This is a genomic window from Nonomuraea spiralis, from assembly GCF_014648435.1.
GTDB lineage: Bacteria > Actinomycetota > Actinomycetes > Streptosporangiales > Streptosporangiaceae > Nonomuraea > Nonomuraea spiralis.
Window position 1 is genome coordinate 740,526 of sequence record NZ_BMRC01000001.1, and the last position, 52,507, is coordinate 793,032.

A 52,507-nucleotide genomic window follows, 5' to 3' on the forward strand; every position below is an offset into this window, starting at 1 on the left:
CGGCTCCCGCGTACCGGGCCTGGAGGTTGGTGGCCACACCGGCGCCGTAGACGAACATCGCGGCGAACAGCAGTACCGGTGAGCCGGCGACGGCGGCGGCGACGACGCCCACGCTCCCGACGGCGCCTGCCAGATATCCGGCCGCGAGGCCGGGACGGCGTCCGCGCGCCTGGGAGACCCGCCCGACGGCGACGGCCGCCAGCGCGGAACCGGCGGTGGACAGCGCGCTCACCACCCCAGTGAGGCTGGTGGAGCCGAGCATGTCCTGCGCGAGCAGCGCGCCGACGGTCACCCCGGCCGCCAGCCCGGCGCCGCTGAGCACCTGGGCGGCGACCAGGACGATCAGGACGCGACGCTGCGCCCGAAGGCGCGTCAGACCCTCGTTTCCGCCGGGCGCGCCGGCCGTCACGACCGCACCCCCCGGGCCGGGCGCGCCGGTCGTCACGTGCGGCCCTTTCCGGCCGGTCGTCATGTACGCCCTCTTCGCGCCGGGCGCGGCCGGGCCGGATCGGGGCGGCCGTGCCTCATCCCCGGTCACCCAGGTCCAGGCGGTCGCCCAGCCCCGCCTCGGCGAACGCGGCCACCAGGTCGTCACGTCCCTCGGTGAAGTGCGCCCAGCTGTCGTGGTGGACGGGGACGACGCGGCGGGCGCCGAGAATGCGGGCGGCCTCGGCGGCCTGCGCGCTGTCGAGGACGATCAGCGCGTTGTCGAACAGGATGGGGAACCGGGGAGCCCCGGCGAAGAGGACGGCGACGTCCACCGGGCCGAAGCGCCCGGCGATCTCCCTGACCGCGTCGAGCGAGGCGTTGTCGCCGCTGACGTAGACAGTGGGCAGCCCCTCCCCCGTCAGGACGAACCCGACGACCTGCCCGGTTACCGGCTCGACCTCCTCACGGGCGCCGGGCCCGTGCACGGCCGGGGCGCCCGTTACGGTGATCACGTCGCCGCCGGGCCGCTCCAGCTCGACCGGCTCCCAGTCGGCCAGCCCCCTGGTCCCGTCGCCCAGGCGCCGCGCGGCGTCCGGCGTGGTCAGGACGAGCGGGACCTCGCGCAGCAGGTTCCGGCCGGCGTCGTCGAGGTGGTCCGGGTGGTCGTGCGAGAGCAGGACCACGTCGATACGGCCGAGGCCGTCGGGCGTCGCGGCGGGGGGCTCCGTCTTGGTCAGCCGGCCGCCCGGCACGTCGTAGACGCCGGGAGCGTCGAAGGTCGGGTCGATCAGGAAACGCAGGCCGCCGTACTCGAAGAGCACGGTCGGGCCGCCGAGGACGCGGATGGGGAGCAGGTCAGGGCCGGTACGCGTGTCAGCCATCATTACCTCACGGATGGGAAGCGGTTTATCCGTGAAGGACGGTAGCGGTGTCTCACGGATGAATGCAAGCCGTACCATGAGAGGTATGAGCGATCCCCTGACGGCCGAGCCCGCGCTGCCGCCCGCGCCGGGGGCGGAGGACTACGTCGCCATCGACTTCGTGAACAGCGCCGTCGCGCTTCCCGGAGGACACTTCAGCGACCTCCTCGGCACCCCCGGAGCGACGAACCGGTGGCTCACCGAACACGGCCTGGCCCCGGCCGACGCAGGCGTGCGGGAGATGTGCGCCACGCAGCTGCGCTCACTGCGCGAGCACCTCAGATCGTTGTTCGCCTCCCGCGTCGACGGGCTGCCCCCCTTGCCCTCGGCCCTGTCCGCCGTCAACGACGCGCTGAGCAGGGCCCCTTCGGCCGCCCTGCTCCAATGGGACGAGAAACACGGCCCCTACCGCGCGGCGCCGTGCCCCACCAACGAGATCCTCGACCGCGCTCTGGCGACCCTCGCCGCCAACGCGGCCGACCTGCTGACCGGCTCCGACGCCGACCGCCTCACCGCGTGCGGGTCCAGCCCGTGCAACCGCTACCTGCTGCGCCACGGCCGCCGCCACTGGTGCTCGGTCCGCTGCGGCGACCGCGCCCGCGCCGCCCGCGCCTACGCCCGCCGCTCCGGCGAGCCGGGGAGTGCATGACAGGAGCCGTTCAGGTCGTGCGAGGGGCCGATCCGTATGACCGACGGCATGCCGACCACCGAACTCTGCTGGCGGGAATGACCCGTGTTCCGCCGTCCCGGCCGCCTGGTCGCCCTGGCCGTCGCGGCCCTCGTCGTCATCGGGACGGCCCTGCTGGGCGCGCTCATCGAGGCGCGGGTGTTCGTGGGCGTCGCCCTGGTCCTGGCGCTCAGCGCCGTCCTCGCATCGGGCTCGGCGTGTGGCTGCGCCGGGGCACGGCGGCCTTCGCCGTACAGCCGATGATGGTGGAGTATCCGCAGGTGACCGTCCATTACGTGCCGTGGTGCCGCCGTCGTCCCCGCCCGGCGCAGGGCCGGCCAGGCCGTGGCCACCGCGTACGCGCCCAGCACGGCGAGCCCGGCCCACTCGGGCAGCGGGAAGCACCCCCGCCGACCGGCCTTCGAGGAGGCTGAGTGCTGACTTTGGGGGGCTTCTTCGCCTGTTAGTGATCCGTGATGCCCCGGAGCCGTGGGGCCGCGATTCTTACCAGCAGGCCAGGTTGGCCGAACCTGGCCACAAGCCCTCACGGCAAGCCCGAGCTGCCAGCAGATGCGGACGCCGCAGTCCACGCCGGATCAGACAAGACGATGCGCCCGCGCAGGCTCCGGACGACCGCGCCGGAGATCATTTCACCAGTTCAGAGACACCTTCTGATCCCCGCCGCGGCGGGGATGTGGTGGCTGACGGACAGATCCAGGGCCGGTAGACGGACATCGGGAGCGTGTCGGCTATGTCAATCGGTCGTGCCGGCGTGCACGGCGATGATTCGCCAGCCGTGTGTCTCGTCGTACAGCCACGTACGGGTGTAGCGCATCCTGGCCGCGAACGGCGCCCCGGAGACGGTCCCTTCGACGGTGCCGAGAAACCACGTCACCCCGGTGCGCCCATCGGCGAGCACGGTCAACTCCTCCTCGGCCACCCTCGTCACCACCTGCGTCCGAGTGCGGTGCAGCTCCAGGTCGTCCGCCTTGGTCGCAACGTTCGCACCGAAGGTAAAGATCAGCCGATCATCCAGCAGCCGATCCAGCGCCTCGACATCTCCGGCGAGCTGCGCGGCCTGAAGTCGGCGCTCGGCGTCCCGCAAGTCCTCCATCATGAGGCCCACCCTCCCAGTCGGCGCCGTATCCGCGCCAGGACGTTCACGCTCGGCTGATCCTCGCAGTCCGATCCAGGGACTCCGATCGCCGGTGAGTGGGTGTCAGGTTCAGAAGGCTTCCCGACAGGCCGTCGAAGTGTTGCTCGGCGGCCCAGAAAGCCGGCCTCGGCATCGCAGGCCGCCTGGACCATGCCGAGAGCCCCCTGCGCGACAGCTAAATTCGCGCATTCAGGCCCAGCTAGGACACCGCATGGCCCAGCGCGGCAAGGACCGCGCCCAGTCGGCCGTCCAGCGATCCGCTGAGCTCCAGCACCGGGATGGACTCCCAGGCGCTCAGCGGGTCGTCATAGACCAGGTCCAGCAGCGCATCATTCACCCGCGAGCGAAGCACGCGCATCTCCGCAGCCGGCAACGCCCGCTCCGTCTCCGCTGTGACCGGCGTAACGATCAGCAGGTCAAGGCCCGCAAAGGCGGCCCGGAGCCCTGCGGTTCCGGCCTCGCCCGAGGGGTCGGCGCCAATCGCGGCCATGTACGCGAGGTAGTCCAGTGGTGTCCGGTCAAAGACAACCCCGGCCGCCGACAGCGGCGAGGTCATACTCTGCACCGAGCGCGCGAACATGGCCCGGTAGTCCTCCAAGGACGGCGGGAACCCGAACTCGTACCCCTCTTCCTCAAGCAGGTAGTACGGCTCGTCGACCGCCACGTGGCCCGGCAGGTGCTCACACAGCGCCTCGGCCAGCGTCGTCTTCCCTGTCCCGTGCGCGCCGGAGATTCCGACTCTCATCCGCGGCTCCCCGCTTCCTGTAAAGGCTGCCGCGGCGATTCTACGGCCACCGAAGATCTCTCCCGCGGGGTTGGCTCTCAGGAACAAAGCCAAGATCGCTAAAGAGGATTGAAGACACCCTCAAACAACCTGGCCTACGCCTACCGGGACGTGGCCCACGTGCACGCGCACCTGAGCGCCGCACTCCTCCCGGTGCTCGGAACTGGGGAATATCGGAACAGCCATTAGCGGTCCCGGCGAGTAACAGGGCGCTGACCTGCGCGTCGGTCCCGCTCGGCCGCTGGGTTTCGGCGGCAGGCCGCCACGCGGTTCGTAGGACCGGATTACCAGTGACGCGTCTCGGCAGAGCGTGAGATGTGTTCGGTCAACCCAGTGACCGGCGGGTACCGCCGACGGCTGTCCCGCCGTTCCTCAACCCCCACCTCGACCGCTACCGAGGCACGCCGAGCCGCCCTCTGGTCACGGTCACGGCCACGACCGCGAGCGCCGCCAGGCCCAGGGCCGCCGGCCAGGTGCTCGTGACGGTCGTCCCCGCCAGGAAGAGCGCCCAGTTGACGCCGTTGTGCCCGAGGATGGCCACCGCCATGCTCCCCTGCGACCCGTTGACCAGCCACGCCAGTACGATCGACAGCGCGACCGTCAGCACCAGGTAGGCGACGAGCTGCCCGGCGTCGCTCCTCGCGGTGTCCCACTCGCGGGTCAGGAAGAGCGGCACGTGCCAGAAGCAGTGGATCACCCCGAGCACCGACGCGGCGGCGAGCGGATGCAGCCTTCGCTGGAGCAGGGGCAGCGCCACGCCGCGCCAGCCGGGCTCCTCCTGGACCGGCCCGCCGATCAGGTAGACGACGTAGGTGACGGCGGCCGCCGCCCCGATCTGCACGGTGTACCCCACGGCGACCGCGAAGGGGATCACCGCGAGAGCGAGGACGTACCAGCCGGGATGCGCCCGCCACCGCAGCAGCCGCCGCCACCCGGAAGGCCCCTCGACCACGCGGGTGACCACGATCGCCGCCGCGAACGGACCGGCGAACAGGCCGAGCTGATTGACGCCCGCGATCGCCGGGAGCGAGAGCTCGTACGGCAGAAGCCCCACCCCGCTCTGCGACAGCCACCACGGACTCCAGCCGATCCAGGAGCCCAGGTAGGCCATGGCTAAGAAGGCGAGCAGCGGATACCGCTTGATCATCGTTCTCCCCCGAGGTCGTCGAGCACGGATCGCCAGAAGGCGAGGTTGGCGCGCACGGTCGCTCTCCCCCAGGTGAGCACCCGCAGATGGCTCGGCTGGACGCCGCCGAGCCCAGGCTGTTCGAGGAAGCGCAACGTCCCGGAGAGCTCTTCGACCCGTCGGCGGGCGAGGGGTTCGATGAGCTCGGGGGCGGCGTCCATGAAGAAGAGCTTGAGCATCGCCGGGTCGCGGTGCTGCGACGCCTCGGCCGGCTCCCCGAGCCAGCGCACGAGCTCCTCGCGCCCGGCATCGGTGACGGCGAACGTCCGCCGCCTGCGGCCGGTCTCCTCCTGCGTCGCGGAGACCAGGCCGAGCGTGACCAGGCGCTGTGGCTCCGCGTAGAGCTGCGAGCGGGGGACCTGCCAGAAGAACGCGACGGAGAGCTCGACGTTGCGCCGCAGCTCGTAGGAGGTCTGGGGGCCTGCGGTCACCAGCAGGCCGAGGACGATGAAGGTGATGGGCCGTAACGAACCGTCCGAATCGGATGGTGGCATGCCCTCACACTAACTCCGGAACGGCCGCCCCGGACGCCTCCAGCGTCCAACCACCGGCACCGCCGGGAGTGCCCCCCTTGAACGGCGAATTCCAGCGGGCGTCGCAACACGGTGGTCAACTATTGGCGCTGAGAAGCACGGCGAGACGCTTGGCCGGTGGTGCGCCGCCGCACCCGCTCACCGTCAGCGCCAGTACGGTCACCAGCCCGGCCATGCCTCTCGCACCATCTATAGCTCCAGAGGCGAGCACCTTGCCATCGGGCCTGGATGTCACTGATTCCATGGAGTTGGTGTGGCCAGTGAGCGGGACTGCGATCTGTTCCTGGGGGGCAGGTCAGTGATCGCATCGCGCTCGGAGGGTTGGCGGGAAGTCCCAGCCGGGATTTGCGCCAGTACAGGACCCGACGCCGACTCCCCGTCGACCTCACCCCAGGGGCCTGGACGCGATGTGCGTGAGTCGGCGCCTAACGATCGCCCGGAGTGACAACGCCGGATTCGTACGCCAGGACCACCGCCTGGACCCGGTCGCGCAGCCCGAGCTTCGTCAGGATGCGCCCCACGTGGGTCTTGACCGTGGTCTCCGACAAGAACAACTCGACCCCGATCTCGGCGTTGGACGCGCCTCCGGCCAGGCTGAGGAACACTTCACGCTCACGCTCCGTGAGCACCTTGAGCACGGCGTCCGGGTCGGTGTCGGCCTTCGCGACGAGCCGCCCGATGAGCCGGCGGGTCGTGGCGGGCGCGATGATCGAGTCACCCCGGTGCACGTGCCGGATCGCAGCGATGATCTCCTCACCCGGCGCGTCCTTCAGCATGAACCCGCTCGCACCGGCGCGCAGCGCGGCCAGGGCGTGCTCGTCGAGATCGAACGTGGTCAACACCAGCACCTTCGGCGGGTCGTCCAGCCGCTGGATCTCCCTGGTGGCGATGACACCGTCCATTCGGGGCATACGGATGTCCATCACCACCACGTCGACGTGCCGCGACTCCGGCGCCGACAGGGCCGACAGCGCCGACAGGCCGTCAGCGGCCTCGGCGACCACCTCCATGTCGGGCTGGGACCTGACGACCATGGTCAGGCCGTTGCGCAGCAGCTCCTGATCGTCGACGATCATGATCCGGATGATGGGAGACTCCTCGGCTCATAAGGCAGGGTGGCCGACAGTTCGAAGCCGGCGCCGGAGCGTCTGCCGGCCTCCAGGGTGCCTCCCACCATGCTGAGACGTTCGCGCATCCCGGTCAGCCCGACGCCGGCCTCTCCGGCGGGCGGGCCGGCGCCGTCGTTCGTGATGGTGATGTGCAGTCTGTCCGCGCGCCAGGCCAGCGTCATGCCGGCGGCGGCCGTCGCCCCCGCGTGTTTGATCACGTTGGTCAGTCCCTCTTGGATGACACGATAGGCGGTCAGGTCGACGGCGGGGCGCAGCGGCCGGGCGTCCCCGACCTCCTGTACGGCGAGCCGGACGCCAGTGTCGCGTACCTGGTCGAGCAGGTCGGAGAGATCGCCGAGGCCCGGTTGCGGAGTGGTGCCGCCGTCGGCGCGCAGCACGCCCAGGAGCCCGCGCATGTCGCGCAGGGCCTCGCGCCCGACCCCGGCGATGGTGGCGAACACGTCCGCCCCGGGCGAGCCCGGGTCGGACAGCCTGCCACCTTCCGCCTGGCTGACCATGACGGCGAGCGAGTGGGACACCACGTCGTGCATCTCGCGGCTGATGCGGTCGCGCTCCGCCCGCGCCGCCTCCTGCCGCTCCCGCGTACGGTCGGCCTCTGCGCGCTCGGCCTTCGCTCTGAGCTCGGACAGGAACAACACCCGGATCCGGCTGAGGCGGCCCAGCGACCATAGGCACGCCGCCGCGGCGACCAGGCCGACCGACAGCCCGATCCGCCAGGCGACCAGCTCGTAGGAGCCCGACGAGCCGCCCCATGAGGCCGGATTCCACAGACGCGCGAGGACCAGGGCCACACCCGTCAGGGCGACACCCAGACAGGCCAGGCTGGGCAGCAGGTCGAGCCGGCCGCAGACCGTGTAGAGCAGCAGCCCGAAGACGAGCGTGCTCGGCAGCAGCACCGCCGGATAGTAGGCGCCGCCCGGGTCATGCAGGGGCGGTAGTGCCACCAGCAGCAACATCGCCGCGGCGGCCAGGCCGTACGCCACCAGCGGGCGCAGCCGACGCGGAACGACGCACCCGTGCAGCACCAGCAGGCCGAGACCCGCGAGCAGGCGGAGCGGCAGAGGACTGTCCGAGGCCCGGAGCAGGCTCAACGAGACCAGGCCGAGCGGCAGGAAGAGCAGGACCGCGAGCAGGGCATCGGTGCTCACCTGATGCCGGTCGAGAAACGAGTCCACCGCGGCATCGGAAGATGACGGGGACTCTCGCACGCCCACCATTATGGTCGGTGTGCGTGAACGAGGTGCCGGCGGCGGGAGAGGTACGACAGCGCGGCCACCGCCAGAGCCGCACCCCACAGCGGCCACAACATCTCCGGCAGCCAGGCCCCCAGTTCGGTGTTCGCCCCCGCAGGGCCGACCTGCTCGCCGGTGAGCTTCTTGCGGACGTACATCAGTCCGGCGGAGGTGACGGGGAGGGAGACGGCCAGAGCCGAGCAGGCCGGGAGCTTCGCCGGAATCGCACGCCCGCGCAGGAACGGCACCCAGCGCGGCCAGATCTCACCCCACGGCCGGACCAAGCCGAAGGTCAGGACCGCACCGATGAGACCGAGCGTGCTGAGACCGGCGCCGATCGGGGTGATCTCGGCGATGTGGGCCAGGAACTGGTCGCTGATCCCGACAGGCACGCCCAGCAGCCAGCCGAAGCGGGTGACGGCGTAGACGACGGGGACGGCGACCGCGACGGCGGTCGCGTACTGCCCGACCCGTAGCGCGCGGGCGGCGCTACCGGGCCGCCCGGCCCCTGCGATCAGCGCGCGCGTCCCCAGGAGCATCAGGCTGACGCCGGCCGCCATCAGGATGAGCAGGTTGACGCTCGGCCACGTGAGCATGGTCGCGATCATCGAGAACTCAGCCTGACCGGCGAGCGCGGCGACCAGCATCACCGGCAGATAACCAGCGGTCATCATGATGCGCACGTCAGGCAGGAGCACCGCCAGGCCGGCGCCGAGCGCGACGGCCACGACGGCGGGGGCCCGGTTGAGCGGACCTCTGCCGGCGAGCACGGCGAGGACGCCGGCCACCAGCGCCGACACCGCGAGCACGGCCCCGCCGGCTGCCGCCGGAAGAGGGTCGAGCAGGGTGTTGCCCGCGCCCGTACGGCCGGCGTCGAAGGGATATGCGGGCCCTCCGACAGCCCAGAGCAGGCCGAAGGGCAGATAGCTCACCGACCAGACGGCGACGATCAGGGTCGGCACGATTGTGGGACGGTTTCGTAGGGAAGAGGCGTTCACCTGGCCCACTCTGCTGCCGTGGGAGTGCCCCGCACATCGTCACCGGGTCTCGGCCGGCTCCTCCGGAGGTCGCGACGGCGTCGTCCCGAAGGATGACGCCCGACCGTCCGGTCGGCGAGAGCGGGGCGCCCCAAGCTGGAAGGCCCGTGCTGTGGGTCAGCGGGCTTCTCGAAGGCCCCCCTGACGGGACGAACCGCCCGTCCCGGGCTCTGGCATCATCACCGGATGACCCAGTTGACGACCGCCCGCCTGCTCCTGCGCCGCCCGGACGAGAACGACCTCGACGCCTTCGCCGCCATGAACGCCGACCCCGAGGTCATGCGGTACATCGGCGACGGTTCCGTGCTGCCTCCGGAGCGGGCCGCGGCCGGGATCGCCCGCGCCCGGCAGGAATGGGACGAACGCGGCCACGGCCTGCTCTCGGTGGTCGTCCGGGAGACCGGCAGGACGGCCGGCTGGGTCGCCCTGGCGGTGCCCGCGTTCCTGCCCGAGGTCCTGCCCGCCGTGGAGATCGGCTGGCGGTTCGGACGCCCCCACTGGGGACACGGCTACGCCACCGAGGCGGCGCGGCGGCTGCTGCGGTTCGGGTTCACCGAATGCGGTCTCGACCGGGTCGTCAGCATCCGTCACGTGGACAACGACCGGTCCCGGCGGGTGATGGACAAGCTGGGCCTGCGGTTCGCGTTCGAGACCGTGGTGCCCGCCCACGGGCGGCCCGTCGCGGTGCACGAGATCACCGAGGCCGAACACCGCGCGCTCGGCGACGCCTCATCCGCGCCTGCCGTACAGGTGGAGGACGAGCGGCGCGCACACGACGGTGACGGCGGCGGTCGCGACGAGTGACCAGGTGACGGCCGCGCCGGTGCCGCCGGCGTGGTTCATCAGGCCCCTGGCCGCGGTGGCGACGTGGCTGAGCGGGTTGACCTCGACGAAGGCCCGCAGCCAGCCGGGCATGGTCTCGGGCCGGACGAAGACGTTGCTGGCGAACGACAGCGGCATGAGCACGACGTTCGCGATGCTGATGACCACGGCCTGGTCGGGCACGATCAGGGCGACCGCGGCCCACAGCAGGGACAGCGAGAGCCCGAAGGCGACGACCAGCGCCACCGCGGCGAGCACCCCCGTGATCCCGCCGGCCGGCCGATAGCCCATGACCAGCCCGAGCAGCACCACGACGGCCGACGCGAACAGGTAGCGGACGGCGTCGCTGAGCAGCCCGCCGAGCACGAACGCGCCGCGCCACACCGACAGGGAACGGAAACGGTCGAAGGCCCCGGTCGTGACGTCCTTGGCCAGGCGGGCGCCGCCGTACATGGTGACGATGGCGATGCTCATGCTGAGCGTGCCCGGCAGGAGGAGCGTGAGGTAGTCGCCGGTCGAGCCGCTGACCGCGCCGCCGAACAGGTAGGTGAACAGCACGGTGAACAGGATCGGGATGGCGATCGAGTCCACGAGCTGTTTGGGGTCGTGCTTGATCTTGAGGAGGGCCCGCAGGGCGAAGGTAGCCGAGGCGGTGAGCGCTCCGGCGCGGCGGCGCGGCCGGGGCGCGGTGAGCAGGACGTCGATCCGGTAGGGCTGGGCCGTGGTGCTCATGCGGGCACGTCCTCGTGGTCGGGGGTGGCCAGGTGGCCGGTCAGGGCGAGGAACGCCTCGTCCAGGCTGGGCTGGCCGAGGGTGATCTCGGCGATGCCCACCTGGGCCTCGGCGAGGCGGGTCATGGCGTGCCCGACCAGCCGTCCCACGTCGGCCGCGCCGGCCGGGGCGGGCAGGAGCACGGACAGGGCGAGCGGATCGGCGGCGAGGCGGACCGTACCGTCCAGGGCGTCGGCCAGCACCTGCCGGGCCCGCGCGCGCTGCCCGCCGTCGAGGAGGCGCAGGTGCAGCGCGCCCGAGCCGACCCGCGACTTGAGCTGGGCGCTGGTGCCCTCGGCCACGATCCGGCCGCGGTCGATGACGGCGATCTGCTCGGCGAGCTGGTCGGCCTCCTCCAGGTATTGGGTGGTGAGCAACACCGTGGTGCCGGCCGTAGCGACCTGGCGGACCAGCTCCCACACCTGGCCGCGGCTGCGCGGGTCGAGCCCGGTGGTCGGCTCGTCGAGGAACAGCAGGTCGGGCGGCACGATCAGGCCGGCCGCGATGTCCAGCCTGCGTCGCATCCCGCCCGAGTAGCCGCCCACCGGGCGGCCGGCCGGGCCGGTCAGGTCGAAGGCGGCCAGCAGGTCGTCGGCGCGCCGCCGGCCGGCCGCGCGGGACAGGCCGTGGAGGCGGCCGAGGATGATCAGGTTCTCGTGGCCGGTCAGGTCCTCGTCCAGGGCTGCGTACTGGCCGGTCACGGAGACGCGGGCCCGGATCGCCTCGCGCTCGCCGGTCAGGTCGTGGCCGAGGACGCGGGCGGTGCCGCCGTCGGGGCGGGTCAGGGTGGCCAGGATGCGGATCGTGGTGGTCTTGCCCGCGCCGTTGGGCCCGAGGAAGCCGAACACCTGGCCGCGCCGGACCGTGAGGTCGATCCCGTCCAGTGCCCGGTGCTCGCCGTAGATCTTGACCAGTCCGTACGCCTCGATCGCCGGACGGCTCTCGTCCGAGCTGTTCTTTGACATGCCGTAAGACTTAAGTATCTCTTACGCGCTGTCAAGGTTATTGCGGCGGGATATCATCGGCGCGATGGTTGACGCACACACCGCCACCCGGCCCCGCCGCCGGCGCTCGGACGCCCGGCGCAGCATCGACGCGATCCTCGACGCGGCCCGCGTCGTCCTCGGCGAGCGCCCCGACGCCAGCATGGAAGAGATCGCCACCACCGCGAACGTCACCCGCCAGACCGTCTACGCGCACTTCCCCTCGCGCGACGCCCTGATGGCGGCCCTCATCGAGGTCGCCGCCGCGGAGTACGCCGCCCTGCTCGACGCGGCCGCACTCGACACCGCGCCGCCCCCCGACGCGCTGGCCGGGTTCCTCGACGCCGGCTGGCGGTTCCTGCGCCGCCATCCCCTCCTGCTCGACCTAACCGTGGGCCGGGTCCACCGGCCCGAGGGCGACGACCCCCACGACGTCGTGCCGCCACGGCTCGAACGCCTCATCCGGCGCGGCCAGCACACCGGCGACTTCGACCCGGTGCCCCCGGCCGCCTGGCTCGCCGCCGCCGTCATCGGTCTCCAGCACGCCGCCGCGGAGGAGATCTCCGAAGGCCGCCTGGCTCCCCCCGAGGCGGCGGCCCTGTGCCTGCGCAGCGCGCTGCGCCTGTGCGGCAGTGGCGACCGCCCCGCCGCGGGCGGTTAGGCGCCGATCGGCACGGCCGCGCTCCGGGCCCGCGTGAACGGCCAGGCGACGTCGTCCACCGCGAGGAACGGCGACAGCGCGATCGCGCCCGGGGTCGTCCCGGTGAAGGTCATGACGTCCCTGTGCAGGTGGGACTGGTCGGCGTAACCGCTCTCCACCGCCACCGTCGCGGCCCGCTGACCGGCGGCCAGGCGGTGGGCCGCGTGGTCGAAGCGGATGAGCTGGGCGACCCGCTTCGGGGTCAGCCCGACCTGCGCGCGGAACCGGGACCACAGGCGTTTACGGCTCCAGCCGGTCTCGGCGACGAGCCGTTCGACGCGCACCCGCCCCCGGCTGGCCACCATCCGCCTCCACGAGAAGGCGACCTCCGGATCGACGGCCCGGCCCGCGTCACCCCGGCGGGCCAGCACGTCCTCGGCGATCGCGAACCGGTCCTCCCACGACCCGGCGGCCCGCAGCCGCTCCTGGATCCGTACGGCCTCGCGTCCCCACAGGTCGTCGAGGGTGACCACCGTCCCGCCCAGTTCGGAGGAGGCGCCCAGGACCGCGTGCGCGACCATCGGGGACAGCCGCAGCTGGAGGCATTCGGAGCTTCCGGCCAGTCCCCGCCCGCGGGCCTGGTCGGGAGCCAGCCCGGCGACGACCCGTTCGCGCTGCCGCGTACCGCGGCCGTCCTCGATGACGAAGGGCTCGTCGCCGAAGTCGAAGAGCACCGTGATCGCGGGATGCGGGACGAGGACGAGGTCGAGGAACTCGTTCGCGTGATCGCTGAACCCCGCCATGACGACCCCGGGCAACCGGCCGGGCCTCGACGGGACGGTGATCTCCCATCGGGGCACCCCCGCGCGGACCGGCTCGACTGATCGCACTCCCGACATGTTACGAGCCACTTCACAATCCTCGCAGAGCGCCGCCCCTGACGGGCGCGCCAGGTCAGACGGCGTCTCCTCCCCGTCCGTCATGGCGCCACCCTGCCGCTACGGTGGCCCGCCGACGTGGACGCGTCCGCCGGGAGCGGTTCGGGCACGAGCCTCGGGACGAGGCGGACGAGGACCACCATCGCCACCAGTTCCACCAGCGTCTGGGTGACCACGGCCAGCGGGGCGATGCCGAGCGCCGGCGGCAACGCCAGGGCGAGGGGCAGGACGACCAGGGAGTTGCGGGTGGCGGAGGAGAACATGACCGCCCGCGTGGCTGGGACGTCCAGGCGTACCGTACGGCCGGCGACCAGGCCCACGGCCACGGCGAGGACGACGAAGAGCGCGTAGAGCGGGACCAGTCGCGCCAGCGTCACGACCTGAGCGCCGACGGCGGCGATCTGGGAGCCGATGACGACGGCGAGCGTGGCCATCATCAGCGGCACCATCGCCCCGGCCATGACCTCCTCCACCACCCGCCCGGCCCGGCGACGGCGCGCGAGCGCCTGCACGAGCGCCGCGGCGGCCAGCGGCGCGACGATGAGCACGAGGAACGCCTCCGCGAACGGTGCGACCTCCACCACGGCCAGCACGTCGGACCCCGCGAAGGCCAGCAGGTAGACGGGCAGCAGGAGCATCTGCGCCAGCATCAGCAGCGGCGCGGCCGCCAGCAGCCGGGCGCGCGCCCCACCGGCGAGCCCGGTGAAGACGATCACGTAGTCGATGCACGGGGTCAGGAGCACCAGCAGCAGCCCGAGCAGCAGCCCTCGGTCGTCGGCGACGAACCGGGACAGGCCGTAGACGATCACGGGGACGACCACGAAGTTCGCCACCAGCACCGTGACCAGGAAGCGCACGTCACGAAAGGCCCGCCCGACCTCGGCCATCGGCACGGCGAGGAACGTGGCGAACAGCAGCAGCGCCAGCACCGGGTTGATCGCGCCCTCCAGCGCCGGGGCGATGCGCGGGGCGGCGAGCCCGGCCGGCGCGCCGGTGGCGATCGCGGCCAGGTAGAGGGGGATCTGGTGCTCATCCCACCATTCGACCGCTCGCGACATGCTCACCGTGCTCCTCTCGTGCTCCGGCCGCCACAACGACCGGGGGACGGTCGGAGTCACGGCCCCGGAACCACGTCCGTCACCAGGCTAAACGTTCGAATCACCCGAAAGCGTGCTCACGGACACCGTGCCCCGTCGCGCGGCCGCCCACGGCACACTCAGTCCGCCTTCGGCGTGCGGCCCCCGGCCAGGTCGGCGAACGGCAGCGGGCAGTCGGGGCAGGTGCAGCCGGTCAGGCTGTCGCAGCCCGCCGCCACCACCGCGGTCAGCGCGGCGCGGATGGTGCTCAGGTCCGCGATCTTGGCCTCCACCTCGGCGATCTTCGCCTGGGCGCGGGCACGCAGGTCGGGGGTGGGGTGGCCGTGCCGTCCGGTGTCAAGCAGTTCGGCCACTTCCTCCAGGGTGAACCCGAGCCGCTGCGCGGCCTTGATCACGGTCAGCAGCATGACCGTCTCGGGCGGGTAGGCGCGGTGGTCCCCGGGGCTGCGCAGCGGCTCGGCGATCAGGCCGCGCCGCTCGTAGTAGCGCAGTGTCTGCAGGTTGACCCGGGCGCGCTCGGCCACCTGCCCGCTGCGCAGGTACGTCCGGCCGTCGGCCTGGTGCAGGTCCTGTTTCACGTACACGCTCCCGTGGTGCCCGCAGGGGCCCGTCCCAGGTCACAAGCGATGTCCTGCTTCATGCCTCGACGGTAAACCTGTACCCGGGTACCGGATGCAAGCCCCCGCACCGTCTTTCCTTGTGGTCAGGCGGTCCGGAGCAGCGCGGCCAGGTCGGCGGGCACGGGCATGGGCCGGGTCAGGCCGACGGTGGCGCGGCCGGTGTTGCCCTCCGGGTAGCGGCCCAGCGCGCCTCGGGGGCGGCGGCCGTGCGGGCGGCGCGCATCTCGGCGCGGTAGGCGGCGCGGACGCGCGCCGGCATGGGCCGGGTGATCATCGGGGGTCCTCCTCGGACGGTACGCAGCAGCCGTCGGAACATCCCCCGGCGGCGGTGGACGACGTGACGGCGGCGTCGGCCGGGACGGCCGGGACGGCGCAGCAGGCGTCACCGCGCCAGGCTTCGCGGCCTTCCTTGACCGCGACGGCGGCGATGACCAGGGCGGCGATCGGGTCGGCCCAGGACCAGCCGAACAGGCTGTTGAGCGCCAGGCCCACCAGCAGCACGCCGGACAGGTAGGTGCACAGCAGGGTCTGCTTGGAGTCGGCGACCGCGGAGGCGGAGCCGAGCTCACGACCGGCGCGGCGCTGGGCGTACGACAGGAACGGCATGATCATCAGCGAGAGCGCGGCCAGGATCAGTCCGGGCGTGGAGTGCTCGGCCTCGCCGGAGCCGAGCAGCGCGCGTACGGCGTCGAAGGTGACATAGGCGGCCAGCGCGAAGAACGAGACCGCGATGACGCGCAGCGTGGTCTTCTCCCGGCGTTCGTGGTCGGCGGCGGAGAACTGCCAGGCCACCGCGGTGGCGGAGGCGACCTCCACCACGGAGTCGAGGCCGAACCCGATCAGCGCGGCGGAGGAGGCCAGCGAGCCGGCGGTGACGGCCACCACCGCCTCGATCACGTTGTACGTGATGGTCGCGGCCACCAGCAGCCGGATCCTGCGTCGCAGGACCGTCCGCCGGGCCGGGACGGTCAGGTCCGGCGTGGTCACGACACCGCCTCCCCCGCCCCGGCCTGCCGGCTGCCGTGGGCCGGGCACAGCGTCACGGCGTGGCCGGTGGCGGCCAGCAACTGCTCGGCCGAGGCCAGCAGGTCCATCAGCTCGGGCCGGGTCAGGGAGTAGAAGGACTGGCGCCCTTCGGCGCGGTAGTCGATCAGGCCGCAGTCGCGCAGGCAGGCCAGATGCTTGGACACCGTGGACTGGGCCAGTCCGAGCTGGGTGGTCAGGTCCACCACGCGGGCCTCGCCGCGCGCCAGGCGCTGCACGATGCGCAGCCTGGTCTCATCGGCCAGGGAGTGGAAGAGCGCCGCCGCCGGGGAGATGCCCGCGGCGATGTCCGCGCTGACACACCGGCCGCCCTCATGATCGATCGCCATATGACGATGATATCTGATTCACGGAATACTGAACAGCCGTCCTGTGCGCCCGCCGGAAGCAGGCCGCAACCTTGGAGCCGGACGGCGTGGTCGGGCAGGCGCCGCGGACTCGGCGGCACCTGCCTGCGTCAAGGGCTCGGCCCTACTCCGGCAGCAGGCCGTTCAGCGAACCTCGGCCGGACTTCGCCTTCCTGCCCGCGCCGGAAGTCGCACCCTCCTGAGCGCTGTCGAACCTGGCCAGGTACGCGTTGATGAAGTGATCGCGGATGCCGTCGGTGCCGGGCGCCAGCGGGTCGGCGGTGGCGCCGCCGAGCCGGTCGATCAGCCCCATCGCGGCGGGCATCTTCTCGTGCAGCCTGCCCTGGGTGTCGAAGTAGCGCTCCTCGGCCACATGGTGGAACAGCGGGACGGGCGGGAGCTGGGCGACGACGTCGTTGTTGTTGACGAAGCGGAAGGTACGTCCACGGAACGCCTGGTCGTAGGCGGCGGCGAGTTTGGGGCAGCAGGTGCGGGGCTGGCCGTAGGTGTAGACGCCGTCGGCCAGCAGCGAAGGGTCCTCGAAGTGGGTACGGGCGGCGGCCAGCATGGCCAGCGCTCCCCCGAGGCTGTGCCCGGTGAACCAGAGCGACTGGCCGGCGGTGTGCCAGTCCTCCAGGGTCTCCAGCAGGGCGGGGTGCACGACGTCCAACGCCCGGTAGAAGCCCGCGTGGATGTTGCCCTCGGCGGCGGCGTACGGGGTGAGCAGGGTGTTGGCGTCCGAGAGCCAGTCGCGCAGTTCCTCGGGCTGGGTGCCGCGGAACGCCACGATGATCATCTGGTCGCTGGCGGCGATGTACGCCTGGGTGTCCTCCAGCGGGAACGGCGCGGCGTGCGGCACCCGGAAACTTCTGACGCGGTCGAAACCCCAGCCGGCGGCGGTGGCCTCGACCTGGTCGGCGTTCTTGTAGGCCAGGGCGGCGGCGTGGGCCAGACACCGGGCCTGGGTCAGGGTGTAGCCGGTGGCGGCATGGTCGAAGGTGATCGTGGTCATGAGTGGTCCCCCGTAGATCTTCCGATCTGTCATCACTGTCCGTACCCATCCCCTAACCAACCGTCCACGTCCTGTCCGCGCGCACCTGAGGCATGAGTCCTCTTTGGCCGCATCCGAGCCGAAGGGGACGTTGTGGATTCGTCCGGGGCGCGGATGGGAATCTCCTCGCGCATTGGGCACGAAGACATGCGGCCCTGCGGAGACACCGAGACGAGGCGGATGAACACCATGGCGACCGACTACGACAGCCCACGCAAGACCGACGACGACTCAGGCGACGAGAGCCTCCAGGAACTTCAGACCCGTCGCGCCGACACCTCGTCCGGCCGCATCGACGTCGACGAGACCGACCTGGCGGAGTCGCTCGAACTGCCGGGCGCCGACCTGTCCGGCGAGGAGCTGTCCGTACAGGTGATCCCGCCTCAGGCGGACGAGTTCACCTGCTCACGCTGCTTCCTGGTGCACCACCGCAGCCAGCGCACCTCCGAGCGGGACGGTCAGCCGGTCTGCCTGGAGTGCGCCGCCTGACCGGCGCCTGACCGGAACGACGCCATGGACGGACCCGCCCCGCCCGAGCGGCCGCTCCCGCTCGGGGCCGGCGCGGTCCACCAGGCGGACCGGATGTTGCGCGACCTCGACGCCCTACACAGACTGTGATGGCTTCGTCACCATAAGCGACAACGCAGCCGTGGAGATCGTCGCGGCTCGGGAAAGGACGAAGAATGGTCATCCGGTCATCCACTCAAAGGCCCAGAAGAGCGTCGATCCTCCTGTCCGTCGTCATGTTCACAGCGGCACTCGCCCAAGGGGCGATCGGCGCGCGTCCCGCCTCGGCCGCGGACTCGACCTGCGGGTCATGGACGTTCAGCAACACCGTCCCCGGGCTCATGGGACGGGCCTGCATCCGGGGCGCGGGCGCGAACTGGAAGCAGGCCGTGACGGAGGTCTACAACGGTTCGGGCGCCATGCAGATCATCTCCCCCGTGACCGCTTACCTCGACCCCCTGAACGACTACAGCGCGGCGTACGACGTCATCATCCGGCAGCAGGAGACGAGGACCGTCACCACGCGGATCATCACCGACGCCAATCCCTTCCAGTTCGACCGCGCCGAGGGCTCGTTCACCGTCGGGCCGACGGAGACCGTGGGGTTCGTCTCGCCCTGGGTCGGCTGATCCGCCCTGCTCCCGCGGCGGCCAGGTCGTCAGGGCCGGGTGAACGCCCGGCGGAGGGCGGCGAGGCGGTTGGCGACGGCACGCCGGGTGATCTCGGCGTACGGGACCAGTTTCTCCGAACCGTGGAAGACGCCGGGATAGACCAGCAACTCGGTGGGCACGCCGGCCCGGGCCAGGCGCAGGGCGTACAGGACGGTCTCGTCGCGGAAGACCTCCAGCTCTCCTACGTCCACCAGGGCCGGGGGCAGGCCGGACAGGTCGGTCGCGCGGGCGGGCGCCGCGTAGCGGGAGACGGCGTCCGTGGCGCGGCGGTCGCCGAGCAGGGCGGTCCACGACTCGGCGATGTAGTCCCGGTCGATCACGAGCACGTCCTCGTACTGGGTCATGGACGGGGTGTCGGCGCGGTCGTCCAGCATGGGCGCGCTCAGGGCCTGGAACACCGGGGCCGGGCCGCCCCGGTCCCTGGACAGCAACGTCACCCCGGCCGCCAGCCCCGCGCCCGCGCTGGCGCCGCCGATCGCGATCCTGCGGGGATCGACGCCGGGTTCGGAGGCGGCCAGCCACAGCAGCCCGGCGTAGCAGTCCTCGACGGGGGCGGGGTCGGGGTGTTCGGGGGCGAGGCGGTAGGCCGGGGAGGCGACCACGCAGCGCAGCTCCCGTACGAACCGGGCGGCGACGCCGTCGTCCTGTTCCGGCAGGCCGAACGTCATCCCGCCGCCGTGGATCCAGTAGACGCACGGCAGCGGCCCGTCCGTGGCCCCGGCGGGCCTGTGGATGCGTAACCGCAGGTCAGGGCCGCCCTCCGGGCCCGGCACCCACATGTCCTTGATCAGGACCGCCGGGTCGGGGACGAGACCGGCCAGCCTCGCCGCGGCCATCCGGTCCCGTTCCCGCGCCAGCTCGGCGTGGGTGTAGCCGCGCGCGCCGGTCTCGGGAAGATCCAGATGGGCGAGTGCGGCGGCGAGCTCGGGGTCGAGGTTCTGGAACATCTTCATGGACGTCTCCTCTCCCCGACTCCGAGCCCGGATCGCGGACGGCGGATACCTTCGTCCGGGAACACCGCCGTTCCCGATCGGGGTCAGCGGAGGTCGCGGATGAGGGCGCCGATGACGGACTCGACCTTGCCGGAGTCGAACTCGTCGGTGTCGATCAGGAGCGTCACGGCCCGCTCGCCGTCGTCGGTGACGGCGTTCCTGAACGTGTGACCGCTGGACATGCTGCCGCTGTGCCCCCAGGTGTCCATGCCCGGGATGTGCTGATAACGCTCGACCCCCAGCCCGTAGCCCTGGCCGGCGTCGTCCGGGATGGTCCGCCTCATCTCGGCGAGCTGGGCCGGGGCCAGCAGTTTCCCGGTCATCAGCGCGGTCCAGAACGCCGTCGCGTCGGCGCCGGTGGAGATCAGCTCGCCCGACGCGTCGGCCTCGGAGGTGTTCCATTCCGTCCGGTCCACCAGCGTCCCTGACCGCTTCACGTAACTCCGCAGGTCCGGCTTGGCGATCGTGGTCCGGTCGCCGGGCCAGTACGTCTCACGCAGCCCGAGGGGTTGGATGATCCGCCGTTCGATCTCGGCGCCGATGCCGCGGCCGGTGACCTTGGTGACGATCAGCCCGGCCAGGTTGTAGTTGGTGTTGGCATAGGCGAAACCCGAGGGGGTCCTGTCGGGCGGGGACAGGGCCAGGGCCTGCTTGACGGTCCGCAGGGGCTCGATGTGGTCCCAGCGGTGTGCCTCCTCGTCGTCCCAGAACGGCGCCTCCAGGTAGTCGGGCAGGCCGCTGGTGTGCTGGAGGACCTGCCGGATCGTGATCTCGCGTCCGTCGTAGCGTCTGGTGCGGACGAGACCCGGCAGGTATCGGTCGACGGTGTCGTCCAGGCTGATCCGGCCTTCGCCGACGAGCTGGAGCACGACCGTGGCGGTCCACGCCTTGGTGTCGCTGCCGATGCGGCTGTGCTCGTCGCCGGTGACCGCGCGGCCCGTCCGCCGGTCGGCGAGTCCGACGCCGCCGTTCCGGATGCCGCAACGCGGGCTCTTCACCGTCACGACGATCCCTGGGGCGCCGACGCCCTTCAGCGCCTCCAGCGCCGTCTGGATGGGCCTGGTGTCACACTGTGCCGTCGCCGCCGCCGCCGCGGGCGCCGTCACCAGGGACGCGGTGACCGCCAGGGCCACGACGCCGCTCGTCCTGGCTCGCATGATGTCTCCTTCCACGATCCTGCCGAATACGGTGTGCCGGAAACCGGGGTCTTCGCGGCGGTTACGCCCGTACGGGCCGCGACGGGTACAGTCGCTGGGGCCGAACGCGGCGCGCCCGCCGGGATGCGCATGCAGACAGCGTCGCGTCCGTGCCGATCGTGTGGCATGCGGTGTCCGTCCAGGGATTCCACGAATGTCTTGTGCGTCTGGCCAAAGAGGTGAGGATGCTCGACACCGGCGTCTCCGATCTCGGCCAGGTCCTCGACGCGCTGGGCCCTTCGCTGCTGCGGCCGTTGACCGTAATGCCGGAAGGGCCGGTTCCGGTCTCGGGCGTGCTCATCTTCGAGCGGCGCGGTCCGCTGTCGCCCGTCAGGGACACGATCCTGCTCGCCGTCGGCGTGGGGACGGCCGAGGCGCAGGCGCGGGAGCTCGTCGGCGCGGCGGCCGAGGCCGGGTACGCCTGCCTGGTGGTGAAGAGCTTCGGCGAGCCGGTCGCCGAGCTGGTGGAAGCCGCGCAGCGGTCCGGGATCGTGTTGCTCGCCGCCGACGAGGCCGTGGCCTGGCACCACCTGGACGCCATGATCTCCTCGGCCCTCGCCTCGACCGTACGGTTCGCGTACGCCACGGGCGTCCCGGCTCTCGGCGACCTGTTCGCCGTGGCCAACGCGATCGCGGCGATGGCGGGCGGCGCCACGGTGATCGAGGACCGGAACCGGCGCATCCTCGCGTACTCGACCCTGCCCGGGCAGGCCATCGACGAGGGCCGCCGCCAGGGCATCCTGGGCCTCCAGGTGCCGGACGGCCCGGACTACGACGCGCAGTACCGCGCGATCGCCCAGGTGGTGCGTACCTGCCGGTTCCCGGCCATTCCGGGTGGCCTGCCCCGTCTCGGCGTCGCGGTCCGCGCGGGAAGCGAGGTGCTGGGCTCGATCTGGGTCGTCGACGCCGGTGACAGCCTGGACTCGGCCGCCGAGCAGGCGCTCTCCGACGTGGCGGACATCGTCTCGCTGCACCTGCTCGCGGCCCGTACGGCGGTGGACGCCGTACGGCGCAGGCGCGCCGACCTGTTACGGCGATTGCTGGCCGACCCGAGCAGCGTCACCGCGGTGGCCCCGCAGCTCGGCCTGGACCCGAACCTGCCCGTGGCGGTGGCCGCGTTCGCCGTCGCCGCGGACGAGGCCGAGGAGGCTCTCGCGGCGCACGCGGCCACCCGGCTCGCCGACCTGGTGAGCCTGCACTGCGAGGCCCATTACGGCAGGCACGGCTGCGCGCTGATCGACGGTACGGTCTACGCCCTGCTCCCCAGCGGCCCGTCGCCGACCGCGCACCGCGAACTGGTCGCCGACATCGCCCGCCGGGCCCACGGCGCGCTGCGCGTGCCGGTCCAGGCCGGGATCGGCTCACTCGTCGAGGGGTTGCGCTCGGTCGCGGGCTCGCGCGCCGACGCCGACCTCGTGCTGCGCGCGCTCGCCGACCGGCCGGGCGGCCCGCGGGCGTGCCAGGTGGCCACGATCGAGGAGGTGTGGGCCGGGGCGACGCTGTCGGCGCTGGCCCAGATCCTGGCCGCCCACGAGGCGCTGCCCCGCGCGCTCGGACCGGCGGTACGCGCCCACGATCTCGAACACGGCACCACGTACGCCTCCACGATCCTCGCCTACCTGGACGCCAACAGCGACATCGCGGCCGCCTCCCAGCGGCTGTCGGTGCATCCGAACACGATCAGGTACCGGCTCGCCCGCGCGGAGGAGATCTTCGGCTTCGACCTGGCGAACCCGGACGAACGCCTGGTGTTGTGGCTGCGCCTGCGGCTCGGCGACCAGCTCGGCTGGTGAACCGGGAGCCCTTACCTGTCAGGTCTCCATCTCCAGGACGACCTTCCCGCGGAGGAGGCCGCGCTCGGCCTCGCGGTGCAGGTCCGCCAGCGATTCCAGCGGACGGACGGCCACCTCGACGGCCACCACGCCGTCGTCGATCAGCGCCACGAGCTCGCGCAACTGGCCCGGATCGTTGCGGGTCACGAACTGTACCGCGCGCGGGTGCGCGATCGGCCGGGTGATCGAGACGAACTCCTCGGCCAGCTCCGCCACCGAGGCGGGCACGTCGGCCACCAGGTTGATCAGCACGTCGTTGCCGCCCGGCAGGGCCTCGGCGGTGTAGTCGACCACCTCGTCGGCGCCCAGCGCCCGTACGGCGGCGGCGCTGCGCGGCCCGGCGGTCGCCACGACGTGCGCGCCCGCGTGCTTGGCCAGCTGCACGGCGAACAGCCCGACGCCACCGCCGGCGCCGTTGATCAGCACCCGGGTGCCGCGCCCGATGCGGGCGTGCTCGAAGACCGCCTGCCAGGCGGTGAGCCCGGCCACCGGGACGGCGGCCGCGGCCGTCAGCGGGATCCGCCGGGGCGCCCTGACCAGCATGTCCGCCTTCGCGACCGCGTATCCGGCCGCCGCCCCTTCGATGTGCCCGATCACCCGGTCGCCGGGGACCAGGTCGCCGGCCCCGGTGAGCACGGTGCCCGCGACGTCCCAGCCGAGCGTGTACGGCAGCGTGACGTCGAGCACGTCCCGCAGCAGGCCCATCCGCAGGCCGACCTCCGACGGGTTGAACGACGTGGCGGCCACCTTCACGAGCACCTCGCCCGGCCCGGGTCTCGGCACCGGCACCTCCTCCAGCGAGATCACCGAGGCGTCGCCGTACTCGTGCACGCGGGCGGCCCGCATGGGGCCCAGGAAGTCCGCGGCGTGCTCGCTCGCCCACGTCCCGAACGTGCTCGCGGGCACGCCGGTGACCTCCTCCACGGTCGTGGTGGCCGGGCCCGGCTCGGCGAGGCCGCGGAGCATCCCGTCCACGGCCGGCGCGGGCCAGCCCAGCGCGAGCAGGCGTGGCCGGGTCTCCTCCGGAGGCTCCTCCTCCCAGCGCACCGGCCGGGCGATCGCCTCGCCGATCGCCCGCGCCTGCTCCCGCCGGGTCAGCGGCCGGGGCCCGGTCAGCGTGTGGACCGCGCCGTGGTGGCCCTCGCCGAGCAGCGCGCGCACCGCGACGGCCGCCACGTCCCGCTCGTGGACGGGAGAGGAGGCCACCTCGCCGTACGGCTCCCGCACGACGCCCGTGCGCACCTGGTCGGCCCACCGCAACGTGTTGGCCGCGAACGCGTGCGGGCGCAGCACCGTCCACTCGCGGGCGGTGGCGGCGACCAGCCGTTCGATCTCGACCTCGTACGGGCGGGCGGCGGCCGAGGACAGGTAGACCACCCGCCGCGCGCCGATCAGCTCCACCACCTCGCGGGCGCCCTCGGCCGAGGCGAACGGCCACAGCAGGAACACCGCCTCGACTCCGTCGAGAGCCGCCTTCAGCGCGACCGGATCGGTCAACTGCCTCGTCACCGCGCGGACGTCGGCGCCCGCCCGCTCAAGTTGCTTCACCAGCGGGCGGCCGATCGTGCCGGTCGCCCCGCTGACCAGGATTCGTGTCATGCCGTCCACCGTAGGAGCATCGTACGAGGCGTCCAATACGCTGTCATCTGCGATCTATACGTCATCGTCTTCCGGGCTAGACTCCCGCACATGGACGTGTTGAGCGACGTGGTCGCCTCCATGCGCATGGGCGTGCCGCGGTCGGCGCGGGTCGAGTGGCCGGTTCCCTGGGGGCAGCGGTTCCCTTCCGCGCCGGGCTCGGCGGGGTTCCAGGTGGTGTTGCGGGGGTCGTGCTGGGCGATCCCGCCGGAGGGTGAGCCCGTACCGGTGGGGGCGGGCGACGTGCTGTTCTTCCCCCATGGACACGGCTACGCGCTGGCCGACTCGCCCGCCACGCCGGTCGCGGAGTCCGACTGCGACCCGTACGCGCCGGCCGAGTTGTTCTCCTCGGCCTCCGCGCCGGGCGACGGTCCCGTCACCGTGACGCTCTGCGGCGGCTACCGGCTCGACTCCAGCCGGGTGCATCCGCTGCTCAAAGGCCTGCCCGAGATGATCCACCTGCCCGCCGGGCTGGGGCGCGACACCGAGTTGCGCGCCGCCGTCGAGCTGCTCGGCAAGGAGGTCGAGCGCCGCCGGCCGGGCGCGGACCTGGTGGTGCCGGCGCTGCTGGACACGCTGTTGTTGTACATCCTGCGTGCCTGGTTCGACGTGTCGGCGGAGCACTGCGAGGGCACCGGCTGGGCCGCCGCGCTGGCCGACCCCGCTGTCAGTGTCGCGCTCGACGTCATCCACCGCGATCCGGCCCAACCGTGGACGGTCGAGTCGCTCGGCCGGCGCGCCGGTCTGTCCCGCGCGGCGTTCTCCCGCCGGTTCACGCAGTTCGTCGGGCAGCCGCCGCTGACGTACCTGACCTGGTGGCGGTTGAGCACGGCCGCGCGCATGTTGCGCGACTCCGACGCCGCGCTGAGCATGATCGCCGGCTCGGTCGGCTACGGCTCGGAGTTCGCCTTCGCCAACGCCTTCAAACGCGCGTACGGCGTGGCCCCCGGCAAATACCGTCGCCTCGACCTGAGTTGCTGATATCTCAACTGGCTCCTACTGTTGTCCCAGTTGTCCGCTCAGCCAAGGAGATCTCGGTGCCTCCCAGAACCACGACCACCGCACTCGTCATCGGCGACATCCAGCGCGGCATCACGAGCGGCTACGCGTTCGCCAGGCAGGTCGTGCCACCGCTCACCGAACTGCTCCCGCGTGCCCGCGCCGCCGGCGTCCTCGTGGTGTTCGTGCACTTCGCCTTCCGCGACAACGGCGCCGACGTGCCGCCGGACAGCGCGCTGTTGAAGGGCTTCTTCGAGGCGGGAGACACCTTCCACGAGAGCTCGCCCGCGACCGAGGTCGACCTGCCGGTCGCCGCCGAGGACGTCGTCGTGCTGAAGCGCCGCGCCAGCGCGTTCGCCGGTACGGACCTCGACCTCGTCCTGCGTGCGCACGGTGTCGGCACCGTGGCGGTCGCGGGCGTGGCGACCAGCGCGATGGTGGCCGCGACGTGCTACGACGCGGCGGACCGCGGCTACCAGGTGACCGTGCTGCGTGACGGTTGCGCCGACGCAGATCAGGCGATGCACGACTTCTTCATGGACGCCGTCTTCCCGAGCCGGGGCTTCGACGTGGTGTCCTGCGCCGACAGCCGGCTCGGCGAGGCGAACTGACCTCTCTCCCAGGGCCGCGCCGCGGATCATCAGGCGGAGCCGGCCGCGCGCCTCCAGAAGCTCGGCGCGCGGCCCGTCGAGGTGGGACCCGACCACGGCATCGGGGTCAGACCCCTGCGGCGATCTTGAGGAGCAGCACGCCGCCGATGATCGCCGCGAACGAGGCGAGCTTGGCAAGGGTGATCTTCTCCTTGTAGATGAGGGCGCCGAGGACGACCGTGCCGATCGACCCGATGCCGGTCCAGATCGTGTAGCCGACGCCGACGTCGAGGGTCTTGAGCGCCAGGCTGAGGGTGAAGATGCCGCCGGCGGCCATGAGCAGGGTGAAGACGGAGGGCCACAACCGGGTGAACCCCTGGGTGGCGTTGGTGCCGAGCGCGAAGCCGATCTCGAAGACGATCGCGACGGAGAGATAGATCCAGGCCATGATGACGATTCCTTGGTGAGAGCCGAGGGGTGGGCGGGTCAGGCGGTGGCGGAACGGTCGGACAGCTTGAGTCCGAGGACACCGCCGATGATCAGGACGAAGGCCAGCGCCTTCCAGAGGGTGAGCTCCTCACCGAAGATCGCGGCGCCGAGCAGTACGGTGCCGACCGAGCCGATGCCCGTCCAGACGGTGTAGCCGACGCCGACGTCGAGGGTCTTCAGCGCCAGGCTCAGGAAGAAGATCCCGCCGGCCGCCGCCCCGGCGGTCAGCAGGGACGGCCCCAACTGCGTGAAGCCCTCGGTGGCGTTGGTGGCCAGCGCGAAGACGACTTCGAAGACGGCCGCGACGAGCAGATATATCCAGGCCATGTGAGGCTCCTCTATTTGCATGTATATGCAAGTGTTTTGGCGACAGAGAGAAGCTTGCATGTACATGTATGCTCTTGTCAATCCCGCGTCCGCGAGACCGGGTCTTCAATGGAAGGAGAGGGGTTCCCATGTCTTCGACGGCTTCCGTCCCGTCCCCGGCGCCCTCGGCGCTCTCCGGCTCGTGGAACGACGTCCTGCTGCTGCACGCCCGCGTTGAGAACGCCCTCGCCACCGCCCTCCAGCGGCGGCACGGCATCGGCCTGTCGGAGTACCGGGCGCTCGGCCACCTGGCCGCCTCCCCCGCCGGCGAGCTGCGCATGCAGGAACTGGCCGACAAGATCGGGCTCAATCAGAGCTCCGTGACCCGGCTGGTGAGCCGGTTGAACGCGGCGGGCTACACGTACCGGGATCTGTGCCCCGACGACAAGCGCGGCGTCTACACCGTCGTCACCGAGCCGGGCCGGGCGCGCCACGCCGAGGCGTACGTCACCTACGAGGCGACGCTCAGGAGCGCGCTGGAGGAGGCCGGTCAGGCCGCCCCCCGGCTCGCCGCCGCTCTTTCGGCACTGGGCCTGATCGACGGCTGAGCCGGGGGCGAGGCCCGGTCCCCGTCAGGACCGCAGGAACTCGGCGATCGGCCCGGCCTGCCCGAAGATGGCGTGACCGACCTCGGGCAGCAGCGTCACGGTCGCACGCGGGACACACTCGCGTACGCGCCGCGCGGTCTGGCGGGAGTCGAACATGGCGTCCCGGCCGCCGACGACGACGAGCACCGGCATGGACAGGCCGCGCAACGCCTGGTCGGGGAAGACCGGCAACTTCTCCCTGCGCGGGTTGAAGTGCGTGAACGTCAGGACGACGTCGTCGAGCGCCTGCCGGTCCCGTTCCCCGTCCAGTCCCGCGACGGCCATCGCCGACTCGCGCAGCCCGTCGCGCCGGAACGGGCGGGCCAGCAGGGACTTGAAGATCCAGCCCACCTTCTGGCGTCCCACGCCGCCGGGGCACATCAGGGCCAGGCGGGTCACCCGCTCCGGACGGCGGACGGCGTGATCGAGGGCCGCCCAGCCGCCCAGGGACGTGCCGACGAACGCCGCGCCGGGGATCCCGAGCCCGTCCAGCACGTCGTCCAGCCAGAGCGACACCGCGCCGGAGCCCAGGGCGGGACGCGAGGGCGCGCTCAGCCCCGGCTCGCCGACGAGGTCGACGGCGTACGTGCGGAAGTGCTCGGACCAGGTGGGGACGTCTCCTCGCCACATCGACGCGTTCGCGCCCGAGCCGTGCAGCAGCACCAGGGGCGGGGCGTCCCGGGGGCCGGAGACCAGGACGAAGGTCTCGCCCTCGCGCGTCGGCACCCGTACGTGCTCGGCGGGCACCGGCCAGGCGTCCAGCACCCGCCGGTAGTGGTCGAGGAGCTCGCGCCCACCGGCCTCGGACTTGTAGATCATGGTCATGACATCTGCACCGCCAGCCGCGCGTCGAGCGCGTCGAGATCCGGAACGAACCACGGGACGACCGTCCGGGCCGTCACCTGGACGCCAGTGAAACGTTTGTCACCGTGTCAAGGTCAAGCGGGTCAGGGGACGGTGTCAGCGTTCGTCGCGCAGGCCGAGGACGTAGGTCGCGGTGAGGGCGACGGCACGGTCGTCGTCGTGGGCCAGGTCCGCGAGGGCTCGGGAGGCGGTCGGGCCCGGAATGTCCGCGAGCGCCTGGGCCAGCCGCCGGCGGGCGGCCGGTCCGGCGGCGCCGGGGGCACCGAGGGCACCGGGGGCCAGGCGGCCGACGAGCCCGGCGGCGATCCGGTCCGCCGACCCGGCCTGGCTCGCCAGCGCGCTCAGGGCGTCGGCCGCGTCGACGTCGTTCGTCCCCTCGACGACCATGTCGATGAGCGTGGGGACCGCGTCGGTCACGCCACGTGCCCCGAGCGCCAGCGCGGCGTACCTGCGGACCACGACGTCGGGGCCGGCGAGGGCGTCCCGCAGCAGCGCGGTGGCCTCGCCGTCCGGGATCTCGGCGATGGACTGGACGGCACGTTTGCGCACGTCGGCCGCCGGTGAGCCGAGGCCGCGCGCCAGCAACGCCAGGCCGTCGTCGCCCGAGCGCGCCAGAGCCCATCGAAGGGCTCCGGCGACGTGCGGGTCCGTCTCGCTCAGCGCGGCCTCGACCAGCGCTTCCACCGGAACGGAGACGTCCCCGGCCGAGGACAGGGCCGCGCGCTGGCGCCTGCCGGCGCTCTTGGCCCCCAGCGCCTGGAGGAGCGCGACGACCTGGAGGACGTCCTCCCATCCGGCGGGTTCGGCGGCGTCGATGCGGCGCAGCCGGGTGAGCAGCTCGGTCTCGGCCGCGATGCGTTCCCGCGTCTGACGGATGAGGTCGTCAACCAGCTCCGAGGGCGTGAAGTCGGGGTCGTCGAGCGCGCGCTTGACCTCGCGCAGCGACAACCCCAGCGACCGCAGGCTCTCGATGTGGAAGATCCGCCGGATGTCGTCGCCGGAGTACTCGCGGTAGCCGGCGTGGCTGCGGCCCGTCGGGCGTACCAGGCCGAGGGAGTCGTAGTGGCGGAGCATGCGGGCGCTGACCCCGGACCGCCGGGCGACGTCACCGATCAACACTGCTCATCACTCCTCCTTGCCGGTGCCGCCGAGGGCCACGACGCGCTTCGCCTCCTCGATCGCGAACTCGAATCCGGCGTCCGGGTCGCGCGACAGCCGTTCCGTGGCGATCGCGTGGCCGCGGACGCGAGGGTCGGCAGCCGTCATGGCGTCGTCCAGGATCGGTGTGATCACCTTACCGAGCGCGACCAGCGCGCGGCTGAGGCTCAGCTGTGTCTCGCGTTCGCCGCGCCCGAGCTGCGTCGCCAGCACCGCGGCCAGCTCGGGCTCCGCGCCCTCGGGCACCAGTACGACCGCCGCCCGCCAGGCGCTGCGCGCGACCTCGTCGTCGGCGTCGGTCAGCAGCGCCCGGGTGATCGCGGGCCACGCCTGACGGTCCCCGATCTTGGACAGTGTGTGCAACGCCTGGCTCCGCGCCTGCGCGTGCTCGGAACGCAGTTCGCCGACGAGCCTCGGGACCGTCAGCGGGGCCGGGTGGCGGGTGAGCGCCCAGGTCAGCGTCTCGCGTACCTGGAAGTCGGGCTCGATCGCGCTGCGCTCGACGAGTTTGTCCACGAACCGCGGGTCCGGGGTCGTGCCGACGGCCATCGCCGCCCGCAGCCGTACCGACGAGCTGCCGTCCTCCAGCGCCTGGAACGCGCCAACCGTGTCCTGATTCTGCCTGGTCATCGGGACCACCTCCTTGGCGACAGTGAAGACCTTGTCACCGTGTCAAGGTCAAGCGAGGTGGTACGCGTTCCCCTATTGTTGGATGCCGATCGAACTCTAAGGGAGTTGAACATGCGTACTGTGCGGATCGACGCGTTCGGTGATCCCGGCGTACTCGCGGTTGCCGAGGCGCCGGCGCCGCGCGCCCTGGACGGCGAGGTGCTGGTACGGGTCGTCGCCTCGGCCGTGAACCCCGTTGACGACAAGACCCGTGAAGGAGCCATCGGAGAGGGCACGCCGCCCCTGCCGATGACCTTGGGATGGGAGCTGGCGGGCATCGTCGTGGACAGCCCGGCCGGTGGGCTGTCCGTGGGCGAACGGGTCTACGGGATGTCCCACCAGCTCGCCACCGGGCGGGGAACCTGGGCCGACCTCGTGGCCATGCCGGTCGGCTCGCTCGCCGTCGCGCCTTCGACGATCAGCCTGCTGGAGGCCGCGACGCTGCCGTTGCCCGGGTTGACCGCCTTGCAGACGCTCGACTGGCTGGGCGTCCGCGCGGGTGAACGGCTGCTGGTGGCGGGCGCGGCCGGCGCGGTCGGGGGGCTGGCCGTACAGCTGGCCCGTGCGCGCGGCGCCCGGGTGGACGCGCTGGTCTCCGGGCCGGCCCAGGTCGAGGTGGTCAGGGAGCTGGGGGCCGAGCTGGTCACGACGGACCCCGCCACGTTGCCGGCGGCCGCGTATGACGCCGTCTTCGACACCTTCGGCGCCTTCGTCACCGAGGCGGTCGCCGACGGAGGCCGCTACGCCTCCATCGCCACCCAGGCCGGGCCGGTGCCGGACCTGTCACACCGGGCGATCCGTACGACGGTCAACCAGGTGCGCGAGGACGGTCCGGGGCTCGCCGAGCTGGCCAAGGCGGTGGACGCGGGCCAGGTGAAGGCACGGATCGAAGCCCAGTACGCCCTTCAGGACGTACGGGCGGCGCACGAGCGTTTCCGCCGCGCCCGGTTGACCGGCAAGATCGCCCTCGCCTTCTGAGGACGTACGTCCGGGCGCAGCGGTCAGATCGTCCGGCGTAGCACGGTCTCCACGGCGTCGATCAGCGGATCGCCCGCGGTTCGCGGGTGCCGGGCGAGGCCGAGCTCGACGTCCGGCAGGGTGGGCAGGGCGTCGGTGTCGTGGCAGGCCATGACCGGGTCGAGGTTCTCCGGCATGAGCGCCGCGACGCCGAGCCCGGCCCGTACCGCGGCGAGCACGCCGACCAGGCTGTTGCTCTCGAACGCCACCCGCCGGCGCCGGCCGGCCCGCTCCAGCGTCTCCAGCACCGACGTACGCCAGGAGCACGCGCCGGTGAACAGCACCACCGGCAGCGGGTCGGCGGCCGGGTCCACCCCCTGGCCGACCGCCCAGACCAGCGGCCGGCGTACGGTCCAGCGCGGCGCCCCGGGGATGTGCGGCACCTCGTCGAGCACGATCTGCACGCGGCCCGCGTCGTAGGCCTCCCGGATCGCGACGTCGGAGAGGCTGAGCACCTCCAGCGTCACGTCCGGGTGCAGCCGGGCGAGGTCGGCGAGCGCCTGCGGGAGCTGCGACGCGACGAGGTCCTCCAGCAGCCCGACGCCGCAGTGGCCGGTGAGGGCACGCCCGGTCGCGGTGAGCGCCTGCGCCGACAGCGAGAGGATGCGCTCGGCGTACGGCAGGAGCTCCTCACCCGCCCGCGTCAGCGAGACGCCGGACGGCGACCGGTGGAGCAGCGGCCGGCCGACGGTGCTTTCGAGTTTGCGCAACTGCTGGCTGAGCGCGGGCTGGGTGTGTCCCAGCGTGGCCGCGGCGCGGCTGATGCTGCCCGCCCGGACGGCGGTGACGAACGACCGCAACAACGCGGTCTCGAGATCCCTGGCCATAAGCAGCCATTATGTCTCCTCCAACGAATTAACCACTTCCTATGGCTTGAGCGGTGTTCTAACGTCGCGCAGGTGACTGGATACCGACAGGTGCTCGCCGTACCGGGGATGGCGTCGCTGCTGGGCGTCTCGCTGCTCGCCCGTGTGGCGATCAGCGCCGACGTGATGGCGCTGACGATGTACGTCGTGCTCGGCCTGCAGATGAACTACGCGGCGGCGGGCGGTGTCGCGGCGGCCCTGACCGCCGGGACGGCGCTGGGCGGGCCGCTGCTCGGCCGCGTGATCGACGCGCGGGGCCTGCGTACCGTGCTGCTGGCGACGGTCGCGGTGCAGATCGTGTTCTGGCTGAGCGTGCCGGTCATGCCGTACGGGGTCCTGCTGGGCGCCGCCTTCGTGGCGGGTCTGCTGATGGTGCCGGCCGCGTCGGTGACCAGGCAGGCGATCGCCGCGATGACGACGGAGGGGCAGCGCCGGGCCGCGTTCGCGCTGGAGTCGGTGCAGGGCGAGCTGTCGTACATGGTGGGGCCGGCGGTGGTGATCCTGTTCGCGGCGAAGATGTCGCCGGAGGTGGTGGCGTGGGGCGTGGGCGCCGCGATCACGCTCGGTGGTGTCGGCATCGCCTGGCTCAAACCGCCGCTGCGTGCCGCGAACGAGGTTGAGTCCGGCGCGGCCGTACGTCCCTCGCGCCGGGAGTGGCTGGGCGCCCGCATGATCGCCGTACTGACGATGTTGTTCGGCACGACGATGCTGCTCAGCGGCGTCGACCTCGCCATCGTCGCCACGCTCGAAGAGGCGGGTCAGGTGTCGTGGGCCGCCCTGGTCATGACCGTGTTCGGCGCGGCCTCCGTCGCCGGCGGTCTGGTCTACGGCGCGCTCCCCCGGTCGCTGCCCACGTGGCTGCTGCTCGGCCTGCTCGCGCTCGTGACGGTTCCGGCCGGGTTCGCCCACGACTGGCCCTGGTTGTGCGTGGCCGTCGTCGGCGTCGGGCTGCTCACCGCGCCGACCCTCTCCACGGTGGCCGACGCGGTGAGCCGGTTGGCGCCGGCCGGCGTACGGGGTGAGGCGGCGGGGTTGCAGTCCTCGGCGGCCAGCGCGGGGTTCGCGCTCGGGTCGCCGGTCATCGGGGTGGCGATCGACGCCTCCATGCCGGGGGGCGGCTTCGCGGCGGCCGGGCTGGCCGGCCTCGCCGCGGCGCTGGTCGGCTCCCTGCTGTCCCGCTCGGTCTCGCCGCGACGGACGGGCACTCCATCCGAAAGAGATCTTGAACCATTCGAACATATGGTAAACAAAGGGAGTTAGAGTCCGTCCGAAATGCCAGCAGATTGAAGGATGCACGTGCTCAGGAAGACCTTCACGACCGCCGCGCTCACTCTCGTCGCCGCCACCTCGCTCGTGGCGATCCCGGCGGCAGCGAACGCGGAAGTCTACTGCGGCGCCGGATACAACGTCGTTCACCAGAGCGACATGCACAACTACACCAAGAGCTGGGGGACGGTGTACCTGGCCTACAACAGCAGCACCGGCAAGAACTGCGTCACGGTCGTCAAGAGCAACTACGTCGGCACCGCCACCTGGACCAACGTCACCCTCACGGTCCAGGGCGGCAGCAGCTACGGCGTGAGCGAGACCGTGAAGTACTACGGCGGCCCGGTCTACGCCAGCGCCAGGGGCGCCTGCGTGAAGTACTCGGCCATCATCGAGGCCCCCAGCGGCGCCCGCGCCATCGGCGGCCGCTCCACGTGGGGCAACTGCGGCTGACCCGAACGGCCGCCGAGCGGCTCCACGGTGACGAGCCGCCCCTGCCGCCCGCTCGTCACCGTGGAGGATCAGGGTTCGTCGCGGGCGCCGACGGGGGCGGCGGGCAGGATGCCGGTGCGGCGCAGGTGGTCGCGGGCGGCCGCGATGGCCTCAGGGGTGGTGGCGAAGACACGACCGGCCGCGTCGAGGCGGGCGATGACACCCAGGGCGTTCAGCGGCTGATGGTGGCCGTCGCGGATGCCGGAGACGTACACGGTGATGCCGCGCCGCTCCAGACGGGTGATGGCGTCGCCCAGGACCAGCGCGCCGCTGGCGTCGATGGTGGTGACCCGCGACAGGCGCAGGATCACCACGGAGACGTCGGCGACCTCGGACAGCTCCAGCAGGAAACGGTGGGCGGCGGCGAAGAACAGCGGCCCGTCCAGCCGGTAGGCGACGATGTGCTCGGCCAGCAGCGCGCGTTCCTCGGTGTCGTGGTCGGCGGGCAGGTCCGCGTGCAGCGGCACGGCGTCCAGCCGCACGTTGCGCGCGATGGCGCGCAGCGCCAGCGCACCGGCCACGACCAGGCCGATGATGACGGCGGCGACCAGGTCCAGGGCGAGGGTGGCGACCGCGGTCAGCGCCAGGACGAGCGCGTCGGCGCGGGTGGAGCGCAACATGGCCCGCACCGAGCCGACCTCGACCATCCGTACGGCGGTGGCCAGCAGCACCCCGGCCAGCGCGGCCAGGGGGATGCGGGCCACCAGACCGGCGGCGCTGAACACGATCACGCCGAGGACCGCGGCGTGGGCGAGCGCGGCCAGCCGGGACGCCGCGCCCGACCGCACGTTGACCGCGGTACGGGCGATCGCCCCGGTGGCCGGGACACCGCCGAACAGCGGCGCGACCAGGTTGGCCAGGCCCTGGCCGAACAGCTCCCGGTCCGGATCGTGTTTGTGGTTGACGCTCATGCCGTCGGCGACGGCGGCCGACAGCAGCGACTCCAGCGCGGCCAGCGCGGCGACGGCGACGGCCGGGGCGATCAGCGAGCCCAGCGCGCCCAGGTCCAGGAAGGCCAGGGAGGGAGCGCCCAGCCCGGTGGGCAGGGCGTCGATCCGGGTGAGCGGCAGGTCGGCCAGCTCGGCGACGAGGGTGGCGGCGGCCACGGCCAGCAGCGAGAACGGCACGCCGGGCCGCCGGCGGGCCCCGGCCAGCATCACCGCGGCCACGGCGCCGGCCACCACCGGCGCGGCCCAGCCGGGGTGGGCGGCGAAAGCGAGCACGGCCTTCCCCGCCACGACCAGCACCTTGTCCCCCTCCGGGGTGGGCACGCCGAGCGCGGCCGGGATCTGCTGCAAACCGATCACACACGCGATGCCCAGGGTGAACCCCTCCACCACCGGGGCCGGGACCAGTGCCATGTAGCGGCCCGCCCGCGCGAACGCCAGGCCGAGCAGCAGCAGCCCGGCCAGCACGCCGACGGTGAGCACGCCGGAGGCGCCGTGGGCGTGCATGATCGGCACCAGCACCACGGTCATCGCCCCGGTCGGCCCCGACACCTGGAGGGCCGAGCCGCCGAAGACGGCCGCCAGGGCGCCGGCCACCACCGCGGTGGCCAGCCCGGCCTGGGCGCCCAGCCCCGAGGAGATGCCGAACCCGAGCGCCAGCGGCAGCGCCACGATCGCGACCGTCAACCCGGCCAGCAGGTCCCGGCGCGGATGGCGGCCCATCGCCGCCAGATCGGCGCGCGCGGGCAGGACCGAGCGCAGGCGGTCCCAGCCCGCCCCGAGCACGGAGTTCACCGGCCGCCGACCCCCGCTCCACGTACGGCGTTCACCGGTCGCTTGCCTCTGCTTCGAGTAGTTCGTTGAGGAGGGCGTGGCGGCCTGAGAGCTTGGCGCCGAGGAGCTGGCGGGCCGCGCGCAGCAGTTCGGCGACGTCCCCGCCGGACAGCGCGTAGACCACGGTCGAGCCCTCGCGGCGCGCGGTGACGAGCTCCGAGCGCCGCAACACGGCCAGGTGCTGCGACAACCCGGTCGGCTCCACCTCGATCTCGTTCAGCAGCTCCCGCACCGGCTTCGGCCCGTCCTGCAGCAGCTCCAGCACCCGGATCCGCACCGGATGGCCCAGCAGCCGGAACAGCTCCGCCTTGGCCTCGTACAGCGGTACCGACATCACGCGCCCTCTTCCGGGGTGTCCGGACGGCCGGTCTCGATGTCCACTCCGTGGGCGTGGGCCAGTCGCCGCAGGTCCTCCCATTCGCCCTCGGCCAGCAGGGTCGCGTAGTGGTCGTCGTCACGGCGGGCGGCCTGCAACGCCTGCCAGGCGGCGTACGCCCGATCCCGGATCGTGGCAGCGAAAGCGGTGCTCACGCGGTACCCCCTTCGTGGTCGCCTTAGCAATTACGAATATTCGCAATTACGATACCGCAGAGCCACAGGGCCCCGTGAACGAGGTCACCCGGCGGAGTGCCCGAAGCCGTGCAACATGGCGGTGAGCCCGGTCTCGAAGTGGTCGCCGAGGGCGGTGGCGTCGGCGGCTTCGGCCAGCAGGTTGTAGTCGGGGCTGTCCGGACGCGGTCTGCGGCTGCGCCGTTCCGCGCCGAGCCTGGTCACGGCGATGGCCATGGCGTGGCCGACGGTGAACTCGCGCAGGCAGCGGGACACGCGCAGCGCGTCCGCCGGGGGGACGCCCTCGGCGTGGAGTTTGGTGAGCATCCTGACGCCGGTGTCGATGGAGGCGGGCGAGCGTACCGGGCGGGTGGCGAACACCTGGACGGCGTGGGGGTGGCGCAGCAGCGTGTCGCGCAGCCGCAGGCAGTATTGCCGGGCCAGTTCCTGCCAGGGGCCGTCCCAGGGCAGGGTGTCGACGTCGATCTCGGTGAACAGCGCCTCGGCGACGCCGTCGAAGAGCGCTTCCTGGTCGTCGTAGTGGCGGTAGGCGGCCATCGGGTCGAAGCCGACCGCGGTGCCGAGCTTGCGCATGGAGAACTTGCGCAGGCCGTGCGCGTCGATGAGGGCGAGCGCGGCGGCGGCGAGGTATTCGCGGGTGAGTGTGGGCCGGGTGGGCGGCTCCGGCAGCCCGCTCGGCGGGCCGGCGTCGGCTGTCATGCTGCGAAGCCCTCCAGGATCGTGGTGAGTGTCTTGGCGAAGTCGTCCGGATGCTGCATGAACGGGACGTGGCCGCCGGGGAACTCCTGGCAGGGTACGCCCAGACGCCGCGACAACACCTGCGATGGCGTGTGGTACGGCTTGCCGACGCTGTCGCGCCCGGTGGCCAGGCACCACGGCGCGGTGGCGGTGGCCAGCGCGGCCAGGTCGGGCTGGAAGTCGAAGCAGAAGGCGGGCAGCTCTCGGCGCAGCGTGAGCTCGGCGTTGCGGAGCTGGCGGGTCATCACGTCCGGCTCGCGGCGGGTGATCTTCCGGGCCAGGTCGCCGGCGGTGAGCATGAGGTGGGTCCCGGCGGCGATGACGGCCTGTCCGGCGGGTGACAGGAAGATCCGCGGCGGGTCGGGCAGCGTCATCGCGCCGAAGGCGGCGTAGGCCCGCATCACGTGGCCGTCGCGGGCGAGGCGGCCGATGTGGTCGAGCTCCCGGCGTTCGGCGGAGTCGGCGGGCAGAAGCTGGACCAGCGGCGGCTCGTGCACGACGGCGCCCAGCAGGCGGCCGGGATGCCGGGCGACCATCTCCAGGGCGATGACCGCGCCGCCGCTGTTGCCGAAGACGTGGGCGCGGTCCAGGCCGTGGTGGCGCAGGACGGCGGCCGCGTCGTCGGCCTGGGTGGCGGGCGTGATCGAGGCGTCGGGGCGGGTGAACGGGCTGCGCGAGTTGCCGCGCCGGTCGTAGGTGATCACGGTGAACGTCCGCGCCAGCGGCGGGACCACGTCCGCGTACGCCCCGGCGTCGCCGCCGCCACCGGAGATCAGCAACAGCGGGGGGCCGTCACCGGCACGTTCGACGTGCAGGCGGGCCCCGGGGACTTCGACCGTGTCGTTGGCCATGATCGGCCTTCCTCTCTGTCTACAGCGTAGTTCAGATCTACATTGTAGACAGCTTGAGTTCGTCCATAGGCGAACTTCTAGCGTCGGTGCCATGACAGAAGACAACGTCGACACCCGGCTCCGGATCGCAGTGGTGATCGGGAGCGTGCGCAGGCCCCGACTGGCCGACCCCATCGCCGCGTGGCTGGAACGCGAGCTCACCGCGATCGACTGGCTCGACCTCGACCTGATCGACCTGGCCGCGGTCTCGCTGCCGATGCACGAGATGCAGCCGGGCGGGGCGGCCGCGTCCCCGATCGCCGCCCGGCTCGCGGACGCCGACGGGTTCGTGTTCCTCACCCCGGAGTACAACCACAGCTTCCCGGCGCCGCTCAAGAACGCGATCGACTGGCACTTCACCGAGTGGGCGTACAAGCCGGTCGCGTTCGTCGGCTACGGCGCCTCCGGCGGCATCAGGGCCGTAGAGCAACTGCGGGCGGTGCTCCCCGAGTTGCGGGCCACCACGATCCGGGAAGCGGTGCTGATCCCGATGGCATGGGAGCATCTGGACGCCGAAGGCCGTTTCGTCCCTCCCCCTGGCACACCGCAGGCGCTGCACACGGTGATGCGCGAGCTGGGCACGTGGGCGCGGGCGCTACGTTCCGTCCGGATCGCGGATCTGGCCGGCCGGAGATGAACAGGCTGACCCCGCCGGAGCTGCGTGCCGCGGTCGTGCTGGCGTTCGGCGGGTTGATGGCGGTGCTGGACGCCACGATCGTCGTGGTGGCGCTGCCGCATTTGATGGCGGCGTTCGGCGCGTCGCTGACCTCCATCCAGTGGATCATGGCCGCGTACACGCTCGCGATGGTCGCGACGATGCCGCTGGCCGCCGGGCTCGCCGCACGCTGGGGAGCACGGCGCGTGTACCTGGCGGCGCTGGCCGGATTCGCGGTCGCGTCCGCCGTCGCCGGCGCGGCCGGCGGATTGGGCTGGCTGATCGCCGCGCGGGCGGCGCAGGGCCTGAGCGGTGGCCTGATGGCGCCGCTGGGGATGGCGATCGGGTTCGGCGCGGTCGCGCCCGAACGCCGCGGCCGGATGATGGCGATCACCGGCCTGCCGATGCTGGTCGGGCCGATCCTGGGTCCGGTGCTCGGCGCGGTGCTCCTGGGCTCCGGGTCGTGGCGGGCGCTGTTCCTGATCACCGTGCCGCTGGCGGTGCTGGCGGCCGCGGGCACGACGGCCTGGCTGCCCGCCGATCCCGCACGCGGACCGGGGGCCCGGCTCGACCTGGCCGGCGCGCTGCTGCTGGTCCCGGGTGTCATCGGGGTGGCGTACGGCATCAGCGCCCAGGACGGCCCGGCATGGGTGCGGATCACCACGGTGGCCGTCGGCGTGGTGCTGGTGACGGCCTTCTCGGTACGGGCGCTGCCCCATCCCGAACCGCTGCTGCGGATCCGCCTGCTGGGCGACGCGACGTTCGGCCGGGGCGCCGCGGTGCTCGCCCTGTACGCGGCTCCCTACTTCGGTTCGGCCCTGTTGATGCCCGCGTACGTCCAGACCCTGCGGCTCGACGGCGCCTCGGTCACCGCCGCGCTGGTGATCCCCGGCGCGGTCGGCATGGGCCTCAGCGTCCAGATCGCCGCCCGGCTCCTGGACCGGCTCGGCCCCCGGCTGGTCGTCGGCACCGGGCTCGGCCTCGCGATCGTGTCCGGCCTCGTCGGGCTGGTCGTTCTCCGGCCGGACACCCCGTACCCGGTGCTCGGCCTGCTCGGCTTCTTCCAGGGAGCGGCCACGGGCGCGATCATGATGCCGACGATGTCCGGCGCCGGTCGCGACCTCCAAGGCTCCGACCTGGCCTCGGGCTCCGTACTGTTGTCGCTGGTGAGCACGATCGCCAACGGCATGGGCACGGTGGCGGTCGGCGCGCTGTTCACGGCCCTGACCGCGGCGATGACCGGCGGCGCCTCCCTCACGACGCTGGCCGCTCCGGGAACGGCCGACAGAGCCGCGCAGGCGATCGCCGTCACCGACGCCCTGCGCTGGACCCAGGCGGCGGCCCTCGTCGTGATGACGATCGCCCTGCTGGTACGGCTGCGCTCCCCACGGCGCGCTTCGGCGATACTGGACCGGCGAGATCAGGCGGTGAAAGCAGGAGGTGTGCCGTGACCGTCACAGGTCATCCCGCTACCGAGGCGGGCCACTCCGCGCTCACGGTCGGGCAGGTGGCCAGGGCCGCCGGGGTGACGGCCAACGCCGTCCGCTTCTACGAGCGCTACGGCGTGATCACCGCTGACCGCAACAGCGGCAACGCCCGCCGCTTCACCGTCGACGCGATCTGCCGGATCAAGCTCGCCCTCGCCGCGCAGCGGGTCGGCATCACCCTCAAGGAGAGCGCCGGCATCCTCGCCGGGATCCCGCCGCTCTCCCCCGACCTCGGCCTGTGGGTCGCCGCGGGTGAGGAACTCGTCCGGATCGGCCGCGCCCACGTCGACCAGCTCCAGACGACCGTGAACGAGCTGGCCACCCTGGACTTCCTCCAGGGCTGACCCGCCCGGTCCCGGGTGGGTCAGTTGCGGCGGGTGAGCACCCAGACCCAGGTCTCGTCACCGCCGCGGTCGCGGACGGCCGTGAGCGGGGTCGTCCGATCGCCGTCCACGCCGGCCAGGACGAGACCGTTGTCGAACTCGCTGTCGCACGCCACCGCGCAGCCGACCGTCAGCACGTTGTCGTTGTCGGTCCAGGCCAGCTGCTGCAACACCACCCGCTTGCCCGGGATCGACGGCGGCAGGTCGCGGCCGAGCACCCGCCTGCCGTCGGGTGAGACCTTCGACCAGGACGTGTAGTCGATGTACCGGTCGCCGGCCGGGCCCTCCTGGCGCTTGCCGTCGAGGCTGAGCCACAGCCTGTCGGGCATGGTGTCGGTGGGCTCCCAGAGCATGGATCCGTCCAGGCTCCAGCCGAGGTCCTGGCGGGCGTTCATGTTCCCGGGCTTTCCGTCGCGGTCCAGAGACGGCAGCGGGTGGTAGACGGCCTCGCCGGTGGCCACGTCGATGATGTAGTAGCCGGTCCGGGGGGTGACGAGGTCCTCGACGGTGTAGGCGCTCTCGCCCATCTGCTTGCGGCTCTGCTCCGGATACCGGGAGTAGGCGGTGGCCAGGACCTTGGTGCCGTCGGGCGACCAGGTGAGCGAGCCGACGTCGTGCTCCAGGTCGATCCAGGTCAGGATCTGCCTGGTGTTCATGTCGAGGATCCCCACCCGCCTGCCGATCTTCTCGCCCTGGAGCACCGCGGCGAGCTGAAGCCCGGGCGCCACGTCCAGCCAGGCCCACGCCGTCTTCTCGTAGCCGTCGGAGCGGGGGTCGTACATGTGCCAGACGCGGCGCAGGCGCTCGGCGCCGTCGGGCAACTTCTCCCGCCAGGTCGTGAAATAAGCGGATACGGCCACATCGCCCGCCGCCACGAACTTCTTCGGCGGCGCGTTCTCCAGATCGGCCCGCACGTCCATGGACGGCACCTCGGGACGTACGGGCACGGTGACCCCGTTCGCCGGACGTACGGTCGTGTTCCGGCCGTGCGGCCCGACGGCGAGCACGGCCACGACGACGGCCAGCCCGGCGGCCAGGACGGTCACCGCGACGGGCAGCCAGGCACGCCTCCGTAGCGCCCGGTCGGCCAGGTCGTGCGGCACCTGTGCCTCGCCGGCCCACTCCTCCATGGTGTCGCGAAGCAGCCGGTTCATGTGCTGACCTCCAGTTCCGCAGCCAGTTCGGGGGCGATCTGCCGCAGCCGGGCAAGTGACCGGTGCGTGGTGCTCCGCACCGTGCCGACCGAACAGGCCAGCATGTCGGCGATCCGGTCTTCCGGCAGGTCCTCGAAGTAGCGCAACACCAGTACGGCGCGCTGCCTCGGGGTGAGCCTGGCCAGGGCGCCGCGCAGCACCATGCGCAGATCACTCTGATGTGTACGGTCGGCCGCCGGCCGATCGGGCGGCTCCGCCTGGACGACCTCGCCGCGCCGCCCGATCGTGCGCCACCAGGTCACCTGCTGGCGATACATGATCTGCCGGACGTACGCCTCGGGCGCGTCCACCCGCCGCCACCTGGCCGCCAGCTTCGCCAGCGCGGCCTGCACCAGATCCTCGGCCTCATGCTGGTCACCGCCGGTGAGCATGAACCCGAGCCGCATCAGGGCAGGCGAGCGCGCAGAGACGAACTCGCGGAAACCTTGCTCATCCGCAGGGTCCACGACCACCTCCAAACGTGTGAATGACACCCCCTCAGACGCGGAAAGGCCCGTCCCGCTATGCCTGTCCCACCCGGCGATTTCGAACGGGTCCTCTCACAGGCGGTCGAGGAAGTCCCGGACGGCGGCGGCGAAGCCGTCCGGGTCGTCGTCGTGGACCCAGTGGCCGCAGCCGGGCAGCTCCCGCAGGACGGTGTCCGGCCGCCGTCCGGCCATCCGCCTGGCCATCGAGGTGGGCAGGACGAAGCTGTCCGTGCCGTGCACGAGCAGGGCGGGGCATTGCGAGCCGAGCCAGTCGGCCCACCAGTCGCCGACCAGTTCCCGCTGCGAGGCCATCATGTCGCCGTGGTCGAACAGGAAGCCCCAGCCGTCGGCGTGTTCGACGGCGCTCTCCATGAAGTAGCCCGCGTCGGGGACGCCGCGGGCCTCGACCTGCCGGCGCAGTTCGCGCAGGGTGGCGGCACGGCGGGGCCAGCCGGTCACGTCCAGGACGGGGTGGGGGATCTCCGGCTGCCGGTTGAAGGCGCCGCCCTCCTCGACGACCAGGGCGCGGACCAGCTCCGGATGCCGGGCGGCGAGCTGGTAGGCGGTGACGCCACCCATGGAGTGGCCGAGCGTGATGATCGGGCCGAGGCCCAGGTGCCGGACGAACGCGGCGGCGTCGGCGACGTAGGCCTCCCGGCTGAAGTCGCCGTCGGAGTCGCTGTGGCCGTGACCGCGTTGCTCCAGGGAGATCACCCGGTAGGCGGGCGCGAGGGCGGCGGCCAACGGGGCGAACATCCTGGCCCGGCCGAAGTGCCCGATCACGGCCAGGACCGGGACGCCGTCGCCGCCGAAGTCGACGTAGGCCAACCTCCGGCCGTTGACCTGGGCGTACTGCTCGGCGGGAATGGTCATGAACGTTTCCTTCCCGAGAAGAAGGCGGAAGGCGAGTTAGCGTAACAGTCGTTGCGGTAATCTGCGTAACGACTGTCACGTAAATAGGCTGTCCCCGGACGTACTCGGCCGCGGAGGGAGACATCATGGCCAGACCCCGTGATCCGCGGCGCCGTACCGAACTGCTCGACGCGATCATCGGCCACCTGACCGTCCACGGCGTCGCCGGACTGTCCCTGCGTCCCCTGGCCCGGGCGCTCGGGCAGAGCACCTCGGTGCTCACCCACCACTTCGCCACCAAGGACGACCTCATCGCCGCCGTACTCGCCCGCCTGGACCAGCGGCAACGCGACCGGCTCCAGGCGTTGCCCGGCTGGGCGGAAGGGCGCAGCCTCGGCGCGGTCATCCGGGCGTCGTGGGAATGGCACCTGGCCGACGACCACCTGCCGCTGATCCGGCTGCTGCACGAGATCGAGGGCCTGGCCGCGGCGGGCCGGCTCGTCGGCGTGTACGTGCCCACGACGCTGGGCGACCGCGCCGAGTTCGTCGCCGACGCGCTACGCGCCCACGGCGTCCCCGACGAGGACGCCCGCGCCCACGCCACCCTGCTCAACGCCGCCTACGCCGGCCTGCAGCTCGACTACCTGACCACCGGCGACAGCAAGCGCGTGGAGAGCGCCCTCGACCGGCTCGTCGAACTCGCCGACACCTGGACCCGCCCGCCGCGCCCCTGACGGCGCGCGTTCGCCGGGCTCAGCGGGTCACGGCGGTCTCCCGTTCCACCCGCGACAACTTCCCGGGATCGCGTACGTGGTAGGCGCCGGTGACGTAGCCGTTCTCCACGCGCACCGCCACGACGCCGTCGATCTCCCCGTCGATCCGTACGAGCAGCCCCGGGCCGCCGTTGATCTGCACCGGCTCGACCGACCGCGCGGCCTCGTGTTCCTCGCCGCCAAGAAGGTGCACGAGGAACTCCTCCTGTCCGGCCCGCTCCCCGTACGGATCCTGCGGGCCGCGCAGTTCCACGAGTTCGTCGGCCCCCGCAATTGCGTGAGGGCGGGGTCAGGCGTCCATGGCCTGGTAGAGGGTGGTCCAGAAGTCGTGGATCAGCAACATCGAGTCCGGGGTGGACGCGCCGACCTGGGTGAGCAGGATGCCGGTGAGCTGGTTGGCCGGGTCGGCGTAGGTGGCGGTGCCGCTGCCGCCGTCCCAGCCGAACTGGCCGATGGGGGCGTAGTCGCCGCGGTAGGTGCGCACCGCCATGCCGAAGCCCCAGCCGCCGTGCTGGCCCTGGCCGTGTGAGATGTGCACGTTGGCGACGGCCATGGCGTGGCGGGCGGCCTGCTGTTCGGGGGTGAGCCGGTTGGTGGTCATCAGCTCGACAGCGGCCCTGGACAGGATGCGCCGGCCCTTGTGCACGCCGCCGTTGAGCAGCATGCGGAAGTAGGCGTGGTAGTCGTCGGCGGTGGAGTTCAGCCCGCCGCCGCCGCTCGGGAACAGCGGCGGCTTGCTGTGGCGGCCGCCTTCGGCCGCGTCCCACACCAGGAACTCGCCGGTCTGCGGGTCGGGGGCGTACAGCGGCGGCAGCCGGTGCAACTGTTCGGCGGGCACGTGGAAGCCGGTGTCGGCCATGCCGAGGGGCTCGAAGACGCGCTCGGCCAGGAACTCCTCGAACGGCCGGCCGGTGACCCGGGCCACCAGCACGCCGAGCAGGTCGTTGCTGATCTGGTACTGCCAGCGCTCGCCGGGCTGGTGCATCAGCGGCAGCGTGCCCAGGCGGCGCATCCACTCGTCCGGCTCGGGCATCGGCTCGGGCAGGTTGGGGGTGAGTCCCTGCGCGAAGACCTCGTTCATGATCGGGGTGCCCAGCGAGGTCATGTCCATGCCGAGCCCGAAGGTGGAGGTCAGCACGTCTCGTACGGTGATCGGCCGGCGGGCCGGCACGGTCTCGTCCAGCGGGCCGTCGAACCGTGCCAGCACCTGCCGGTCGGCCAGCTCCGGCAGCCACTGCTGCACCGGGTCGTCCAGCCGCATCCGGCACTCGTCCAGCAACACCATCGCGGCGGCGACGGTGACCGGCTTGGAGGTGGAGGCCATCCGGAAGATCGTGTCGCGGCTCATCGGCGCGCCGCCGTCGTGGCTCATCGTGCCGAGCACCTCGACGTGCGTCTCCTCGCCCCGGCTGAACAGGGCGACCAGCCCGGGGATCCTCCCGGACTCGACCGGGCGGGCCAGCACCTCACGCAGTCTGCGCAGCCCCGTCGCGGAGAAGCCGTTGTCGGTGGTTCCCATCATCGATCTCCTTGCTCACAATGCTCGATCTCGTGTGACCCGGCGCCCGCGTGGGTGCCGGGGGTGAGTCCGGTCGTCCGGTACGCGGTCGCTGAACCGTTCATGGCGTCAACTGTCGCCGACCGTGCTGACACCGGCCTGTCGCCGTCCTGACGCCGCCGCTGACACGACTCCGTCGAGCGGTCGATTCGTACGGGTCCGAGGATCAAGTACGGCGACACCCGGAACAACGACGAATCCCGGTCGAGGAGCTGCACTTCAGCCGTACCGCCGCCCGGCTCCGCCTGTCGCCGGCCCCTGCACGTCGCGCTGAAGGACAGCATGGAACGCGCCCGCCTGGCCGCTCAGGGCATCACCGGCACGCTGCGCGTCGGCATGCTGCCCGTCAACGCCCACGACCTGCGCCCCTACTGGGACACCTTCCGCCTGCGTCACCCGCAGTGGAGGCTGCGCCTCCAGCACGCCTCGTTCGTCGATCCGTTCGCCGGGGTACGGCGGGGCGACGTCGAGGCCCTGGTCGGCCGGCTGCCGATCGAGGAGCCCGATCTGACCGCCGGCCCGGTCCTGTTCGCCGAGCCCGCCGGAGTGGCCGGACTGCTGGGCCGACGGCTACATGCCGTCCCACCCCCGCTCGGGGCGCCGGATCGAACGTGGCCCGCTGGCACGCAACACCGAGGAGGTGCTCACCCTGGCCGGCAACGGGGAGATAGTACGCCCTGGTGTGGCGTACCGAGGCCGAGAACGAAGCGGTACGGGCCCTGGCGGCGGTCATCCGCGACCTCGGCCCCTTCGCGCCGGACGGCTGATCGCCGAACCGGAAAAAAGTTTCCCCCGCCGCGATGAGTTCCGGCCTCGCCGCCGGTATGTACCGGCGAGCTCACCGGAACACCCCGGCCGAGCCGATCACAAGGGAGAACCTGATGTCAGACTGTCGCATCGCGGACGAGGCCGCCATCCAGGCCGTACTGGCCGCCTCCTACAAGGCGTGGGCGGCCGGCGACGCCGACGGCATGGTCGCCGACTACACCGAGGACGCCACCGCCATCATGACCGGCTCGCTGCGCGACAGCCGCGACGTGATCCGCGAGAACATGGCCCGGAGCTTCGAGGGGCCGCTCAAGGGCAGCTTCACCTACAACAAGCAGCTCAGCCTCCGTTTCGTCGGCAGGGACGCCGCGATCGCCATCAGCCAGTCCGCCGTCCTGTTCCCCGGCGAGACCGGCGTTCCCGAGGACCGGCGCAAGGTGAACGCGACCTGGGTCTTCGAGAAGCGGGACGGCCAGTGGCTGATCGCCGCCTATCACAACAGCCCGGTCCTGCCGCCCGAGCAGTGATCGCGGTGAGGCGGCGGGGCAGCCACTAGGCTGGTTTTCCATTCAGGATCGGACGTAGGCCGTGGCCAGGGCGTTGATGGGCGGCAGTGAGATGGGGCGTGGCGTGACGGCGGTGGCAGACGGCTTCGATCGACTGGTCGAACCGTACCGGACGGAGTTGCTGGCGTACTGCTACCGGATGCTCGGCTCGGCCCACGACGCCGAGGACCTGGTCCAGGACACGTACCTGAGGGCGTGGCGGGCGCGGGAGCAGTACGACGACACGCGCAGCTCGATGCGTACCTGGCTCTACCGGATCGCGACGAACGTCTGCCTGACCGCCCTGGAGGCACGCGGTCGCCGTCCGCTGCCGTCGGGCACGGTGGCCGCGTCCGATCCGCTCGCGCCCTTCGTCCAGGGGGAGCACGCCGCCTGGCTCCAGCCGTTCCCGGACTCGGCGCTGGAGGCGGGCGACCCGGCGGGGACCGTGATCGACCGCGGCAGCCTGCGCCTGGCGTTCGCCGCCGCCCTGCAACACCTGTCGGCCCGCCAGCGCGGCGCGCTGATCCTGCGTGAGGTGCTCGGCTTCTCCGGTGCCGAGACGGCGGACATCCTCGGCACCACCGTCGTGTCGGTGAACAGCTCCCTGCAACGGGCGCGTAGCCGGATGAAGGAGGCAGGGGTCCGGCAGGAACGGGTCAGCGAGCCGTCGGCGGCCGAGCAGCGCGCCTGGCTCGAACGCTACATGAAGGCGTTCGAGCTCGCCGACGTCGAGGGCCTCAAGCGGCTGCTCGCCGAGGACGTCGTCATGGAGATGCCGCCGATGCTCAACTGGTTCTCCGGCCGCGCCAATTACGGCCTGTTCATGGAGTGGGTCTTCAGCGCGGCCGGGAAGGACTGGCTGCTCAAGGAGGTCACGGCCAACGGCGGCCAGCCCGGATTCGCCGCCTACCAGCGCGTCGGCGGCGGATACGTCCTGCACACACTCCAGATCTTCACCGTCACCGACCAGGGCATCACCCGGAACTCGGTGTTCCAGGACCCCGACGTCCATGCGGTCTTCGGCCTGGCCGCCAGGCTCGACGACCGGGGACTCGCCGTCGCCTGACCTCCGTACCGGTCATTCCTCCGGGGCCGGACGGAGCACCCGGCGTACGGCGCCACGCAACCACTGGTGGCCGCCGTCGGCGGTGTGGCGCGGGTGCCAGGCCATGCCGATCGTCAGCGGCGGCAGCGGCAGCGGGATGTCCAGCAGGCGCAGTCCGAGCGCGTACGCCGCGTCGCCGAGCGGCGAAGGGGGCTCGCCCGGCAGCGCGGTCGGCACCAGGCAGACCACGTCGCCGACCGCGGCCAGCGCCATCGCCGCCAGATGTCCGGGCAGGACCGCGCTGACCCGCCGGCTGAGCCCCTGCTCGGCCAGGGCCGTGTCCAGCGGTCCGGTGAATCGGCCCCGGCGGCTGACCGCGACGTGCTCGGCCGCGGCCAGGCGGGCGGGCGTCAGGGTTCCCTCGGCGAGCGGGTGCCCGGCCCGGACGCCGGCCGCCATCCGCAGCGTGACCAGCTCCTCGACCCGGGTCTCCGGGTCCACGTGGTCGATGGCCCCGATCTCCAGGTCGATCCGGCCCTCGCGCAGCGCCGGGCCCGCCTCCCACTCCTCGGCCAGCACCCGCAGCGAGACGCCCGGCGCCCGGCGCCGGGCCAGCGCGAGCAGCCCCGGCGCCAGCGCCGCGCCGACCAGGTCGGAGGTCTGGACGGTGAAGGTGCGCCGCAGCGCGGCCAGGTCGATCCCGCCGCTCGGGGTGAGCAACGCCTCCAGCCGGCGCACCACCGCGGCGGCCTCTTCCCGCAGCGCCTCGGCGCGGGGGGTGGGCACCATCGCCTGTCCCGCCCGTACCAGCAGCGGGTCCTGGAGCACCCGGCGCAGCCGGGCCAGGGTACGGCTCATCGCCGCGGGCGAGGTGTGCAACCGCGCGGCGGCACGGGTGACGCTCTGCTCGGTCAGCAGGGCGTCGAGGGCGACGGCGAGGTTGGCGTCGAGGTTCGGATCTGGGCTGCTCACCGGGATCATTCCATTTCGGGCAATTATTGGATGCTGAAGTTCCCATTGTGGCAATACAGGGCGGATCGGCACGATCGAAGGACCGTACAGATCCGACACGGACACGAGGATTTCATGATCGTCATTACCGCTCCCACCGGGAACATCGGCCGCCGGCTGCTGTCGCTGCTGGTCGCGCACGGGGAGGTGCGCGTCGTCGTACGCGATCCCGCCCGGCTCCCCGAGGCCGTGCGCGGACGGGTCGAGGTGATCATCGGCTCGCACGGCGACGCCGCGACCGTCGAGCGCGCCTTCACCGGGGCCGACGCCGTCTTCTGGCTGGTGCCGCCGGACGCCTCGGCCACGCCCGACGAGGCGTTCAGCGGCTTCACCCGCCCGGCCGCGCGGGCGTTCGCCGCCCTCGGCGTCGGCCACGTCGTCGGCGTCTCGGCGCTCGGCCGCGGCACCCCGTTGGCCGACCGGGCCGGGCTGGTCACCGCCTCCCTGGCCATGGACGACCTGATCGCCGGCTCCGGCGTCGCCTACCGCGCCCTGGCCTGCCCGTCCTTCTACGAGAACCTGCTGGAGGAGGCCGGCTCGATCCGCGAGGACGGCGTCTTCACCGACACCGTCGCCGCGGACCGTCCGGCCCCGCTGGTGGCCGTCGCCGACATCGCCGCGGCGGCGGCCGGGCTGCTGCTGGACCGCTCCTGGACCGGCGTCGGCAGCGTCCCGGTGCTCGGCCCGCAGGACCTGTCGCCCGACGACCTGGCCCGCATCATGACCGAGGAACTGGGCCGTCCGGTCCGCTACCGGCGCCAATCGCTCGACGAGCTGCGGTCCACCCTGTTGGGCCATGGGCTCGACGAGGCGTTCGCCGAGGGCGTCGTCGACATGAAGCGCGCCAAGGACCAGGGACTGGACGCGGGCGTGGACCGCGCGCCGCAGGCGGCCCCGGCCACCGGATTCGCGCAGTGGTGCGCGCGGACCCTCAAGCCCGCCGTCCTCGCCGCCCCGGAGGCCGTCGATGCCCGCTGACCGGACCGTGCCGCCTGTCACCGCGTTCATGCTGGTCAAGACCACGCCCGAGTGGCTGGCGATGACCGTGGACGAACGCGTCCAGGCCTTCACCACCCAGGTCGTCCCGGTGATCGAGGCCCGTACCCGCGGTGTCCGGTCCCGTTTCTACGACACGGAGTTCTACTCGGCGCGGGTCACCGACGTCTGGGTCTGGGAGGCGGACGACCACGAGGCGTACCGGCTGCTGATCGACGCGCTGCGCGAGACCCCCTTCTGGGACCGCTACTTCGACGTGGTCGACCTGCTCGTAGGCACCGAGAACGGCTACGCCCGCACCTACGACCTGGCCCCGGTGGCCACCCTCGCCACCTGACGCCCCTCGACGACGCCCGAACGCGGTCTACTCCACGTTCGGCGCGTCGTCGGCGACGCTCACCCGCAACTGGGCGCTCGACGACACCACGCTCCCCACCCGGGCATCGGCCAGCTTCGCGTCCACGACCACCCCTCGGCGGCCGAGATAGTCGTAGGTCTTCCGGTCGAAGATGTACTCCTCCCTGACCCCCATGGGCGACACCATCGCCGCGGCTATGCCCTCGCGGCCCGCGGCGTCCTGGGCCTTCTGCACCGTCACCACCCCGGGAATCGTGGCCGCCGCCCGGAACAGCGCGGCCCGCTGCGCGGCGGGCAGGTACGACTCGGTGAGCAGCCCGCCGACCCGGTTCCACGCCTCGTAGTTCCGCAGCCTGTCGTCGGGCACCTGCGTGTACAGGTGCCTGCGCATGCCCTCGGTGTCGGTCGGCAGCTTGCTGACGTAGGCGTAGTCGTTGCGCAGGAACCCGGCGCGGTCGTCGAAGTCGGCCGCCCGATCCGGACGGCCGGGCCTGCCCGTCGGCGCCTCCTTCCGTGCGGCCGGTGGCAGCGTGTGCCCCGGGTACGGCAACGGCGCCAGGACCTCCTCCTGCACCACTCCCCCGACCGCGCTGCCCTCGACCGGCAGCCAGATCGTGCGCTTGGAGCGCGACAGCCAGATCTCTCCGTTCACTTCGGACGTGTCCATGCTCTGCGACTCGTAGACGAGGAACTGGCCGGGCCTGGGATGCAACTCCGGACGGCTGCCGGCGTGCTCGGCCGCCCGCGTCAGCACCTCCACGGCCGCGACCGTACGGATCATCGGCGGGGGTGGCGTCGGGGCGGGCTGGTTCTGCACCACGAACACCGCCACTCCCACCGCGGCCGCCAGACCTCCCGCCAGCGCGGCACGCAGTCCGAGGCGGTGAAAGCCGGGACGGCGGGCGTCGGGGCGGGCCGGCGCCGACATGGCGGCCATCAGACGCTCCGCCTCGGCCCGCAGGTCCTCCTGCACGGGCACCTCGGAGCGGAAGTCGTTGATCTGGGCCAGCTCATCCATGGCGAACCTCCTCGATGACGAGTGCGGTGGGGTCGGTCCCGCCCAGTTCCTCGCGGATCTTGGCACGGGCGCGGTTGACACGCGAGCGGACCGTTCCGACGCGGATGCCGAGCGCCTCGGCGGCTTCGGTGTAGCTGAGGCCGCCCCAGGTCACCAGGAGCAGCACGTCGCGGTGCCCGGCGGGCAGCGCGACCAGCGCGGCGGCCAGGCGCCGCCGTACGGCCTGGGCGCTCAGCCGCTCGTCGCTGCGCGGGGTGAAGGGTTCGGTGACCGGGTCCACGCCGGTACGGGCCAGCAGGTTCAGCTGTCTGGCCTCGGTGCGCTTGTGGCGGCCGACGAGGTTGGTGGCGATGCCGTACAACCAGGGCCGGGCGTCGTGCCTGGCCAGGTCGTAGCGACCGCGCTGGTGGAAGGCGGCGAGGAAGGTCTCCGCCACCACGTCCTCGGCGACGTCGAGCCCGAGGCGGCGGACGACGAATCTCTTGATCTCGGCCGCGTGCCTGCGGAAGATCTCCCCGAAGACCTCGGGCTCCTGCCGGGACCGCTCGATGACGGCGGAATCGGCGGGGCTCGTATCTGACATGCTCTGGCCTCTCGGCTCACGGATGGAACACCCCTACTTGCCCGCCCGAGGCCGACCGGTTCCCACCGTCAGGCCGGCCCCGCCCTGAGGGTGTTCCGCTGCTACGCCTGGGGGTCGAGGAAGACCCTGCCGAGCGGGCGGTCCTCGACGACCCGGCGCTGTGCCTCGGCGGCCTGTTCCAGCGGGTAGACCCGGTCGACCGCCGGTCGCAGGGCGCCTTCGGCCAGATGCCCGAGCAGGGTGCCGTAGGTGTCGGCGAGTTCCTGCTGGGCGAACGCGGTGAACAGGAATCCTTCGAGCCGGGCGGTCTTCCAGATCAGGTCGGTGACGTCGATGGACGCCTTGGTGCCGGCCGTGTACCCGATGCTCACCACGACCCCGCCCTGGCGCAGCGCGCCGAGCGCCTGACCGGTGAGGTCGCCGCCGAGACCGTCGAGGACCACGTCCACTCCGGCGCCGTCGGTCAGCCGGGCGACGCCGTCGGCCAGTGTCTCGGCCTCAAGGTCGATGACGGCAAGACCGTCGGCCCGCGGGATCGCGGCGAGACGGTCCGCGCCGCGGGCGGTGGAGATGACTTTGGAGGCGCCGAGGAGCGGGGCCACCTGTGCGGCGGCGGAGGCCACCGCGCCGTAGATGCCGGGTGCCAGCACGACCTGCCCCGGCCGGAGACGGGCGACTCTGGTGAGCGCCAGCCAGGCGGTCAGATATCCCGAACCGGCCGCCAGGGCCGCGGCTTCGTCGTCGTCGACCTGCTCGGGGATGGGTACGAGGTGGCTGGACGGTACGGCCGCCTCCGCACGCCACGTGCCGTCGAGTTTCGTACCGTAGCCCCAGCCGCACAGCAGGACGCGCGTCCCGGGTGCGTGTCCGGAGGCGCCGGGGTCGATCACCCGGCCCACGGCGCTGGCTCCGGGGACCAGCGGCAGCGGCTTGCGCATCGACGGGGGCAGCACACCGTTGCGGACCTTGTCGTCGAGCGGGCTCACCCCGGCCCGGGTGATCTGGATCACCACCTCGGCGTCGCCGGGCGTCGGCCGCGGCACCTGGTCGATCCGCAGGTTCTGGAGGCCGCCGAACTCGTGGAATCGTACGGCGCGCATCATGCCAGCCGCTGCGCGTTGAGCCAGACGGTGCCCGGGTTGAGGCGGTCCGGGTAGCGCCGGGTCATCTCGTCGAAGAACGCCTGAGGGGTGGGCTTGGCGGCGACCACTTCCAGGGCGGTACGCA

64 protein-coding genes (2 of these 64 only partly in view) are annotated in these 52,507 nt (G+C 72.2%); 22 read left to right on the forward strand and 42 right to left on the reverse strand.

Annotated elements, in window-relative coordinates:
* Both IEZ27_RS03455 and IEZ27_RS03460 read right to left on the reverse strand, forming a co-directional pair.
* A protein-coding gene (locus IEZ27_RS03455; RefSeq protein WP_189645822.1) for an MFS transporter crosses the window boundary here: on the reverse strand, positions 1 to 472 show its 5' end (the start). It extends 878 nt beyond the left edge of the window; the window shows 472 of its 1,350 coding nt (coding positions 1–472); the start codon lies at positions 470 to 472; the stop codon falls past the left edge of the window.
* 52 nt (positions 473 to 524) lie between these two features.
* Positions 525 to 1,310, reverse strand: a complete 786-nt coding sequence (locus IEZ27_RS03460) for an MBL fold metallo-hydrolase (protein ID WP_189645823.1) — start codon at positions 1,308 to 1,310, stop codon at positions 525 to 527.
* A gap of 85 nt (positions 1,311 to 1,395) precedes the next feature.
* Here IEZ27_RS03460 and IEZ27_RS03465 point away from each other — a divergent pair, with 85 nt between their 5' ends.
* Together IEZ27_RS03465 and IEZ27_RS03470 are read left to right on the forward strand one after the other, a co-directional pair.
* A complete protein-coding gene (locus IEZ27_RS03465) occupies positions 1,396 to 1,998 on the forward strand; it encodes a CGNR zinc finger domain-containing protein (protein ID WP_229823168.1) in 603 nt (200 codons plus the stop codon).
* A gap of 84 nt (positions 1,999 to 2,082) precedes the next feature.
* Positions 2,083 to 2,280 carry a hypothetical protein gene (locus IEZ27_RS03470; RefSeq protein ID WP_189645825.1) on the forward strand — a complete coding sequence of 66 codons (198 nt, stop codon included), beginning with the start codon at positions 2,083 to 2,085 and terminating at the stop codon, positions 2,278 to 2,280.
* A gap of 490 nt (positions 2,281 to 2,770) precedes the next feature.
* On the opposite strand, the gene IEZ27_RS03475 is transcribed toward IEZ27_RS03470, so the two are convergent.
* The 7 genes from IEZ27_RS03475 to IEZ27_RS03505 all read right to left on the reverse strand — a co-directional run bounded on the left by IEZ27_RS03475 (position 2,771) and on the right by IEZ27_RS03505 (position 8,999).
* Entirely contained in the window at positions 2,771 to 3,130 is a 360-nt protein-coding gene (locus IEZ27_RS03475; RefSeq protein ID WP_229823210.1) for a nuclear transport factor 2 family protein, read from the reverse strand.
* 241 nt (positions 3,131 to 3,371) lie between these two features.
* Positions 3,372 to 3,917 carry an AAA family ATPase gene (locus tag IEZ27_RS03480; protein WP_189645826.1) on the reverse strand — a complete coding sequence of 182 codons (546 nt, stop codon included), beginning with the start codon at positions 3,915 to 3,917 and terminating at the stop codon, positions 3,372 to 3,374.
* A gap of 430 nt (positions 3,918 to 4,347) precedes the next feature.
* Positions 4,348 to 5,103 carry a CPBP family intramembrane glutamic endopeptidase gene (locus tag IEZ27_RS03485; RefSeq protein WP_189645827.1) on the reverse strand — a complete coding sequence of 252 codons (756 nt, stop codon included), beginning with the start codon at positions 5,101 to 5,103 and terminating at the stop codon, positions 4,348 to 4,350.
* A complete protein-coding gene (locus IEZ27_RS03490) occupies positions 5,100 to 5,636 on the reverse strand; it encodes a PadR family transcriptional regulator (protein WP_189645828.1) in 537 nt (178 codons plus the stop codon). The genes IEZ27_RS03485 and IEZ27_RS03490 overlap by 4 nt, the downstream gene beginning before the upstream one ends.
* Positions 5,637 to 6,100: 464 nt before the next feature.
* Positions 6,101 to 6,751, reverse strand: a complete 651-nt coding sequence (locus IEZ27_RS03495; RefSeq protein WP_189645829.1) for a response regulator transcription factor — start codon at positions 6,749 to 6,751, stop codon at positions 6,101 to 6,103.
* Positions 6,748 to 7,980, reverse strand: coding sequence for a sensor histidine kinase (locus IEZ27_RS03500; protein WP_189645830.1), 1,233 nt, complete (start codon positions 7,978 to 7,980; stop codon positions 6,748 to 6,750). The genes IEZ27_RS03495 and IEZ27_RS03500 overlap by 4 nt, the downstream gene beginning before the upstream one ends.
* A gap of 41 nt (positions 7,981 to 8,021) precedes the next feature.
* Positions 8,022 to 8,999 (reverse strand): hypothetical protein, encoded by a 978-nt coding sequence (locus IEZ27_RS03505; RefSeq protein ID WP_189645831.1) that lies wholly within the window; start codon positions 8,997 to 8,999, stop codon positions 8,022 to 8,024.
* Between the two features lie 261 nt (positions 9,000 to 9,260).
* Between IEZ27_RS03505 and IEZ27_RS03510 the strand changes: the two genes are divergently transcribed.
* Positions 9,261 to 9,878 (forward strand): GNAT family N-acetyltransferase, encoded by a 618-nt coding sequence (locus IEZ27_RS03510; protein ID WP_189645832.1) that lies wholly within the window; start codon positions 9,261 to 9,263, stop codon positions 9,876 to 9,878.
* Here IEZ27_RS03510 and IEZ27_RS03515 read toward each other — a convergent pair.
* Positions 9,804 to 10,628 (reverse strand): ABC transporter permease, encoded by an 825-nt coding sequence (locus IEZ27_RS03515; RefSeq protein ID WP_189645833.1) that lies wholly within the window; start codon positions 10,626 to 10,628, stop codon positions 9,804 to 9,806. The genes IEZ27_RS03510 and IEZ27_RS03515 overlap by 75 nt on opposite strands.
* A complete protein-coding gene (locus IEZ27_RS03520) occupies positions 10,625 to 11,632 on the reverse strand; it encodes an ATP-binding cassette domain-containing protein (RefSeq protein ID WP_189645834.1) in 1,008 nt (335 codons plus the stop codon). Before IEZ27_RS03520 ends, IEZ27_RS03515 begins: the two co-directional genes overlap by 4 nt.
* A 64-nt stretch (positions 11,633 to 11,696) precedes the next feature.
* On the opposite strand from IEZ27_RS03520, the gene IEZ27_RS03525 reads away from it, so the two are divergent.
* Positions 11,697 to 12,311, forward strand: coding sequence for a TetR/AcrR family transcriptional regulator (locus IEZ27_RS03525; RefSeq protein WP_189645835.1), 615 nt, complete (start codon positions 11,697 to 11,699; stop codon positions 12,309 to 12,311).
* On the opposite strand, the gene IEZ27_RS03530 is transcribed toward IEZ27_RS03525, so the two are convergent.
* The 7 genes from IEZ27_RS03530 to IEZ27_RS03560 form a co-directional block, all read right to left on the reverse strand.
* Positions 12,308 to 13,180: a helix-turn-helix domain-containing protein gene (locus tag IEZ27_RS03530; RefSeq protein WP_229823169.1), complete on the reverse strand. Its 873-nt coding sequence runs from the start codon at positions 13,178 to 13,180 to the stop codon at positions 12,308 to 12,310. The two genes, IEZ27_RS03525 and IEZ27_RS03530, sit on opposite strands and share 4 nt — an antisense overlap.
* An 89-nt stretch (positions 13,181 to 13,269) precedes the next feature.
* Positions 13,270 to 14,286 carry a bile acid:sodium symporter gene (locus IEZ27_RS03535; RefSeq protein ID WP_189645961.1) on the reverse strand — a complete coding sequence of 339 codons (1,017 nt, stop codon included), beginning with the start codon at positions 14,284 to 14,286 and terminating at the stop codon, positions 13,270 to 13,272.
* Between the two features lie 158 nt (positions 14,287 to 14,444).
* Positions 14,445 to 14,903, reverse strand: coding sequence for a MerR family DNA-binding protein (locus IEZ27_RS03540; protein ID WP_229823170.1), 459 nt, complete (start codon positions 14,901 to 14,903; stop codon positions 14,445 to 14,447).
* A 125-nt stretch (positions 14,904 to 15,028) separates the two neighbouring features.
* Positions 15,029 to 15,331, reverse strand: coding sequence for a DUF3703 domain-containing protein (locus IEZ27_RS55435; protein WP_189645836.1), 303 nt, complete (start codon positions 15,329 to 15,331; stop codon positions 15,029 to 15,031).
* On the reverse strand, positions 15,216 to 15,932 hold the full coding sequence (locus tag IEZ27_RS03550; RefSeq protein WP_189645837.1) for a cation transporter: 717 nt from the start codon (positions 15,930 to 15,932) through the stop codon (positions 15,216 to 15,218). The genes IEZ27_RS55435 and IEZ27_RS03550 overlap by 116 nt, the downstream gene beginning before the upstream one ends.
* Complete coding sequence (locus tag IEZ27_RS03555; RefSeq protein WP_189645838.1) at positions 15,929 to 16,318, reverse strand: ArsR/SmtB family transcription factor; 390 nt, start codon at positions 16,316 to 16,318, stop codon at positions 15,929 to 15,931. Before IEZ27_RS03555 ends, IEZ27_RS03550 begins: the two co-directional genes overlap by 4 nt.
* Positions 16,319 to 16,460: 142 nt before the next feature.
* Positions 16,461 to 17,348, reverse strand: coding sequence for a lipase family protein (locus IEZ27_RS03560; RefSeq protein WP_189645839.1), 888 nt, complete (start codon positions 17,346 to 17,348; stop codon positions 16,461 to 16,463).
* 228 nt (positions 17,349 to 17,576) lie between these two features.
* Between IEZ27_RS03560 and IEZ27_RS03565 the strand changes: the two genes are divergently transcribed.
* Together IEZ27_RS03565 and IEZ27_RS03570 are read left to right on the forward strand one after the other, a co-directional pair.
* Positions 17,577 to 17,876 carry a DUF4193 domain-containing protein gene (locus tag IEZ27_RS03565; protein WP_189645963.1) on the forward strand — a complete coding sequence of 100 codons (300 nt, stop codon included), beginning with the start codon at positions 17,577 to 17,579 and terminating at the stop codon, positions 17,874 to 17,876.
* A gap of 254 nt (positions 17,877 to 18,130) precedes the next feature.
* Positions 18,131 to 18,523, forward strand: coding sequence for a hypothetical protein (locus IEZ27_RS03570; RefSeq protein WP_189645840.1), 393 nt, complete (start codon positions 18,131 to 18,133; stop codon positions 18,521 to 18,523).
* 29 nt (positions 18,524 to 18,552) lie between these two features.
* Here IEZ27_RS03570 and IEZ27_RS03575 read toward each other — a convergent pair whose 3' ends face one another.
* Both IEZ27_RS03575 and IEZ27_RS03580 read right to left on the reverse strand, forming a co-directional pair.
* The gene (locus tag IEZ27_RS03575) at positions 18,553 to 19,518 is read right to left on the reverse strand and encodes an alpha/beta hydrolase (RefSeq protein WP_189645841.1); all 966 of its coding nucleotides are present in this window, start codon (positions 19,516 to 19,518) and stop codon (positions 18,553 to 18,555) included.
* Between the two features lie 83 nt (positions 19,519 to 19,601).
* The gene (locus IEZ27_RS03580; RefSeq protein WP_229823172.1) at positions 19,602 to 20,714 is read right to left on the reverse strand and encodes a serine hydrolase domain-containing protein; all 1,113 of its coding nucleotides are present in this window, start codon (positions 20,712 to 20,714) and stop codon (positions 19,602 to 19,604) included.
* A 224-nt stretch (positions 20,715 to 20,938) separates the two neighbouring features.
* On the opposite strand from IEZ27_RS03580, the gene IEZ27_RS03585 reads away from it, so the two are divergent.
* Complete coding sequence (locus tag IEZ27_RS03585) at positions 20,939 to 22,546, forward strand: PucR family transcriptional regulator (RefSeq protein WP_189645842.1); 1,608 nt, start codon at positions 20,939 to 20,941, stop codon at positions 22,544 to 22,546.
* Positions 22,547 to 22,564: 18 nt separating this feature from the next.
* Here the strand turns inward: IEZ27_RS03585 and IEZ27_RS55250 are convergent, their stop codons facing one another.
* Complete coding sequence (locus tag IEZ27_RS55250) at positions 22,565 to 24,184, reverse strand: alcohol dehydrogenase catalytic domain-containing protein (RefSeq protein ID WP_189645843.1); 1,620 nt, start codon at positions 24,182 to 24,184, stop codon at positions 22,565 to 22,567.
* Between the two features lie 90 nt (positions 24,185 to 24,274).
* On the opposite strand from IEZ27_RS55250, the gene IEZ27_RS03595 reads away from it, so the two are divergent.
* Entirely contained in the window at positions 24,275 to 25,204 is a 930-nt protein-coding gene (locus tag IEZ27_RS03595; protein ID WP_189645844.1) for an AraC family transcriptional regulator, read from the forward strand.
* A gap of 56 nt (positions 25,205 to 25,260) precedes the next feature.
* Positions 25,261 to 25,833 carry a cysteine hydrolase family protein gene (locus tag IEZ27_RS03600; protein WP_189645845.1) on the forward strand — a complete coding sequence of 191 codons (573 nt, stop codon included), beginning with the start codon at positions 25,261 to 25,263 and terminating at the stop codon, positions 25,831 to 25,833.
* 106 nt (positions 25,834 to 25,939) lie between these two features.
* On the opposite strand, the gene IEZ27_RS03605 is transcribed toward IEZ27_RS03600, so the two are convergent.
* A complete protein-coding gene (locus tag IEZ27_RS03605; RefSeq protein WP_125648382.1) occupies positions 25,940 to 26,260 on the reverse strand; it encodes a DMT family transporter in 321 nt (106 codons plus the stop codon).
* A 38-nt stretch (positions 26,261 to 26,298) separates the two neighbouring features.
* Positions 26,299 to 26,628 carry a DMT family transporter gene (locus IEZ27_RS03610; protein ID WP_125648385.1) on the reverse strand — a complete coding sequence of 110 codons (330 nt, stop codon included), beginning with the start codon at positions 26,626 to 26,628 and terminating at the stop codon, positions 26,299 to 26,301.
* Between the two features lie 128 nt (positions 26,629 to 26,756).
* Between IEZ27_RS03610 and IEZ27_RS03615 the strand changes: the two genes are divergently transcribed.
* The gene (locus tag IEZ27_RS03615; RefSeq protein WP_189645846.1) at positions 26,757 to 27,215 is read left to right on the forward strand and encodes a MarR family winged helix-turn-helix transcriptional regulator; all 459 of its coding nucleotides are present in this window, start codon (positions 26,757 to 26,759) and stop codon (positions 27,213 to 27,215) included.
* 24 nt (positions 27,216 to 27,239) lie between these two features.
* Here the strand turns inward: IEZ27_RS03615 and IEZ27_RS03620 are convergent, their stop codons facing one another.
* From IEZ27_RS03620 to IEZ27_RS03630, 3 genes are all read right to left on the reverse strand, one after another.
* On the reverse strand, positions 27,240 to 28,079 hold the full coding sequence (locus IEZ27_RS03620; protein WP_189645847.1) for an alpha/beta fold hydrolase: 840 nt from the start codon (positions 28,077 to 28,079) through the stop codon (positions 27,240 to 27,242).
* 135 nt (positions 28,080 to 28,214) lie between these two features.
* Positions 28,215 to 29,237, reverse strand: coding sequence for a HEAT repeat domain-containing protein (locus IEZ27_RS03625; protein WP_189645848.1), 1,023 nt, complete (start codon positions 29,235 to 29,237; stop codon positions 28,215 to 28,217).
* A gap of 6 nt (positions 29,238 to 29,243) precedes the next feature.
* Positions 29,244 to 29,906 carry a HEAT repeat domain-containing protein gene (locus IEZ27_RS03630; RefSeq protein WP_189645849.1) on the reverse strand — a complete coding sequence of 221 codons (663 nt, stop codon included), beginning with the start codon at positions 29,904 to 29,906 and terminating at the stop codon, positions 29,244 to 29,246.
* 111 nt (positions 29,907 to 30,017) lie between these two features.
* Between IEZ27_RS03630 and IEZ27_RS03635 the strand changes: the two genes are divergently transcribed.
* Positions 30,018 to 30,923: an NADP-dependent oxidoreductase gene (locus IEZ27_RS03635; protein ID WP_189645850.1), complete on the forward strand. Its 906-nt coding sequence runs from the start codon at positions 30,018 to 30,020 to the stop codon at positions 30,921 to 30,923.
* A 23-nt stretch (positions 30,924 to 30,946) separates the two neighbouring features.
* Here IEZ27_RS03635 and IEZ27_RS03640 read toward each other — a convergent pair whose 3' ends face one another.
* Entirely contained in the window at positions 30,947 to 31,789 is an 843-nt protein-coding gene (locus IEZ27_RS03640; protein ID WP_189645851.1) for a LysR family transcriptional regulator, read from the reverse strand.
* Between the two features lie 72 nt (positions 31,790 to 31,861).
* Here IEZ27_RS03640 and IEZ27_RS03645 point away from each other — a divergent pair, with 72 nt between their 5' ends.
* Positions 31,862 to 33,088, forward strand: coding sequence for an MFS transporter (locus IEZ27_RS03645; RefSeq protein ID WP_229823174.1), 1,227 nt, complete (start codon positions 31,862 to 31,864; stop codon positions 33,086 to 33,088).
* 36 nt (positions 33,089 to 33,124) lie between these two features.
* Positions 33,125 to 33,547, forward strand: a complete 423-nt coding sequence (locus IEZ27_RS03650; protein WP_125648408.1) for a hypothetical protein — start codon at positions 33,125 to 33,127, stop codon at positions 33,545 to 33,547.
* Between the two features lie 68 nt (positions 33,548 to 33,615).
* Here IEZ27_RS03650 and IEZ27_RS03655 read toward each other — a convergent pair whose 3' ends face one another.
* The 5 genes from IEZ27_RS03655 to IEZ27_RS03675 all read right to left on the reverse strand — a co-directional run bounded on the left by IEZ27_RS03655 (position 33,616) and on the right by IEZ27_RS03675 (position 37,526).
* On the reverse strand, positions 33,616 to 35,256 hold the full coding sequence (locus IEZ27_RS03655) for a SulP family inorganic anion transporter (protein WP_229823212.1): 1,641 nt from the start codon (positions 35,254 to 35,256) through the stop codon (positions 33,616 to 33,618).
* A 103-nt stretch (positions 35,257 to 35,359) separates the two neighbouring features.
* Positions 35,360 to 35,701, reverse strand: a complete 342-nt coding sequence (locus tag IEZ27_RS03660) for an ArsR/SmtB family transcription factor (RefSeq protein WP_189645853.1) — start codon at positions 35,699 to 35,701, stop codon at positions 35,360 to 35,362.
* On the reverse strand, positions 35,701 to 35,898 hold the full coding sequence (locus IEZ27_RS03665; protein ID WP_125648414.1) for a hypothetical protein: 198 nt from the start codon (positions 35,896 to 35,898) through the stop codon (positions 35,701 to 35,703). The genes IEZ27_RS03660 and IEZ27_RS03665 overlap by 1 nt, the downstream gene beginning before the upstream one ends.
* Positions 35,899 to 35,982: 84 nt before the next feature.
* Positions 35,983 to 36,636, reverse strand: a complete 654-nt coding sequence (locus IEZ27_RS03670) for a TetR/AcrR family transcriptional regulator (RefSeq protein WP_189645854.1) — start codon at positions 36,634 to 36,636, stop codon at positions 35,983 to 35,985.
* Complete coding sequence (locus IEZ27_RS03675) at positions 36,633 to 37,526, reverse strand: alpha/beta fold hydrolase (RefSeq protein ID WP_189645855.1); 894 nt, start codon at positions 37,524 to 37,526, stop codon at positions 36,633 to 36,635. Before IEZ27_RS03675 ends, IEZ27_RS03670 begins: the two co-directional genes overlap by 4 nt.
* A gap of 91 nt (positions 37,527 to 37,617) precedes the next feature.
* Between IEZ27_RS03675 and IEZ27_RS03680 the strand changes: the two genes are divergently transcribed.
* The 3 genes from IEZ27_RS03680 to IEZ27_RS03690 are packed head-to-tail and all read left to right on the forward strand — an operon-like array spanning position 37,618 to position 40,051.
* Positions 37,618 to 38,202, forward strand: a complete 585-nt coding sequence (locus IEZ27_RS03680; protein WP_189645856.1) for an NADPH-dependent FMN reductase — start codon at positions 37,618 to 37,620, stop codon at positions 38,200 to 38,202.
* Positions 38,199 to 39,671: a DHA2 family efflux MFS transporter permease subunit gene (locus tag IEZ27_RS03685; protein WP_189645857.1), complete on the forward strand. Its 1,473-nt coding sequence runs from the start codon at positions 38,199 to 38,201 to the stop codon at positions 39,669 to 39,671. The genes IEZ27_RS03680 and IEZ27_RS03685 overlap by 4 nt, the downstream gene beginning before the upstream one ends.
* A complete protein-coding gene (locus IEZ27_RS03690) occupies positions 39,668 to 40,051 on the forward strand; it encodes a MerR family transcriptional regulator (protein ID WP_189645858.1) in 384 nt (127 codons plus the stop codon). The genes IEZ27_RS03685 and IEZ27_RS03690 overlap by 4 nt, the downstream gene beginning before the upstream one ends.
* A 20-nt stretch (positions 40,052 to 40,071) precedes the next feature.
* Here IEZ27_RS03690 and IEZ27_RS03695 read toward each other — a convergent pair whose 3' ends face one another.
* The 3 genes from IEZ27_RS03695 to IEZ27_RS03705 all read right to left on the reverse strand — a co-directional run bounded on the left by IEZ27_RS03695 (position 40,072) and on the right by IEZ27_RS03705 (position 42,644).
* On the reverse strand, positions 40,072 to 41,244 hold the full coding sequence (locus IEZ27_RS03695; RefSeq protein ID WP_189645859.1) for a hypothetical protein: 1,173 nt from the start codon (positions 41,242 to 41,244) through the stop codon (positions 40,072 to 40,074).
* A complete protein-coding gene (locus IEZ27_RS03700) occupies positions 41,241 to 41,777 on the reverse strand; it encodes a SigE family RNA polymerase sigma factor (protein ID WP_308427251.1) in 537 nt (178 codons plus the stop codon). Before IEZ27_RS03700 ends, IEZ27_RS03695 begins: the two co-directional genes overlap by 4 nt.
* Positions 41,778 to 41,843: 66 nt before the next feature.
* On the reverse strand, positions 41,844 to 42,644 hold the full coding sequence (locus IEZ27_RS03705) for an alpha/beta fold hydrolase (protein WP_189645861.1): 801 nt from the start codon (positions 42,642 to 42,644) through the stop codon (positions 41,844 to 41,846).
* Positions 42,645 to 42,769: 125 nt separating this feature from the next.
* Here IEZ27_RS03705 and IEZ27_RS03710 point away from each other — a divergent pair, with 125 nt between their 5' ends.
* Complete coding sequence (locus tag IEZ27_RS03710; protein ID WP_189645862.1) at positions 42,770 to 43,357, forward strand: TetR/AcrR family transcriptional regulator; 588 nt, start codon at positions 42,770 to 42,772, stop codon at positions 43,355 to 43,357.
* 19 nt (positions 43,358 to 43,376) lie between these two features.
* Here IEZ27_RS03710 and IEZ27_RS53620 read toward each other — a convergent pair whose 3' ends face one another.
* Together IEZ27_RS53620 and IEZ27_RS03720 are read right to left on the reverse strand one after the other, a co-directional pair.
* A complete protein-coding gene (locus tag IEZ27_RS53620; protein ID WP_229823178.1) occupies positions 43,377 to 43,649 on the reverse strand; it encodes a hypothetical protein in 273 nt (90 codons plus the stop codon).
* Positions 43,650 to 43,685: 36 nt separating this feature from the next.
* The gene (locus IEZ27_RS03720; RefSeq protein ID WP_189645966.1) at positions 43,686 to 44,915 is read right to left on the reverse strand and encodes a serine hydrolase domain-containing protein; all 1,230 of its coding nucleotides are present in this window, start codon (positions 44,913 to 44,915) and stop codon (positions 43,686 to 43,688) included.
* Positions 44,916 to 45,290: 375 nt separating this feature from the next.
* Between IEZ27_RS03720 and IEZ27_RS03725 the strand changes: the two genes are divergently transcribed.
* The 3 genes from IEZ27_RS03725 to IEZ27_RS03735 all read left to right on the forward strand — a co-directional run bounded on the left by IEZ27_RS03725 (position 45,291) and on the right by IEZ27_RS03735 (position 47,336).
* On the forward strand, positions 45,291 to 45,758 hold the full coding sequence (locus IEZ27_RS03725; RefSeq protein ID WP_229823213.1) for a substrate-binding domain-containing protein: 468 nt from the start codon (positions 45,291 to 45,293) through the stop codon (positions 45,756 to 45,758).
* A gap of 77 nt (positions 45,759 to 45,835) precedes the next feature.
* Positions 45,836 to 46,249, forward strand: a complete 414-nt coding sequence (locus IEZ27_RS03730) for an SgcJ/EcaC family oxidoreductase (RefSeq protein ID WP_189645863.1) — start codon at positions 45,836 to 45,838, stop codon at positions 46,247 to 46,249.
* Positions 46,250 to 46,352: 103 nt separating this feature from the next.
* Positions 46,353 to 47,336, forward strand: coding sequence for a sigma-70 family RNA polymerase sigma factor (locus IEZ27_RS03735; RefSeq protein ID WP_229823181.1), 984 nt, complete (start codon positions 46,353 to 46,355; stop codon positions 47,334 to 47,336).
* 12 nt (positions 47,337 to 47,348) lie between these two features.
* Here IEZ27_RS03735 and IEZ27_RS03740 read toward each other — a convergent pair whose 3' ends face one another.
* Positions 47,349 to 48,287 (reverse strand): LysR substrate-binding domain-containing protein, encoded by a 939-nt coding sequence (locus IEZ27_RS03740; protein ID WP_229823183.1) that lies wholly within the window; start codon positions 48,285 to 48,287, stop codon positions 47,349 to 47,351.
* 114 nt (positions 48,288 to 48,401) lie between these two features.
* On the opposite strand from IEZ27_RS03740, the gene IEZ27_RS03745 reads away from it, so the two are divergent.
* Both IEZ27_RS03745 and IEZ27_RS03750 read left to right on the forward strand, forming a co-directional pair.
* Entirely contained in the window at positions 48,402 to 49,304 is a 903-nt protein-coding gene (locus tag IEZ27_RS03745) for an NAD(P)H-binding protein (RefSeq protein WP_189645865.1), read from the forward strand.
* Entirely contained in the window at positions 49,294 to 49,659 is a 366-nt protein-coding gene (locus tag IEZ27_RS03750; RefSeq protein ID WP_189645866.1) for a darcynin family protein, read from the forward strand. The genes IEZ27_RS03745 and IEZ27_RS03750 overlap by 11 nt, the downstream gene beginning before the upstream one ends.
* Before the next feature lie 27 nt (positions 49,660 to 49,686).
* Here the strand turns inward: IEZ27_RS03750 and IEZ27_RS03755 are convergent, their stop codons facing one another.
* The 4 genes from IEZ27_RS03755 to IEZ27_RS03770 all read right to left on the reverse strand — a co-directional run.
* On the reverse strand, positions 49,687 to 50,697 hold the full coding sequence (locus IEZ27_RS03755) for a CU044_5270 family protein (RefSeq protein WP_229823185.1): 1,011 nt from the start codon (positions 50,695 to 50,697) through the stop codon (positions 49,687 to 49,689).
* Positions 50,690 to 51,280: an RNA polymerase sigma factor gene (locus tag IEZ27_RS03760; protein WP_189645867.1), complete on the reverse strand. Its 591-nt coding sequence runs from the start codon at positions 51,278 to 51,280 to the stop codon at positions 50,690 to 50,692. Before IEZ27_RS03760 ends, IEZ27_RS03755 begins: the two co-directional genes overlap by 8 nt.
* 101 nt (positions 51,281 to 51,381) lie before the next feature.
* Positions 51,382 to 52,380 carry a quinone oxidoreductase family protein gene (locus IEZ27_RS03765; RefSeq protein ID WP_189645868.1) on the reverse strand — a complete coding sequence of 333 codons (999 nt, stop codon included), beginning with the start codon at positions 52,378 to 52,380 and terminating at the stop codon, positions 51,382 to 51,384.
* Positions 52,380 to 52,507: the 3' portion of an MBL fold metallo-hydrolase gene (locus IEZ27_RS03770; protein WP_189645869.1), read on the reverse strand. Its footprint extends 718 nt past the window's final position; only the last 128 of its 846 coding nucleotides appear in the window; the start codon falls outside the window, past its right edge; it ends in the stop codon at positions 52,380 to 52,382. The genes IEZ27_RS03765 and IEZ27_RS03770 overlap by 1 nt, the downstream gene beginning before the upstream one ends.

Coding starts and splice junctions, on each gene's coding strand:
- IEZ27_RS03485 (WP_189645827.1), bottom strand. CDS start 5,103: ATGATCAAGCGGTATCCGCTGCTCGCCTTCTTAGCCATGGCCTACCTG.
- IEZ27_RS55250 (WP_189645843.1), bottom strand. CDS start 24,184: ATGACACGAATCCTGGTCAGCGGGGCGACCGGCACGATCGGCCGCCCG.
- IEZ27_RS03605 (WP_125648382.1), bottom strand. CDS start 26,260: ATGGCCTGGATCTATCTCTCCGTCGCGATCGTCTTCGAGATCGGCTTC.
- IEZ27_RS03745 (WP_189645865.1), top strand. CDS start 48,402: ATGATCGTCATTACCGCTCCCACCGGGAACATCGGCCGCCGGCTGCTG.
- IEZ27_RS03755 (WP_229823185.1), bottom strand. CDS start 50,697: ATGGATGAGCTGGCCCAGATCAACGACTTCCGCTCCGAGGTGCCCGTG.
- IEZ27_RS03510 (WP_189645832.1), top strand. CDS start 9,261: ATGACCCAGTTGACGACCGCCCGCCTGCTCCTGCGCCGCCCGGACGAG.
- IEZ27_RS03595 (WP_189645844.1), top strand. CDS start 24,275: ATGGACGTGTTGAGCGACGTGGTCGCCTCCATGCGCATGGGCGTGCCG.
- IEZ27_RS03720 (WP_189645966.1), bottom strand. CDS start 44,915: ATGGGAACCACCGACAACGGCTTCTCCGCGACGGGGCTGCGCAGACTG.
- IEZ27_RS03680 (WP_189645856.1), top strand. CDS start 37,618: ATGACAGAAGACAACGTCGACACCCGGCTCCGGATCGCAGTGGTGATC.
- IEZ27_RS03630 (WP_189645849.1), bottom strand. CDS start 29,906: ATGACCAGGCAGAATCAGGACACGGTTGGCGCGTTCCAGGCGCTGGAG.
- IEZ27_RS03480 (WP_189645826.1), bottom strand. CDS start 3,917: ATGAGAGTCGGAATCTCCGGCGCGCACGGGACAGGGAAGACGACGCTG.
- IEZ27_RS03610 (WP_125648385.1), bottom strand. CDS start 26,628: ATGGCCTGGATATATCTGCTCGTCGCGGCCGTCTTCGAAGTCGTCTTC.
- IEZ27_RS03765 (WP_189645868.1), bottom strand. CDS start 52,380: ATGCGCGCCGTACGATTCCACGAGTTCGGCGGCCTCCAGAACCTGCGG.
- IEZ27_RS03675 (WP_189645855.1), bottom strand. CDS start 37,526: ATGGCCAACGACACGGTCGAAGTCCCCGGGGCCCGCCTGCACGTCGAA.
- IEZ27_RS03555 (WP_189645838.1), bottom strand. CDS start 16,318: ATGGCGATCGATCATGAGGGCGGCCGGTGTGTCAGCGCGGACATCGCC.
- IEZ27_RS03660 (WP_189645853.1), bottom strand. CDS start 35,701: ATGTCGGTACCGCTGTACGAGGCCAAGGCGGAGCTGTTCCGGCTGCTG.
- IEZ27_RS03515 (WP_189645833.1), bottom strand. CDS start 10,628: ATGAGCACCACGGCCCAGCCCTACCGGATCGACGTCCTGCTCACCGCG.
- IEZ27_RS03520 (WP_189645834.1), bottom strand. CDS start 11,632: ATGTCAAAGAACAGCTCGGACGAGAGCCGTCCGGCGATCGAGGCGTAC.
- IEZ27_RS03655 (WP_229823212.1), bottom strand. CDS start 35,256: ATGGGCCGCCATCCGCGCCGGGACCTGCTGGCCGGGTTGACGGTCGCG.
- IEZ27_RS03560 (WP_189645839.1), bottom strand. CDS start 17,348: ATGACCACGATCACCTTCGACCATGCCGCCACCGGCTACACCCTGACC.
- IEZ27_RS03570 (WP_189645840.1), top strand. CDS start 18,131: ATGTTCACAGCGGCACTCGCCCAAGGGGCGATCGGCGCGCGTCCCGCC.
- IEZ27_RS03670 (WP_189645854.1), bottom strand. CDS start 36,636: ATGACAGCCGACGCCGGCCCGCCGAGCGGGCTGCCGGAGCCGCCCACC.
- IEZ27_RS03710 (WP_189645862.1), top strand. CDS start 42,770: ATGGCCAGACCCCGTGATCCGCGGCGCCGTACCGAACTGCTCGACGCG.
- IEZ27_RS03495 (WP_189645829.1), bottom strand. CDS start 6,751: ATGATCGTCGACGATCAGGAGCTGCTGCGCAACGGCCTGACCATGGTC.
- IEZ27_RS03490 (WP_189645828.1), bottom strand. CDS start 5,636: ATGCCACCATCCGATTCGGACGGTTCGTTACGGCCCATCACCTTCATC.
- IEZ27_RS03725 (WP_229823213.1), top strand. CDS start 45,291: ATGCTGCCCGTCAACGCCCACGACCTGCGCCCCTACTGGGACACCTTC.
- IEZ27_RS03585 (WP_189645842.1), top strand. CDS start 20,939: ATGCTCGACACCGGCGTCTCCGATCTCGGCCAGGTCCTCGACGCGCTG.
- IEZ27_RS03525 (WP_189645835.1), top strand. CDS start 11,697: ATGGTTGACGCACACACCGCCACCCGGCCCCGCCGCCGGCGCTCGGAC.
- IEZ27_RS03580 (WP_229823172.1), bottom strand. CDS start 20,714: ATGCGAGCCAGGACGAGCGGCGTCGTGGCCCTGGCGGTCACCGCGTCC.
- IEZ27_RS03685 (WP_189645857.1), top strand. CDS start 38,199: ATGAACAGGCTGACCCCGCCGGAGCTGCGTGCCGCGGTCGTGCTGGCG.
- IEZ27_RS03635 (WP_189645850.1), top strand. CDS start 30,018: ATGCGTACTGTGCGGATCGACGCGTTCGGTGATCCCGGCGTACTCGCG.
- IEZ27_RS03695 (WP_189645859.1), bottom strand. CDS start 41,244: ATGAACCGGCTGCTTCGCGACACCATGGAGGAGTGGGCCGGCGAGGCA.
- IEZ27_RS03615 (WP_189645846.1), top strand. CDS start 26,757: ATGTCTTCGACGGCTTCCGTCCCGTCCCCGGCGCCCTCGGCGCTCTCC.
- IEZ27_RS03705 (WP_189645861.1), bottom strand. CDS start 42,644: ATGACCATTCCCGCCGAGCAGTACGCCCAGGTCAACGGCCGGAGGTTG.
- IEZ27_RS03460 (WP_189645823.1), bottom strand. CDS start 1,310: ATGGCTGACACGCGTACCGGCCCTGACCTGCTCCCCATCCGCGTCCTC.
- IEZ27_RS03465 (WP_229823168.1), top strand. CDS start 1,396: ATGAGCGATCCCCTGACGGCCGAGCCCGCGCTGCCGCCCGCGCCGGGG.
- IEZ27_RS03760 (WP_189645867.1), bottom strand. CDS start 51,280: ATGTCAGATACGAGCCCCGCCGATTCCGCCGTCATCGAGCGGTCCCGG.
- IEZ27_RS03730 (WP_189645863.1), top strand. CDS start 45,836: ATGTCAGACTGTCGCATCGCGGACGAGGCCGCCATCCAGGCCGTACTG.
- IEZ27_RS03535 (WP_189645961.1), bottom strand. CDS start 14,286: ATGTCGCGAGCGGTCGAATGGTGGGATGAGCACCAGATCCCCCTCTAC.
- IEZ27_RS03620 (WP_189645847.1), bottom strand. CDS start 28,079: ATGACCATGATCTACAAGTCCGAGGCCGGTGGGCGCGAGCTCCTCGAC.
- IEZ27_RS03475 (WP_229823210.1), bottom strand. CDS start 3,130: ATGGAGGACTTGCGGGACGCCGAGCGCCGACTTCAGGCCGCGCAGCTC.
- IEZ27_RS03750 (WP_189645866.1), top strand. CDS start 49,294: ATGCCCGCTGACCGGACCGTGCCGCCTGTCACCGCGTTCATGCTGGTC.
- IEZ27_RS03565 (WP_189645963.1), top strand. CDS start 17,577: ATGGCGACCGACTACGACAGCCCACGCAAGACCGACGACGACTCAGGC.
- IEZ27_RS03575 (WP_189645841.1), bottom strand. CDS start 19,518: ATGAAGATGTTCCAGAACCTCGACCCCGAGCTCGCCGCCGCACTCGCC.
- IEZ27_RS03640 (WP_189645851.1), bottom strand. CDS start 31,789: ATGGCCAGGGATCTCGAGACCGCGTTGTTGCGGTCGTTCGTCACCGCC.